Raw genomic sequence first — 57,671 nt, 5'->3', positions numbered from 1 at the left:
GATTTTGCATGAAATGACTGAAAAAGGATAAGTAAGAATTCTTCGGTTGTATTAAATAGTAATTATTACGATTTAAATAATATTACAATAATAGAGAAAAAACAAGACATATGCTATATTTAAATTAATTATTTTTAGATGGAGGTTTTTGAAATGAGAATTATTGATGAAATATTATTACATAATGAGAAGTTTGTAGCGGAAAAAGAGTATGAAAAATTTGAAACAACTAAATTTCCTAATAAGAAGCTTGTCATTTTATCTTGTATGGACACAAGACTAGTAGAATTATTGCCAAAAGCGATGAATATTCAAAATGGTGATGTGAAAATCGTAAAAAGTGCAGGGGCTATTGTTGCACATCCGTTTGGAAGTATTATGAGAAGTATTTTAGTAGCCGTATATGAATTAAAGGCCGATGAAATATGCGTTATCGGCCACCATGATTGCGGAATGAGCAAAATAAATGCGGATGCTTTCCTTGAAAAGGCAGTTGAGAGAGGAATTCCAGAGGAAAAAATTGATACGCTTAGATACTCTGGAGTTGATTTGAATCAATGGCTGCAAGGCTTTGACAGTGTTGAAGATAGTGTTCGCGATAGTGTAGATAAAATTAAAAATCATCCGTTACTAGTGAATGGCATCCCAGTGCATGGTTTAGTTATTGACCCTGCAACAGGGAAATTAGATATGGTTGTAAATGGATATGATGAATAATCAATCATAAAATGTGAAAAGCAGTGGGTTCGTATAGGCCCACTGCTTTTGTCACGTTTAGCGGTCATTTATCATCATACACTTCAAATAAGTATTGGTAGAAATCTTTCGTCTTGTTTGCAAAACGCTTTGTGTTATTATTTTTTTTGCATAAAACAATTGAGAATGATGCAAAAATGAGTATCATACTGCACATAAAGAATAAGCATAATAAACCGATTATTATGGACATGACCATTCCTCCTTTAATTTTATAGTTTTAGCTTAAAGTATGGAACGCGTTTCAGAGCAAGGAAAAGTTGTTTAGTGAAAAGGTGAGTAAAATGGCAAATATTAAAGATATCGCTAAAATGGCCGGTGTATCAGTTACAACCGTTTCCCGGGTATTAAATCAACATCCATATGTAAGTGCCGAAAAGAAGGAAGCGGTTCTGCGGGCAATTCAAAGATGCAATTATCAACGAAATATTAATGCTGTTCATTTAAGTAAGGGAAAAACCTTTTTAATTGGAGTTGTCATCCCGTTCTCAAACCATCCTTATTTTGGATTGCTGCTTGAGGGTATTGCAAATGAAGCATTAAAAAATAACTATAAATTAGTTTTGATCCAAACGAATTATGAGGAAACACGAGAAATAGAAGCTCTCACGATGTTGAAGCATAAGCAAATAGATGCATTAATTATTTGTTCAAGGATTTGTACTTGGGAACTTATTGAAGAATATCGATCGTACGGACCAATCATTTTATGTGAGGATACACGAGGGAAGATGGTGTCCTCCACCTATGTGGATCATTATAAAAGCTTTTTAAAGGCTTTAGATTATTTATTCAGGAAAGGTCATAAAAAAATCGGTTATTGCATTGGGAGAAAATCAGGAGCCAACAGCAAACAGCGAGCTTTAGCCTATAAAGAATTTCTTAGAAAGGTTAAGTTACCTTTTCATCAGGATTATATTTTCTATGAATGCTTTAACTTTGAAGATGGAGAAGGGGTTGTAAAGCGCCTGAGGAAAATGAAGAGCCCGCCTTCCGCCTTATTGGTTTCCAGCGACCAGGTTGCTGCAGGGATATTAACCTGCTGTCAATCGGAAAAAATAGACGTACCAGAGGAGCTTGCCATTATGGGGTTTGATAACCAGCCAATTTCAAAATTGATGAAGATCACGACGCTGGAAATCCCGCTCATTACGGTAGGAAAGAAGCTTTTTCATCAGGCAATTAACGATACAAACATTACGCAGGAAGAAATCGTGGTTACATTAATTGAACGCGAAACCGTTTAATGGCCGTGTTCTTTTTTTTCAGGAACAGGATCGAAACCACCAGGATGGAAAGGATGGCATTTTAAAATCCGTTTTATAGTTAAATAGCTTCCTTTGATAATACCGAAGCGTTTATAAGCCTCCAGCCCATAATGGGAGCATGTTGGATAAAATCGGCAAGTTGGCGGAGTCAATGGTGAGATGAACTTTTGATAAAATTTAATAAGTGAAATAAAAATGTTTTTCATATTTCGAACCAAATCTCCTCATCTGTTTTCCTTTAGTATACGATGTTTTTCTGAAAATCCAAGTTTTCGCGCTTTGTGCATAGTAAATCGTTGTCCTCCTGAGGCAGGAGCTTCTTAATTAAAATTCTCCGTCAGTTGCGTTATTATGGTACAATAAGAAAAGAAATTTTACTTTTGGGAGTGAAGAGAATGCCATCAGTTGAAAGCTTTGAATTAGATCACAATGCTGTAAAAGCACCATATGTCCGTCATTGCGGAGTGCATAAAGTAGGGAGCGATGGTGAGGTAAATAAATTTGATATTCGTTTTTGCCAGCCAAATAAACAAGCGATGAAGCCAGATACCATTCATACACTTGAGCATTTATTGGCGTTCAATATCCGTGAGCATGCTGAAAAATATGATCACTTTGATATTATTGATATTTCACCAATGGGATGCCAAACGGGCTATTACTTAGTAGTAAGCGGAAAGCCTTCAGTCACAGAGATTATTGATCTATTAGAGGATACATTAAAATCAGCGGTTGAAGTTACTGAGATTCCAGCTGCTAATGAAACACAATGCGGCCAAGCAAAGCTTCATGATTTAGATGGAGCAAAACGCTTAATGCGCTTTTGGCTTGAGCAGGATAAAGAAGAACTAGCAAAAGTATTTGGGTAATTACAAAAGAGGAAGCGCCTTGACCAGCCCCGACAAGCATAAGACGCTCAGGAATAGAAGACGTTTTTTGTCTTCAATTCCTGAGGGGCATATGACTCGAGGGGCTAGTCGCTGGAGCTGGATGTCGAAACGCTTATTCACACATTATAGTGTTTTAATAATTTTCCGTACCTTAAAAAGGGCGTCTCAAAGGGGATAATCCCTTAAGACAGCCCTTTTTTAATCCTTTCGATAACTTAAACGAGCAATCGCATCATGCAAATGTATGGACTCCTCGTTACGGCATTCCACTGTAAATGCTTGAATAAAATCCAATTCATATAAGTCTGCCGCAACAAGTCTTACCATATCCTCTACAAATCGCGGGTTTTCATATGCCGTTTCTGTAACCATCTTTTCGTCAGGACGTTTTAAAACGGGATGAATTCTTGCACTTGCATTTGACTCTGCAGCTTCTAATAAAGCAGCCTTCCAATCCTTTTCCTCATGAAAATCTTCTGTGAACTCTACATTCATGGTTACATATCCACGCTGATTATGAGCACTATATTCGCTAATTTCCTTTGAACAAGGACAAAGAGTTGTTACTGCACATGTTAAAGAAGCTGAACTAGTAAATCCAGCACCTTCAGTATAAGAAACAGCTATCGTTGCTTCTGCATGATTTAAACCGATTAATTCAGAGCTTGGTCCTTTACGTTCGTAAAACCATGGGAAGGTTACTTCAATACTGGCATCCTTTTGTTTTAGTCGTACGGCAAGCTCTTTTGTAAAATCATAAAGGTTCTTGATTGAGAGAGTGAACCCTCCATTTTGACGATATGTTTCAAGCTGCTCAGTAAACCTGCTCATGTTTGTCCCTTTCGAATCATGAGAGATTTTACTAGTCATTTTAAAACTAGCAATGGTTGTTTGCTGTTTAGGATTAAGTTCAGATTCTATCAAAATCGGATGTTTTACATTGCTTATTCCAACTGCGTCTATTGTAAAGAGAAAGTCTTTTTTTGTATTTTGCAAATCCGGCATCTGATCCTTCTCAGTAGGTTTTACCTTTAACCCAGGTTCAATAGAGCCAAATAGCCTATGACGTTCCTTTTTTGGCGGCAAGTTTATCTTTCTAGTCATCTTGATCCCCTCTCACTTACTAAGATATTGAGAGTATACTGTAATTTGATAGAAAACATCAATGTTTATATCTAAAAATGTGGAAGGAAGCAGAAAAATCATCATGAATTATAGTTGCTTGAAATAAACTGTCATAACTTTAAAGGAAAACTAGTATCCTATAACATACTAAAAATTAATAGGATAGGAGTTTAGAACATGAGTAAGCCCATCTTCCCTTTGTTAAGAGAGCTATTTGCTCTAGGGTTAATTGGATTATTTTTCTATTTATTTTTATTTGTAGATTTTCAAGACATCTCTTTCAATATACCGTCTGAGCTATTAACAGTGAATACAATGTTTTTAAGTATTTTACTAGAAGCGATTCCGTTTATTTTATTAGGTGTTTTCGTTTCAGCCTTAATTCAAACGTTTGTATCAGAAGAATTTATAAAACGTGTGCTGCCAAAGAATGCTATTATTGCCCTTTTACCTGCCGCTTTATTAGGAGCTATTTTTCCTATATGTGAATGCGCAATTGTTCCAATTGTAAGGCGTTTATTGAAAAAAGGGATGCCTTTGCACCTGGGTGTAGTCTTCTTAGTCGGCGCTCCGATCTTAAATCCAGTCGTGTTTGCCTCCACCTTATATGCCTTTGGATTCCATGTTAAAATTGCTTATGCAAGAATGGGGTTAGCTTTTGTTCTTTCTATCATAATTGGGTTTTTGTTTTATCTTCTTTTTAAAAATAAAGATCAATTGAAAATGACCCAGGAACTGATAACTGGACATTCTCATGGAGCTGAACCAGCAGGGAAGCTTAAAGCAACATTGTTTCATGCCAGTGATGAATTTTTTGAAATGGGGAAATTTTTAATCTTAGGTGCATTTATTGCCAGCCTTTTTCAAACATTTTTGGATCGTACCATTTTAACAGAAATTGGCACAAATCCCTTCCTATCACCTGCGGTCATGATGGGATTTGGCTATATCCTTTCATTATGCTCTGAGGCGGATGCTTTTGTTGCTGCTTCGTTTGGAGGCTCGTTCACAACGGGATCTTTACTAGCATTTTTAGTATACGGACCAATGCTTGATTTAAAAAATACAATTATGCTATTCGCATTTTTCAAGGCAAAATTTGTGGCTGCATTTATCGCTATAGTGACAATAACTGTCTATCTTTCCATTCTGGTCTATCAGCAGATATTCCTGTAGAAGGGGGTTTTGACATGAAACATAACGAACACTCTCGTTTTCACATCTACTTAAGAGGCATTATTTTAATTGGGTTTACCTTACTTATGTTGAAGTTGGTGTTAACAGGGAATATGATGAATTTTATTGCCCCGAAAATGATGCCTTTTATTTATTTTGCAATGGTTGTTTTTTTATTGCTTGGTGTGATGCAAATTTGGCGAAGCGGGTCAAAAAAGGAGGCAGAAATTGATTGTGCTTGTGGAATGGAGCACTCAAGGTCTCTTACTTCTTTCCGGTCGTTCTTAGTATATGTGCTTTTTATAATTCCTGTAATTACAGGATTTCTGTTTCCAGAAGCTGTATTGGATAGCTCAGTTGCTGCAAAACGCGGGTTTAAATCAATTACCGCAAACGAAGCCCAAGCAGATGAAGCTACTGACCAAGAAGTCTATCTTGATCAATTGGACGAGGGGATTGATGACAAAGTGGCACAATCGTCGAATATACCGGATGTTCCTCTAGAACATCCAGAAGGATTTGAACTGCAGGCACCTCCAGAGAATTATTATGCACAACTTGAAAAGAAGATGCTTAATATGGATACGATTTTACTAACTGAAAAAGATTATATCGCCATGACTTCAATTCTTGATCAGAACCCAAAGAAATTTGTCGGAAAAAAGGTAGAGATGATGGGCTTTGTATATCGGGAGGATGATTTTCAAGATAATCAATTCGTCCTTGCTAGATTCGGCCTTTCCTGTTGTGTAGCAGATGCATCTGTTTATGGAACTCTTGTGACAATAAAAGATGCTAACCGATATGGTGACGATCAATGGATAAAAATAGAGGGGACATTAACGACGATCAACTATCATGATTTAATATTGCCTTATATTAAGGTGTCGACCGTTGCAGAAATAGAACAGCCTGATGAGCCGTATGTGTATGAAAACTATAATTAAACGATTAATAAAAAGAGCACGTTTCTTGCAACGTGCTTTTTTTATTATTTTTACATTATAAGCGGCATACACTTACAGATAAAATTCATCATTACTTTTCTTTTTCGCTCTCTTTTTCATTTTCCGGAAGATCATCTGCCTTTTTAACAGGATCGACCGTGTGTTTATATTGATACGCTTTACTAGTCGTTAAAACACTTAATAACAAGACAATGATAACGATGACAACACAGATAATTAAGATAGTTTTCATTATGACTCCTTTCGAACTAAATAGAGGGTAAAAAATTAAATAAATTCAACTATTATCATTTTAACATGTTAAATCTTTACCTATAAATATTGATGTTTAGATAAAATAGAATGTTTTGGAGAAAACTATTTAGGGTAAATAGTAACTAGAATAAAAAGGAGGATTATTTATGTCAGAAAAACTAATAAATACCGTCAATAAACAAGTAGCAAACTGGACGGTGCTTTACGTCAAACTACATAATTATCACTGGTTTGTTAAGGGAGAAAATTTCTTTACACTTCATGAAAAGTTTGAGGAGTTCTACAATGAAGCGGCTGTTCACATTGATGAATTAGCAGAACGCCTTTTAGCGTTGGAGGGATCTCCTGTTGCAACGATGAAGGAATGTTTAGAGCTTTCATCAATCAATGAAGCAGAAGGAAAAGAATCAGCACAACAAATGGTTCAATCCGTTTATGACGATTTCTCTCAACTTGCAGAAGAACTGAAAGAAGGTATGGATCTGGCAGCCGAGGTAGGTGATGAAACTACTGGAGATATGCTATTAGCGATCCACCAAGGTTTGGAGAAACATAATTGGATGCTTAAGTCGTTCTTAGGCAAATAAAAAGGAAAGGGTAAGACCCCTTTCTTTTTTTGCTGTTTTTGAAAAAACTGTTTTTAATTTTGACAAATTAGTGAGTATTAAAATCTGTGTTGTTCTTGAAGTGAGAGTTGAGAAGTAGAACTTGAAGCATTCTGTGGTTAACAATTATTTTTCGTTAATTCCTTTTTTTGTTATAACTAATATTAAATCCATCGGAGACTCTGATATTATGTTGATTTGAACGATAAGTTGAGATTTCTCTATGAGAAACGGGACAGGCCAAATTTCTAAGCATGTGCTTTATGGGCTGAGGTTACTCTTGAACCACTGTTTAAGATGGGAGGCAGCAGCGAAAATCAACCATTCCGTACTGCATAGTAAATAGCAACAAAGTTTGCGAAAACAGCCTTTTATTAAAATTCTTTCTCAGCCAATTCCTCTGCCATCTTCTCAGTTAAATAAGGAGTGATTAAGGAATGTAAATCATGATCAGATAATTGTTGAATCCACATAAGGATATCTTGTTTATCTGTATTTCTGATGATTGATTGTACATATGCATTTACATCTTCTTCATCCGCCCGAAATTTTCTTATTTCCAGATGTTTAATCAAATCATGATTCATTGCAAATCCTACCTCCAGCATAAACTCCATCTAACGCTTCTTTTAATTTCTCCATTAGATGAAAAACTATTCACAGACAGAAAGTATTGAATAAATAATTCATTAGGGACAAAAAATAATCAAAGGAAAAAGTGAAGGAGCTGTCATCCATGGAAAATACGAAGAAAACTTATTATATTACAGTTGCAAATGGCGAGATTTCTCAACTTAGCACTGTTTCCCCTTGGGACTTTAAGATTGAAGCAACAGATGATGAGATTATTAAACTGCGACAATATTTTGATCAAGTATACTCAACAGATATCAAAGATTTTTATCGTGCTCACACACCTTATATCCAATACCATTATGATCGTGAAAATGATGAGATTGATAATACAAATCAGAAAATATACCGCATGATCTATGAGCTAGGAGATGATGAAGCGAAGGAACATATCCGCTCACAAGGGCTTATGTCAAGAATTGAAGAACAAGAATAAACCTTATACATGGATTATACATTGTGATAAGATTTAAAAAGGAAAAGTCAAACTGCTGCGTTATATCACTGCAGATTGGTCGGGCAATATGGTATATAAGGAGAAAATTGAGGGATTAAGTATGTATCGGTTTTTTGATTATTATCACAATGAAGTTCATTTATCATTTGAGGATCATCCATTTTCTACAAATCCAAAGCATGTTTGGGTTATTTGTCGATACAAAAATAAGTGGCTGTTAACAAAGCACTCAGATCGCGGCTTTGAATTTCCTGGCGGGAAGGTCGAAGAAAATGAAAAAGCTTTAGAAGCAGCAATTAGAGAGGTTAAAGAAGAGACTGGCGGAATTGTTCAAACAATCGATTATATCGGTCAGTACAAGGTAGCGGGCAAGGAGAGAACGATCGTAAAAAATATTTATTATGCGGTCATTAGTGAGTTAGTTAAGCAGGAAGGGTATTTTGAGACATTTGGTCCTATCCTAATGGAAGAAATACCTGAAGGCGTACAGAAGGATAGAAGATATAGTTTCATTATGAAGGATGAAGTGCTGCAAAAAAGCCTTCTGGAAGTTCAGAATAGATTTTTATGAAAAAATAAGAGGCGACAACAACTAACCCCTCAGGATGAGTGTGAGGGACCATTGTTTTTCAGCCTCTTTTTTCGTTTTTAATAAATTGCTTTTCTAAAAGCTCAACACCTTGGTACATGATAGTGGCAAATACTGCGATAATGAGCAGGCTTAAAAGCACCAACGTAAAGTTAAAAACCTGAAAGCCATATATAATCATGTACCCAAGCCCTTTTGCAGAAACGAGGAATTCCCCGACAATAACGCCAACCCATGATAATCCGACATTTACTTTTAAAGTGGAAACGATTGTTGGAAAGGACGAAGGAAGTATTGCCTCCTTGAAAACCTGGATTTTTGAAGCATCGAATGTTTTAAGAACCTTTATATAATTTGCATCTACCTCTTTAAACGATGTATAAACGACAATGGTAGTGATTATAACCGAGATAATCGTTCCCATTGCAATAATGGAAACAAATCCAGGTCCTAATGCGACAATCAAGATCGGTCCAAGGGCTACTTTTGGCATGGCGTTCAATATGACAAGATAAGGATCTAAAATCTTTGACAGACGATTGGACCACCATAAAATGGCTGCAAGTAAAGCGCCAAGAAATGTTCCCAAAATGAAACCTAAAACTGTTTCGAATAAAGTGACTCCGATATGAGGCAAAAGGGTTCCATCATTTAACTTCGTTACAAATAAACTCCATATTTTCGAGGGAGAGCTAAATAACAGCGGGTCAACCCATTCTCTCCTCCCAGCAATCTCCCATAATCCAAAGAAACAAATAAAAATGAGAAGTTGATAAAATTGCACCCACTTTTTTTCCTTTTCAAGGCCGCGTCTATAGTTTTTGTGGAGGCGTTCAATCGTTTCATTTGACTTCAAGCTGGTCCAACTCCTTCCATATTTGCTGAAATAATGTTGAAAATGAAGGGTGTTGTCTAGCATCAAACGGTGTTAATTCTCTTAATTCCTTTGGGACTAAGTAGGTTCTATTAATTCTTCCCGGTTTTGCTGAGAAAACGAAGATACGATCACTCATCGCGATTGCTTCACCAATGTCATGAGTGACAAGCAGAGCTGTTTTCTGATAATCCTTTAACGTTTTCCAAACGAGGTCCTCTAACCTTAATTTTGTTTGATAATCCAGCGCTGAAAAAGGCTCATCAAGCAAAAGAATTCTTGGGTTTGTTGCTAATGTTCTCACAAGAGCTGCTCTTTGCCTCATCCCTCCGGATAATTGGCTTGGATACTGGTGTTCAACATTTTCTAATCCCATCTCTTTTAAAAGAGAAAGCGTGTTTGTTGTGGTTTCTTCCGTTTTTTGTCCGATAATTTTTAACCCTACTGTGACGTTTTCTTCAATGGTTTTCCAGGGAAAGAGATAATCCTGCTGAAGCATATAACCAATAATGGGATCAGGCTTTGTAATAATTTTATTAGCAATTTTTACACTGCCTTCGACAGGTCTGATCAACCCGGCAATAATTGATAAGAGTGTGGTTTTTCCACAGCCGCTGGGGCCCAGGAAGGAGACAAACTCTCCTTCCTCAACGTTGAGCTTTATATCCTCAAGGGCAACGGTTGCTGATTCCTTTGTAAAATACACATGATGTATGTGTTCTACTGTTAAAAATGACATGGTCGGTCCTCCTTGCTATTCGACTACTTCTTCTGCATATGTGTTGTTTACTAATGTGTCATGACTGATACGAGCTGGAAGCTCTCCTGCTTCCTCCATGATATTTTGAAGATTATCCCACTCTTTTTCATCTAGGATTGGATCAGTAGCGAAGGAGCCTTGGGCTTTATAGCGATCTACCACAGTTTCAATAAGCTCGAGTTCCGTATCTTCAAATTGAGGAGCAATTGATTTTGCAATTTCAGCTGCACTTTTATCTTGAACCCATTGTTGTGCCTTAAAGATGGCTGCAGTGAATTTTCTAGCCGAACTTTCATTTTCTTTAAGAAAGCTTTCTTTGCTCATAAACGTTGTGTAAGGAACCTTTCCAGACTCAGTACCGAAAGAGGCAACAATGTAACCTGTTCCTTCTTTTTCGAAGATGCTTGCGGTCGGTTCAAATAATTGAACAAAATCCCCCGTTCCTGAAGCAAAAGCACTTGGTATATTGGCAAAGTCAATGTTTTGGATTAAGTTGAGATCTGCTTTTGGATCAATTTGGTGTTGTTTTAGGACATATTCACCGACCATTTGCGGCATTCCGCCTTTACGCTGTCCCAAAAACGTACTTCCCTTTAATTGATTCCAGTCAAAATCATTGATTTTCTCACGGCTTACAAGGAAGGTGCCATCTGTTTGTGTGAGCTGAGCAAAGTTTATGACAGAGTCATTTGAACCTTGTGCATGGACATAAATCGATGTTTCAGAGCCAACAAGTGCGATATCGGCGCCATCCGAAAGCAACGTAGTCATCGTTTTATCTCCACCCCAGGTTGTCGTCAACTCGACATCAAGGCCCTCCTCCTCAAAAAAGCCCTCTGCCATTGCGACATATAAAGGTGCATAAAAAATAGAATGCGTCACTTCAGCAACCTTAATTTTTTCCGGGCTATTTTGATTACAAGCTGAAAGTGGTAAAACAAGGACAAGGGAAAGACATATTAACAGCAGCCATTTTTTCATGTTGCTAACCTCCTAGATGCAATGCATCCAAAATTTTTTATAAAATAGAAACGGTGATGGGTGAAATAAGCAGGATGTGAACTACTGATAATTTATGAAATTTGAAAAAATGTGTGAATGCCTATTATTTATTTAGTAACGCTGCTGTTTTGGGTATGTTAGTAAAATAAGATTGATTTTAAAGATGGAAAGAGTGAAGTATTAGATGAACGGTGAAATCATTAATAAAGTGAAATATCCTTCTCCAAACCCAGCTATTCAACTTTGGGTGGTTACATATGTGTCAGATCATTTAAAAGTAAAAGGATTATTGGCAGAACCAGTTGCATCAGGCTGCTATGATGGGCTTCTTTATTTGCGAGGCGGAATTAAAAATGTAGGTATGGTTAGAATTGGACGAATTGTTCAGTTTGCCTCAGAAGGCTTTGTTGTAATGGCACCATTTTATCGCGGCAATCAAGGCGGTGAAGGAAATGAAGATTTTGCTGGTGATGATCGTTATGATGCCATCTCAGCGATCGGCCTTTTAAAAAGACATCCTAAGGTGAATCCAGACCGTATCCATTTATTTGGATTTTCAAGAGGTGGTGTAATGGCCTTATTGGCTGGACTTCTGGCTGAAAACATCCGTTCTGTTGTAACATGGGGCGGTGTATCCGATATGTTTTTAACCTATGATGAGCGAGAGGATTTACGTAGAATGATGAAAAGAGTTATTGGCGGCACACCTACGAAAGTTCCGGAACGATATATGTGGAGAACACCTTTGTATGAATTAGAAAAAATGACTGCCCCCGTATTAATTATACACGGGGTCAAGGATAAAAATGTCTCTGTTGAGCATTCATACAGGCTTGAAAAGAGATTAAAGGAATTAAATAAAGAAGTTGAGAGCTGGTATTTCAAAGAATTTACTCACTATTTTCCACCGAAAACAAACCGTGAGACTTTACATAGGCTTTGCACATGGATGAAAAAACAATAATGTTTTTCAAGGCAGAGACAAGGTGGTATGATAAATATAAAAGGCTATGTGATGAAGAGGAGGTTTTCTTATGGGAATGCCTGTTGAATTTAATACAATGATTGTGACAAAAGGAAAAGAACAGCGTCTAGAAGAAAATGTGTTTCAGTTAACCAAAGAAGGTTATCGGATTTATCCAATTGATATACCGGTAGAAGTTAGAAAAACAAAAGATGGAGAAACGACTGGAGAAGCTATTGTAGAAAAGCTTCAGCTTCAGGAAAAGAAAACAGTTGTGACATATCGTTTGATTGCACTTAATTCAACAAATTAAAGATAGACAATAAACCCAGATGTAAGTGCATTTTTGAGTTCAAAACAGAAAAAGATAAATACTAATTTACAGTCCGATTTCCCTTTGGTCGGACTGTTTTTTTGTTGATTTGGCATGTTTTTGAGGGAATTGAGGAGGAAAACTTCAATAGTCAAACCTACATAAAGGGTGACAAAAGTAATTGTCAAATTTAGGATGGAATTATAAAGGCTTTCAATTGCTCAGACCTACCAATAGGACTGCTAGATAATTTTCGATAAGGTATCCTCTTTAAACGACAGAGTGAAAATTGCCCGACTCGTTTTTTGTTTTTTATGGGTCGGATGAAAGACAAATCACGAACAGCAATACTCGCTTTGGATATAAGAGGCTTTCTATAGGACATTTACAAAATTCCCAAAGGAGGGTTAGTCCGATTGGGGCTCTCTATAAGAAATTTACATGTTTCCTCAAGGAGAATTAGTCCAATAGAGGCTCTCTATAAGACATTTACATGTTTCCTCAAGGAGGGTTAGTCCAATTGGGGCTCTATATAGGACACTTACATATTTCCCCAGGAGGAAATGTCCAATAGAGGCAATCTATTTGGGTGATTCAATGTTTTTGAAGAGGTTTTTGCTTTGTGAATCACAGCCGGAACGTGGCAGCCATTCATACGCTGATAACCAATGCTGTTAGCGTTTTTTTACCAATAATCGCTCTGGTGCTAATTCTGTTTTGATTTCAACTGCTAGTTGTCATTTTTGTTCCTCTCAATCGATTCTGTTGAAGTGCATTTTATCTGGGTCTTTATGCAAAAAAAAAGAGGCTGAACGTGAAGTCAGCCTCCTAAAATAATTATTCTATTGGTCCGCCCAATTCAGCAATTTCAGATGAGACATGAGCAAATTTTTCAAAGTTTTTCTTAAACTTAGCAGCTAGTTCTTTTGCTTTCGTGTAATATGCCTCCTTGGAACTCCAAGTAAGATGAGGTTGCAATTTATCATCTGGTACACCTGGAACGTGAATTGGAATATTTAAACCGAATACTTCATCCTTAATGGTTTCAATATGATCTAGGTCTCCTTCGATTGCTGCCTGAACCATTGCTCTTGTATATTGAAGTTTGATCCGATTTCCAACTCCATATTCACCGCCAGTCCAGCCTGTATTCACTAAAAATACTTGAACCTCATGTTCGTCGATTTTTTGACCAAGCATGTTTGCATATCGTGTAGCTTGTAAAGGTAAAAATGGAGAACCAAAGCATGTGGAGAACGTTGCTTCCGGAGCCGTAATCCCGCGCTCTGTACCAGCAAGCTTACTCGTATAACCACTTAAGAAGTGGTACATTGCTTGTTCCCTTGTTAGTTTACTAATTGGTGGTAGGACGCCAAATGCATCTGCTGTTAAAAATACAATAGTTTGCGGATGTCCTGCAATGCTTGGCATAATGACTTTGTCGATCGCTTCTAACGAATATGCTGCACGGGTATTTTCTGTGAAAAAGGCATTATCATAATCAGCTTCACGGGTTTCGCTATCAACAACAACATTTTCTAACACTGCGCCATAACGAATTGCATTAAAAATTTGCGGCTCTTTTTCTTTTGATAAATTAATACATTTTGCATAGCATCCGCCTTCAATATTAAAAACACCTGAGGTAGACCAGCCATGCTCATCATCACCGATTAAACGTCTGTTCGGATCAGCAGATAAAGTCGTTTTTCCTGTTCCTGATAATCCGAAAAACAACGCAACATCTCCTTCAAAGCCAACATTTGCTGAACAATGCATGGAAAGAATATTATTTTCCGGTAATAAAAAGTTCATAACTGAAAAGACAGACTTTTTCATTTCACCAGCATATTCCGTCCCGCCAATCAAAATGGTTCGTTTCTCAAAAGAAACAATAATAAATGTTTCAGAATTGGTGCCATCGACATTTGGATCGGCTTTAAAATGTGGGGCATATAGGATTGTAAACGTCTTTTCTTTTGTTTCAGATTCCTTGTTGCCTTTAATAAAAAGTTGTCTGGCAAATAAATTATGCCATGCATATTCAGTTATTACTTGAAGCGGCAATTGAAAGCGCGGATCTGCTCCGGCATACCCATCGAATATGAACAGCTCATCCCGTTCTTTTAAGTAAGTAATGACTTTGCTATATAGTTTATCGAAGGCTTCCTCTGATATTGGCTGGTTAATCATACCCCAATCGATTTTATGTTCAATTGAACGTTCCTTAACAATAAATTTATCTTTAGGAGATCGGCCGGTATAGGCCCCAGTAGTTGCTCGGATGGCACCAGTTGAAGTCAATATTCCTTCTTTGCGTTCAAGTACCTTTTCAACGAGTTGAGCAACTGATAAATTATGTTTTGCATTTTCCCCTTGTACAAGTAATGCTAACTCATTTGTTATATCCACACTATTCATCCCCATTACCATCCTTTTCACAAAAAATTCACCTAATATTGATATATTACAACATTCTGGCTTTGTTTTAAATAGTATAACACATTAAAATAAATAAAACATACTATTGATGAAAAATAAATGAATTTTTTTAAGCCCATTTTATAAGTATGTATGGGCGCTTCCTCAGTCCGAGCATTAACATATTGTACAAGTGCATTTCAACACTTAAAAAATGAAGCATTATTAACCTCAGTAAAATTAATATATGTTTTTATAATGGGTAAGACTAATAAATAGTAGATGAAGATAAAAGTGTTATTTAAAACTTTCTAATTTAGGTTTAGGTAGAAAAAAAGAAATATGCCGGTAAGTTGTCATTTTTGGTTGACAGTAGTAAACCAGTACGCTATGATATTTCCTTGAACGGATTCTCTTATCCCGAGCTGGTGGAGGGACAGGCCCTATGAAACCCAGCAACCTGCTATCAAAGGAAAAGGCGACCTATCGACGACATTTTCCGATGCAAAGGTGCTAACCTGATGCAAGGCGAAGACCTTGATCGATAAGAGCGAAAGGCTATGAACGATTACAAACCTTTCCTCATGAGGAAAGGTTTTTTTGATAACAGAAAAAAAGAGTATCTTCTTCATTAGAGTTTTTACTTGGAATGCATGTGGTAAAGGTACATACTACTTCTGTTCACAAAACATGCCAACGTGATTCTTTTTACTAGAAAAACTGGAACTGCTCCAATATTAAGCAAAGATTCCATGTTTTTCAATTGTAATTAGACTTTGGGAAGAGTTCCGGATCAAAAAGAATGTAAACGAATATGAGGAGGCAGCTTTAAATTATGACTAAAAAACGTCTTTTTACTTCTGAGTCTGTAACAGAAGGCCATCCAGACAAGATTTGTGACCAAATTTCAGATTCAATCCTTGATGCTATTATTGAAAAGGATCCAAATGCACGTGTAGCGTGTGAAACGTCTGTTACAACAGGACTAGTGTTAGTAGCTGGAGAAATTACAACAAGCACCTACGTGGATATCCCAAAAATTGTTCGTGAAACAATCAAAGGAATTGGCTATACTCGTGCTAAGTATGGATTTGATGCTGAAACATGTGCTGTATTAACGTCAATTGATGAGCAATCCCCTGATATTGCAATGGGTGTAAACCAAGCTCTCGAAGCTCGCGAAGGGCAAATGACGGATGAAGAAATTGAAGCTATCGGAGCTGGAGACCAAGGATTAATGTTTGGTTTTGCTTGTAATGAAACGAAAGAGTTAATGCCTCTTCCGATTTCATTGGCGCATAAATTATCCCGTCGATTAACAGAGGTACGTAAGGAGGATATCCTTCCATATTTGCGTCCTGATGGTAAAACACAGGTAACTGTTGAATATGATGAAAATGATAAACCAGTTCGCATTGATACAATCGTCATCTCAACACAACATCATCCGGAAATTTCATTGGAGCAAATTCAACGCAATATTAAGGAACATGTTATTAAGCCAGTTGTTCCTGCAGAATTAATTGATGAAAATACAAAGTATTTCATTAATCCAACAGGTCGTTTCGTTATTGGCGGACCGCAAGGGGATGCCGGTTTAACTGGGCGCAAAATTATCGTTGACACTTACGGCGGTTACGCTCGTCATGGTGGCGGAGCATTCTCTGGTAAGGACGCAACAAAGGTTGACCGTTCTGCTGCATATGCTGCCCGCTATGTTGCGAAAAACATTGTTTCTTCTGGTTTAGCTGATAAATGTGAAGTGCAATTGGCTTACGCAATTGGTGTAGCACAGCCTGTTTCAATTTCTATTGATACATTTGGTACGGGCAAAGTATCAGAAGATGTTTTAGTTGAGGTTGTCCGTAACAACTTTGATCTACGTCCAGCTGGTATTATCAAAATGCTTGATCTTCGCCGTCCAATTTACAAGCAAACTGCAGCATATGGACACTTTGGCCGTCATGATTTAGACCTTCCTTGGGAAAGAACAGACAAAGCTGAAGCGTTAAGCAAAGAAGCGCTAAATCAATAATTTGAGCTAAAATGCTGTTAGGCAGGGTCTGATTCCTTAACAACAGGTTATATAGAGCTTTAATGAAAGTTCTGTATGTCCGTGTGGGAATCAGACCCTTTTGTCATTCAACTAGTACTTCTTTATGATGAATTTTAAATTAATGGGATACTTTATCATCAAAATGTGAATAAATGATGAAGAAGTAGACGTATACATCTTCATGAGGTTACATTTATGGTATATCTTATTAAAAGAGAACTTTTGGAGGTCTATAAATTGAAAAATGTCATTTTCATTATTACCTGTATGATCTGTGTTCTAATCATAAGCGGTTGTCAGGAATCTGAGACACATGGAGCACACCAGCAAACCGCTGATGAGGAAGTGAAAGCACCGAAAGTGGAAATTCAGGTAAAAGAGCATGTTAATAAAAATGAAACAACTCCTATCACTGCAACTGTTTATTATGGAGAAGATTTAGTAGATGATGCAAAGGTGACCTTTGAAATAAAACTAGGGGATGAATCAGAAAAAGTTGATGCAAAGTTGGCTGATACTGGTACATATACAGCTGAGTATTTATTTAAAGAGGATGGGGCCTATCAAGTGATTGCCCATACAGATGTAAAAGACTATCACACCATGCCTGTAAAAGAAATTCAGGTAGGAGAAGGTACTTCATTAAAGTCAACAGAGGACGAACATCAGAATCATCAGGAAACAGAAGCTGATCACCATCATGATGATGTAACCATTCAACTAGAGGAATTAACGAATGTGAAAGCAAAGGAAAACATCCCATTACAAACAACAGTGAATATGGAGGACCAAGCCTTTACTAAAGCTACGGTTAGATTTGAAATCTGGAAGGAAGGAGAAGAAAAGCATCATTATATCGATGCAGAAGAAACAGCCACAAAAGGAATGTACACCTCATCGTACCAATTTGAAGCTGCCGGCAGTTATCATATCGTTATTCATGTTGAAAAAGGAGAGATTCATTCTCATAAGGAAGCTTTAATAGAGGTTAAATAAAGCAGCTTTTGAATAATAAGGAGCATAGCTACTATAATTAGCTATGCTCTTTTTTTGTAGTAAACAAAGATTATTGATGAGATTGATGCCGAGTCAAATACTTTTCATATAGATATTGAAATCCGTACATTACAAAGGATTTCACTAAAAATAATATTGATAATTGCAGCCTGGATAATCTCACTAAAGTGACATAGCCAATTTTTTTGAACCAATTAATGACAAAATAGGTAAAAAAGGAATCAACCACAATATTTAAAATGACATACAAATAAAACTTTCCAAACGTGTATTTTGTGATCCAAAGAGCTCCCACTAGAAAAGGACCAAAGATTAACGGGAATTCAGCCAGAACATTTGGTTTTACTTTTGTTGGAAAATACCACCATTTTCTTTTCTCTGCTATCGATCCTTCTATAATAAGATATAAGCACATAAATAATGCCCCTGGAAGAAATCTTTTACATGTTTTTACACCTAATAAAGGTACAGAAAGCCAAGGTAAAATGGTCATTAACACAATGTATATCTTATTTTTTTTCATATTCGACATCCTTTTAATGTATATAAATTTATCTTTTCTTATTATTGTAAAGTTATGTATTTATTTATCATCTTACCAAGCTGTAAAGCCCCCACTTAAATTGCAATTGTAACAATAAAGATAGATTACTACCCGAAGAAATACGACGAGGAAGGATGTGGCGGTTTAGATAAAGAATCTCGCTTCTACAAGAATACTGTGCCTCATTTTAATTATTTTCGTACAGCATTTCTTTTTTCCCTCTCTTGTTAATATATAAGAAAGAGAGGGAGGGAAGATTTTTGACAAATAATTTAATACCAGTGTGGGATGAGCATTTATTTTGGTTAGAAGTTTTACAAGATCATGCCTATTTTGTAAGAGATCATCTTTCTGTCAGTGAGGTTGAATATGTTAAAATATCACAGCAATATATTCAATTGTTCGGTGAACTCATTTCCATGCTAAAAACGATTCCGCGTTCATCGAATCATACTGATCAAGCAATGATCCATTTTTCTAACAACGCTTGGCCTATAGCTAAGGGGTATTTCGAATTTGAAGGAAAGTTGCAAGCTCTTAGGATCGATAATAAAGTGAATCTCAATTTGTCACCAACCTACTTAAATGGAACATTGGCTGAAAATCAAGAATACTTACGTTTTCTAAGTTATTTGATTCAAGGGAAAGAGGCAGTCCCTTTACCTTTAGTTGAGCTTATGGATCTGTGGCTGGAGGATCAGCTGGGGCATGCTGTATTATTTCAAAATTTGCTTGATCCCATCGAAATCACTGCCTCTAGTCAAGCAGAGGCATTTATTAATAAATATCAGATATTTATTGTGCAAAATCACCACCTTAAAGGTTATTTACGATTCAAAGAGCCAGGGTTTGCTCGCCAAAGAGAATTTGCGAATGATGTTGGAAGAACAACACTGGAAATGAGCAGACTTATCCATAAAATGGTGATTAAATATAAAGAAAATAAACTTCTAAATAAGACGACCTTACGATTCCTGGAACATCATTTTCCTGAAACTTGTTATTTTATAAAGAAATTAAGCCATTATGCCCCAAATTTACAGGAAGAGGCTGGAAAGTGCTCTTTGAAAAGGCCATCCTATCTTAGTTAGCTTTTCAAAAGAGTATCTTCAAACAGGTACTTAGGTATAAGAAGAGAATCAACTTCTTTCCTGTGTGCTTTTTTGTTGCTAACCTCCATTAATTTTTCAAAATGCTTGATCAGATTTCTAAACAGACAAATCTATTGGCCCTTAAATGCAAGTATTAAAAAAGCTGCAAGAGCTGGTGAGCTTGGAAAAGGATTTGCAGTAGTGGCAGATGAGGTAAGAAAACTTGCAGAAGATACGAATCAGACAACATCCCAAATTCAAACGATGATTCAAAATATTGAAAAGGAAACAGAATCAACGGTTCTGATCATGGCACAAATGATAGGCATATCTAATGGTTAAATCAAAGTGTACGGGGAACAGAGGACGATTTTAATCAAAATTTTGCTTCTATATCCAACATAATTGCAGGTGTATATCCAAATTAAATAAAGAGATTGAAAATGTTTCTGAACATACTTATATTATGTTAGATTCAATCCAAAATATTTCAGCGGTTGCGGAAGAAACGACAGCATCTACTGAAGAGATTTCTGCACAATCATCACAACTAATAATCAAGTTAGGTGATGCTTTACACTATTCATTAAAAAAATGAATGATTCATATAAAGTAAGAAAGCGGCTTGCAATAGTGTGAGCCGCTTTTAAGATTCATTATGATTGCTGTTTAATGTTTAGTTATAACCTCGTTCCCCATATGGCTGGATATGATCAAACCATTTTTGATGAAGGTTACCGAGCTCCTCTTTTTCGTTAAAATATTCATGATCTTTCTTTTTAAGAACCTCTAAAATATCAAAGGTAAAAGCATCTTTTCCATAGTGGTTCCAATCACTTTGTAACTCCTTGTTCATATGACCGCCGTTTTCCAGCGTGAATTTGATCCCATTTAGTGTTTTAAGATTCCTTGTACTGCCAATAAAAACTTTTTGATTTTTATTGTTTTTAATTTGGTAAACTCCTGCTTCAATTGGCATTTCTTTATAATATTGTTTCAACTCTTTTTTACGTTCCAATTGTTACTCACTTCCTTTTATCCTTTATTTTTTTAACCAGTATTGGCTGCCGTCAGGTTTTCGGGCTAAAAATCCATATTCAATTAAATATCTCCTTATCATCACATAATCACCATATACAGTACTTAAAAGTTGATTTAATTCCTTTTCATCATACGTTTTCTCGCCTTCAATTCGCTTTGCAATTTCCCTTAGAATAACTAATCTTTGCTTTTCCTTTGGCGGAAAAGCTTTTAAACCTCCATTTTGACCTTCAGGGAAGAATTTCTTTACTATTTCCTGCTGCTCCTCCAAGGTAATATTGTATCGATCGTCGACCATTTTGGCAGTTTTGTGCAGAGGTAAGAATGCAGGTGCATGTTTATCCTGTTCTTTCAGTAATTCCATTAATACCAGAAAGGTTTTTGCTTGACGTTCCTTTTCCTTTAAAGCAAATCGGTGGTTTCGAATGGTAGAAGCACTGCCGATATCCATCTCCATTTGAACCTCCTTATCGCTTTTTCCTTGGTAAAAAAGGCGAAGAAGTTGATTCTGATGATCGGTTAGACCAGTAAGCTTTTTATCTAGTCCTATTAAATAATCAAATACAGAAATATGAGTAGTTTCGATATGAATCTTCATAAATTTTTCTGCTTCATAAAGGGTACCTTCAAAAGGATAAATAATTCCTTTTTGAATTTTTTCACCACATAAGAGGCAAAGATAGGAATCAGATTCTTCTACAAATCCTCTTTTTAATTCTTCGATTGATGAGTTCCAGAACACTTCTGAAATTTCCAAAATAAAAACCTTCCTTTTTTAACTAATGTAAACAAAAGTGAATTTTGTTTATTTATTTATAAACATATTATTAAAATATCTATTTATTGTCAATGGATCTTAAAATAGAAAAAGGTTTAGTCCCTTTGAAAGGGAGCTAAACCTTTTAAAAAATGATATGAAAATATATTATTTTTACTTAGTTATTCTATCCAGCTCCAACCCCCATGAGCTATGCAACGGATGTGCAAGTGCAATAAAGGATTAGGCGGCCATCGTTATTAACTGCCTCCAGGCATCTTCTATTCCAATTCGCCTTGTGCTTTTCCTAAGCATAACGTATTTGATTCTTTTCAATAAGAGCATCTTCGTATTCCTTTATTAGGCCGTCGAAGATTTGCTCCCATGTTTGTGACAAGGCATAGCTACGTGCTGCGTCACCCATTTTAAGGCGCAGAGCATGATGATTTAATAAATGAATAATAGCTTGAATAAATTGATCTGCATTTTTGGGGTCACATAGATAGCCGGTTGCCTCATGTTTGATAATATTTTTTACTCCCCCTGAATTGGCTGCAATAACTGGTGTTCCAGCTGCTAACGCCTCAAGCACTACATTTCCAAATGTTTCAGTAGGTGAAGGGAAGATAAAAAGATCAGAGCTTGCATAGATTTTTGCAAGGTTTTCACCACTTAAATAACCAGCAAATGTCATGTTTACAGGTGCCCTTTTTACCATTTCTTCTTTTGAAGGGCCATCTCCGACGATTAGCCAATGTACCTGATTTTTTACTTCATCTGGCAACTGCAAAGAAATCGTCATCAAGGTTTCAATATCTTTTTCAGGCGCAAGACGACCAACGTAAGAGAAAATGAATTTTTCTTTAATTCCATATTCCTCACGAATTTGTTTTTTTGAATATCTTGGATGGAAAAGGCTGCAATCAACCCCTCTCCCCCAGATCCGAATATTTGAAAAGCCTTTTCGCTTTAATTGCTCCATCGTTTCATTTGATGGAACAAATATTTTTTTTAGTGGTTTATGAAACCAATGCATATACTTCCATAAAAATTTAGAGAGAAATTGAAGGTCGTAATATTCTAAATATTGATCAAAATCTGTGTGATAGGATCCCACAATTGGTATGTTTAATTTTTTTGCATAGTGCAAGCCGCAAAGACCTATATTAAAAGGAGTTGCAACATGAATAAGGTCAGGTTTAAATCGTTGCAGCTCAGCCTTTACTTGCAGCATATTGGGCAAAGCCAATCGGCATTCAGGGTATAAAAAGAATGGCAGACTTGCGAAACGATGAATATGACTGGAGAATAAGCTTTCATTCGTACTCACAGGTGCAAACACTCTAAACTCAATACCATTTTTCTCAAGGTAATCTGTGAATCGTTTTAATGTTCGTGCCACTCCATTAACATCAGGTGCAAATGTGTCAGTGAAAATAGCTATTCTCATCAAAATCCCCCCAATTACCAAAAAGTGAAAGGTGTCTAGTTAACAATATGAAGATAATTTGATAATTAACCGTCAAATTATTTCGTCCAAAAAAGGCATGTAAATCTAGCCTATTCTGGCAAAAATCGCTTCACTTATAAAAAAATAGCTTAAACATCCTGAGGAACTTCCAAGTAAGCAGCCGGCTAATACATCAGAAGGATAATGTAATCCTAAATACATTCTTGAAAGGCCGACGCTGATCGCAAGTGGAAGTAGGACGATTGAAAGCTGCGGCATAAATAATATAAACGGGATAATGACAGAAAAAATAGCTGTAGTGTGACCTGATGGGAAGGAATGATCCTTTAATGGATTTTCAGCTACTTTTGTTTCTAAGAGTGCCAGGTACGGCCGTTTACGCGGATACAGTTTTTTTACAATTGCAACTGGAAGGTGGCTTATGAGCAGTGAAACTGCACTTGCTAAGCTTGTTGCTTGAAACTGGCCTCTTGTAAAAAAGATTAAAAACAGACTTACTGCAATTGTTGCAACCGCACCCCCAAGAAAGGTAATCGTGCGGAAATAAAAATTAAGGAACTTTTGATCGAAATGACGATTCACACTTCGAAAAAGCCTGCATTCAAAATCATACATGTTTGTCAAAAGCTTTGTTTTCATCTTTTAGACGCTCCTTTATTTACCCCTTTTCTATATTTTAAGTGAGAAATATTTAGTTAATAATAAGAAATTGTAAAAAATTCCTTCACAAATTTTTCAAACTTTTAATGGTTTCGATACATTTAACTAATGGCTTTATGGCGTTTGCATATAATATGGATAATTGTAACGATAATAAGTGGATGTTTGGGTTGTTAGTCAGGAGTTTGTGGCATGTTTAACATGTATTAAGGAAAAAGAGGAAGTATTTGTGAGTAAAGCTTTGGAATCGACCTTTCGCCGATTCCAGCCTTTACTAATATATGCAAAAAAATGGGATGGAATCATCTCTGAGACGATGGATGCTGGATGGATTTATAATATTGGCCCTTCTCAACGTACTCCAGTCTGATTCTTTCCATGTCTTTTATATCTTCAGAAGTTAGTGTTCTCACGACTTTCGCAGGTCTGCCTAGAGCAAGTGAATGAGGAGGGATTTTTTTTCCGGGAGGAACCAGACTTCCTGCACCAATAAATGCTCCTTCACCAATTTCAGTTCCATCTAAAATGATGGAACCCATTCCGATTAGCGCTTTTTTGCGAATAATTGAACTATGTAGTACCACACTATGTCCAATAGTAACTTCATCTTCTATGATGAGAGGTTTATTTGGACTTTGATGAAGACAGCAAAGATCTTGAATATTGACTTTGCAGCCAATGATTGTAGGAGCCACATCACCGCGAATGACCGTTTGGAACCAGATACTTGATTCATCACCAATTACGACATCTCCAGTAATTGTGACATAATCGGCAATAAAAGCGGAATCTGCTATTTTTGGTGTTTTATCTTTATATGGATAAATCATTTTTTCAACCCTTTCTTATGGAAAGAATATGTATTTTCGTACTAATATTATAACAGAGATTTATTGAATGGATGGAAAGGAGAGGCAGCAGTCATGTGGAAATGGGAATCTGAGGTTGAACAGCCTAAAGGCGTGATTGTAATTGTTCATGGAGCTGCTGAACATCATGGCCGCTATAAATGGCTTGTAGAAATGTGGAAATTGTCTGGATACCATGTCGTGATGGGGGATTTGCCTGGACAAGGAACGACGACAAGAAGAAGAGGACATATTCAATCATTTGACGAATATATAATTGAGGTGAACGCCTGGATAAAAGAAGCGAAAAAATTTGGCTTGCCTTTATTTTTACTTGGTCATAGCATGGGAGGACTTATTGTTATTCGAGCTCTTCAGGAAAAGCATCATGAAGTAAAAGCTGTAATTCTTTCGTCACCTTGTTTAGGGATTGTATACAAACCGAACAAAGCGTTAGAGCTTGCTTCAAGAGGTCTTAATATAATTGCCCCGACTTTTAAGGTAGAATCTAAATTAAGCATCTCAATTGCAACACGAAACAAAGCTGTTCAGGAAACAGATGAAAATGATTCTTTATATGTGACAAAGGTTTCAGTTAGATGGTATCGTGAATTAATAAAGGCAATGGAAGAAGCGCAGAATCAAGTAAAAAAATTCCAGGACATTCCTTTGCTCCTTATGCAAGGCGGAGAAGATAAAATTGTGGATAAATCATTGGTAAAGGAATGGTTTAACAAGGTCGACATTATGGAAAAATCCTATAAGGAATGGAAAGGTTTTTATCATGAAATTTTTAGCGAGCCTGAGCGTGATGAAGTATTTGAAACAGCAAAACGTTTTTTTGACGCACATTGTCCTAAAACAGAAGATATCAGTATGTAATAAGCGTAAGATGAGGGAAGGACTCTTATTATAAAGCCATATCTTCAAAAAAATTTACAAGAGGTGACACCTCCTTTGACAGTACCACAGCATCCAATTAGACTCATGAAAAAAGTATATCGAGAAGTTTTTCCAATTGTTCATTTTTATATTAATTATTGGAGAGAGCAAGCGGAAAAAATTCCAAATAAGGAGCTGAAAAATCAAGCGATCGCAAGTATTGATAAAAAGGGATTTCATTGTGAAGGCGGAGGGATATTGTCTATTATATCCGGGCCAAATCTGCAGCAGTGCATTGAATTCATTGTGGCTTATCAAACGATAAGTGATTACTTGGATAATCTTTGCGACCGCAGTACTTCGTTAGACCCGGTAGATTTTAGAATGCTGCACCAATCGATGCTTGATGCTTTGACATGTGGAGCTCCCTGTAAGAATTATTACCAATTTCGGGAGGAGCAGGACGATGGCGGATACTTACATAAGCTTGTTCAAACCTGTCAAAATGTTCTATCAGATTTAGAGCATTACCCCGTCATTTCAAAATACTTACTTGAATTGTCAAGCTATTATTGTGATTTGCAAGTTCATAAGCATGTGAAAAAGGAAGAAAGAGTGCCAAGGCTAGAGAATTGGTTTGAACAGCATAAAGAAAATTTACCTGAAATGGAATGGTACGAATTTTCAGCATGTACAGGGTCAACTCTTGGGATTTTTTGTTTAGTAGCCTATGCTTTTCATGAAGATTTTGAAGAAAAACAAGCTACTCAAATCAGGGAGAGTTATTTTCCATATGTCCAAGGTCTTCACATTTTACTTGATTATTTAATTGACCAGGAAGAAGACGAAATTGGCGGAGATTTGAACTTTTGCAGCTATTATGATTCAGAGTCAGTGATGATGAATAGACTCGAGCATTTTGTTGAGAAAGCTGACCACCATTTATCAGGTATTCCTCATGAAAACTTTCATAAGCTGATTAACCGCGGTTTATTAGGTGTTTATTTATCTGATGATAAGGTCGCTTCACATAAAGAACTGCATAAAATAGCAAAAAGGCTCATAAAGCTCGGTGGAATGACCTCGTACTTTTTTTATGTAAATGGCAGGGCTTATCGTGCTTTTCAAAAACTTCCTTGGAAGAAAAGTTCTTAAAGACCCTTATGCAAAAGTCTATTTATAAAGGCATCTTGCTTGCTAGCAAAGATGCCTTTTTTATCTGGAAAAAGAAATTGAAAAAAGCACCTTCCTGTGAAAGAAGCTGCTTATTTCTGCCAGATATTTAGCATTTTTCAATCGCGATGATGTATGGCGGATTGTTTTGTTTATTAATAAATTGATATTGTAACACATGAGCATCAGCTGGGTTAATTGTTTTGACATAGTCCATTAAAGCATCTCGTTCAACTTTTCCCTCTTCGTGGCCGTGATAAATCACGATCACAATCATCCCTTCCGGTTTTAACATATCCAAAAGCTGATCAATTGCAGAAATTGTTGTTTCCGGTACGGTGACAATGGATTGGTCACCGCCAGGAAGATAACCAAGATTAAAAATCGCACCTGAAATCTTTCCGTGAAGTTCAGTAGGGATTATTGCTTTTATATACTCATGTCCATGTTGGAAGAGTGTCACATGCTTGTCTAGCTGCACTGCCTTTAGCCGATCTGTTGTGTTATTAATGGCTTCTGCTTGAATATCAAACCCATAGACATGGCCATTTTCTCCCACAAGCATTGCTAAAAATACAGTATCATGACCATTGCCGATTGTTGCATCAATGACGATGTCTCCCTGTCCGGCAACATTCTGCAGAAGCTGCTTCGCAAAGGGCAAAATTCGTTGTAGCTTCATTACGTTATGATCCCTTCTTTTGTATAAAATTTTCCTTGGTAACTATTCCTCGCTTTTAATTCAGCATCAATGGAATTTAATACACTCCACTTATCAACACTCCACATCGGACCAATCATTAAATCAATGGGTCCATCACCAGTAATTCGATGGACAATCATTTCAGGCGGAATCATTTCTAACTGATCACATACCAGGTTGACATATTCATCCTGTGAAAGGAATTCTAGCTTTCCTTTTTCATATTGCTTCACCATCGGCGTTCCTTTTAACAAATGTAATAGATGAATTTTAATCCCTTGAACATCGAGGTTTGAAACTGTTTTTGCTGTTTCCATCATCATTTCGTAATTTTCTAAAGGCAGGCCGTTAATAATATGGGAACAAACACGAATTCCATGCTTGCGCAATTTTTTGACACCTTCAACATAGCAAGAAAAATCATGGGCACGGTTAATCAGCAGAGCTGTTCGTTCGTGAACGGTCTGCAGGCCAAGTTCAACCCATAAATAGGTTCGCTCATTTAGCTCAGCTAAATATTCAACAACATCGTCAGGAAGGCAATCAGGCCGTGTGGCGATAGATAATCCGACAACTCCGTCCAATCCAAGGACAGCTTCATATTTTTCTCTTAACACCTCAACAGGGGCATGTGTATTTGTATAAGCTTGGAAGTAGGCAAGATATTTTCCGTCCTTCCATTTTTTATGCATCTTTTCTTTAATTTCATTAAATTGCTTAATAAGATCATCAGCTCGGTTACCAGCAAAATCACCGGACCCCGCTGCACTGCAAAATGTGCATCCGCCGTATGCGACAGTGCCATCACGATTAGGGCAATCAAAACCGCCATCTAATGCTACTTTAAAAACTTTATGACCGAATGTATGGCGTAAATGGTAATTCCACGTATGATAACGTTTATCGTCAGAGGCATACAGAAATGGATTAAATGGCTTCAACTTAAAATACCTCCTTATTTTCCTCATTTATCAATTTATCCATCAAAAAATTTTATCATGATCACTCGCTGATTAACAGTTTTCTTTCCAACTTACCAATTATTATTAGTCAAGTTTTTAGCCAAGCTTGCAAACAATAAAATTGATGAAGCTTTAATTGACTTCATATCGTTTGGAGGAGAGATACAGATGGCAACAAGACAATCCGTTAACGAATACTTGCAACGCTGTAACGAAGCATTGGTTTATGCACGGGAACAGTTTGAGACAGGTGCCCAGCAGGAGCATTATAATGAAACTGAATATACAAAAGCATTACAAGGACTAGAAAACGCCGTAAATGATATTAATCATTTGTCCCTTAGTGCGAACGATCAACAGCAGGATCAGCTTTATCGGATGCGATTGCAGCTGCAAGCATTACAAAATGAAATGATTTTATTAGGACACTAGGGGGATCGCCATGAAAAAGCGTTCTAAACAAAATAATCCCGAGCAAAAAACGAAAAATGGCGTAAACAGCAATGATCTTGAGCTTGGTCAAGATATAGATCCTGTTATACAAACAAAAGCTCAGAATGCGAAAAAGGGGCAGCCGATAAAATCAAAGCAAAGAGTTGAAAATAACTAAAGGGCCAATTTGGTCCTTTTTTAATTGACAAAAATGATAAAAGAGATTAATGTATTGAGTGTATTAGTTGATGTAGTACACATGGTACATAAAATGATAAGATTTTACAGAAAGAGGGAGAAACGATGATCCAAATTGATCCGAGAAGTTCTACTCCCATATATGAACAAATCATTCAGCAGATGAAGGAGCTTTGTTTTAAAGGGTTGTTAAAATCAGGAGATAAGTTGCCTTCCGTCCGTGAATTATCAACAATGATCATTGCTAATCCAAATACAGTCAGCAAAGCATATAAGGAGCTTGAACGGCAGGGGATTATTGAAACATTGCGCGGAAGAGGAACATTTGTATCTGATAATGCCAGAGAAACGATTGATGAAGGGAAGATCGAAATGATAAAAGAACAGTTAAAGCCTCTCATCATTGACGCATTTTATGCTGGAATAGATATCAGCCATATCCATGAGTGGATTGATGAAATTAAGAAAGAAGTGGGAGGAGAAACCCATGCTGGAAATAAAAAACCTGACGAAAACGCTTGATGGAACTGAGGTGTTAAGAAATATTAATTTAACTCTAGAACCGGGTGAAATCTTTGGTTTACTTGGCCGTAACGGTTCTGGAAAGACTACATTGCTTAGGTGCATCCAGACGATTATTCAAGCAGATGAGGGAGAAATAAAATTTGAAAATTGTTTAATTGAAGCATATCCACTTATTAAAAGAAAGGTCATCTATGTGCCTGTTCATACGCCCTTTTATGACAGATATACGTATAAACAATTAATCCGAATCCTGCGAAACATTTATCCTGATTTTGATGTGACATATGCTAACGAATTAATGAACCGTTATGGCTTACCAGAAACGAAAAAATATCGTGAGCTATCTACAGGTTTAAAAAAACAAATGGCACTTATTCTTGCCTTTGCTGTTCGTCCTGCTGTAATTTTACTAGATGAACCGACTGACGGAATCGATGCTGTAACAAGGCATGATTTAATGCAATTGATGATTGATGAAGTGGCAAATCGAAATACAACGATCTTGATCACTTCCCATCGTTTAGAGGATATTGAACGAATTTGTAATCGAATTGCTTTTTTGGAAGAAGAAACCTTATCAAATGTAATTAATGTTGAGGAATTGAAAGAGGATTATGTAAAAGTACAACTTGCTTTTGAGGAAGATGTCCAATTAAAGATAAGGGAAAAGGGAATTCCAATTTTGGAATCGTCAGGTGTCTTCTATACGGTAATCTTAAAGCGCGATGATCTGGCAAATTCTAAGTGGCTTGAGTCGCTGACACCAAAAATATGGAACGAGCTTCCAGTTAATCTTGAGGAAGTATTTATTGCGAGGTTTGGAGGGAAGCGTAGATGGTAGCCGGAGAATTAATACGTAAAGAGGTTAGGCAGCATTGGGTGCAGCTTTTACTAACGTGTTTAACCATTGGTTTCTGGATACCCATTGGAATATGGACACATTATCTTGAACTAAAGAATCTAAAAGAAGACCAGTATTATGCTGATATGTACGAGATTAACTTTGAGTTCAGTGATCCTGCCTTTTTCTTTAACGTTTTAATTATTACATTGGCCATAGTACAAATTGGAAATGAGCGCAGCAATGGTTCATTAGAGTATACGTTATCTCTGCCTTTTTCACGACAAAGTATCTTTCTCTTTAAATGGCTCGTTGGCTTTGGTGTTATTTTTATAAGCTGTTTGATTTCATTCGGGTTATCAGCCTTGATAATTACGAATACTGACATCTACTCTGATAACTTTATAAGCTATTTTACGTATTTAATTGAGGCTTTACTTTTGTTTTATACGTTAACATTATCAGCTGGAGCGATCACTGGATCAGCGTTTGCTCAAGGTCTTGTAGCATTAACCGTAGCGATCCTGCCGTTTTTATTATTTGGTTTATATACTGTGCAGCTTGAAGCCATTACAGGGCCTAGTGTTCTTTACAGTAATGAAAAATTTTATGAAGTCATAAGCAAAATGACCCCGCTTACGTATGTGTTTTTTAAAAATAACTTTTTAATTAGCAAAGACTATATTACGCCAATTATTGAAATCTTGCTATTTTTTGCATTTGGTTTATACATCTTTGTCAAACAGCCATTTGAACGAAATGGCTCATTCTTTATTTGGAAGCCGTTTGAAAGACCCGTTCAAATGATTGTTATTTTATTAGGGATATTGGGTTTTAGTTCCTTTGGGTATTTGTCTTCGGAAGATAATAGCATGATTGGCTATTTTATTGGGGCAGCAATAGGGGCTTTTATAGGTTTTATCGTAAGCTATTTTGTGATTTATAAAAAGAAAAAGTGAGACCAGGAGGAGAGCTAATGATTGAAGTAAGAAATTTAAGTCATTCCTTTCAGGTGGGGAAAAAGGGAAATGAAAATAGCATACCTGTATTAAAGGATATTTCTTTAAAAATTAATAAAGGGGAAATAGCTTCTATTGTAGGACGCAGCGGTTCTGGAAAGTCGACATTACTTAATTTGATTTCAGGATATATATCCCCTTCTGCTGGAGAAATCATCATTAATGGAACAAATGTAACTGCTTATAATGAAAAAAATTGGGCGAAATTCCGTCTGGACAATTTTGGCTTTATTTTTCAAAGCTTTCAATTAATCCCCAGCCTAACAACATTTGAAAATGTTGAATTACCGCTTACTTTAAAAGGGATTGATGCAGGGGAACGTAAGAAACAAGTGATGGAGCAATTGAAAAGTGTCGGTTTGGAAAACCATGCGGAGCATTATCCAAATGAGCTTTCAGGCGGCCAGCAGCAGCGGGTAAGTATTGCGCGGGCCTTAATCACGAGGCCAAGTATCATTTTAGCAGATGAGCCGACTGGCAGTCTTGACTCTGAAACGGAGAAGGAAATTTTAGCATTGATTCAACAACTTAATAAAGAACAAGGAATTACTTTTTTTATCATTACACACGATGAAGAAGTAGCAAAAATCAGCAATCATCAATTCCATCTGCAAGATGGCGTGTTATCAAAAGGAGGTGCCTTCGTTGAAGTTTAATGATCAGTTAAAATTCATGTGGAAAAATATGAAGAAAAATCGTTTAAGAGTGTTTATGACGATTCTAGCGACAACGATGGCTTGTGCCTTTTTGATTGTATTGGCATCTGTCGGTTTCGGAATTCAAAAAAGCATTACAGAAGAGATTACTTCACAACAAATCATTACCGAGGTTAGAGTAGAGGGAAAAGAGATTGAGAGTTCAGCTGTACAAATAACAAAAGAAAATCTAGATGAGCTAGAAGATACCGATCATGTAACAGCGGTTGTTCGCCGCAACTATATTGATCTGCCTGTTGAAGTAACGTTCGAGAACCGTAAGGGAGAAGTATCGCCCACTATTACGAATATGGAGGAAGAGCTGAAAGGGAATTTAAAGCTTGAAAAGGGGGAAGTTCCTAAAGCTCAAAATGAAGTAATTGTCGGATACCATTTTGCCAAAAGCTTATTGACCGAGGCTGAAAAAGAAGCATTTGAAAAAGAAATGCAAAAATCAAATGGACCTATAGAAGAACCGACTGGATATGAAGGAGATCTTGTTGGTAAAGATATATCCATAACCATTATAAAGGATGTTGAAGGAAAGAAAGAAACAAAAACATATACCTTCTCCATCGCCGGTGTTGCCGCAGAGCCTTCGAAGGATTGGGTTATCGACTCAAATATTTATATCGATGAATCGTTAAAAGAAGAGATTTTATCGTTTGCAAGCATGGAAGAAGGGGTCGATGCTTCAGAGCTTCCTTATAGTGAAGTGCTCGTTTATGCATCAGGCCTAGAACATGTGGCTCAAGTTACTAATGATTTGAAGGATAAAGGTTTTATGGTTTACTCAATCACCGAGGAACTGGATAGTGTCAACTTGTTTTTTAATGTCTTTAAGGCAGGATTAATCTTTGTCGGAACTGTAGCTGTTATAATTGCCTCAATAGGGATATTTAATACGATGACAATGGCTGTAACAGAACGGACTCAAGAAATTGGAATCATGAAAGCATTGGGGGCGCAACCTGGGATCATACGCCGATTATTTTTAATGGAAAGTGCCTATATCGGCATTGTCGGTTCTATTATCGGTGTGATTATTTCCTATGGAATTAGTATTGCTGCCAATATGCTTCTGCCAATTATCATCGATTCTGCTACTGGCAGTGAAGGTGAATTTAACATTACATTCTCATATATCCCAGTCAGTCTTGTGGTTATTGCAGTTGTAATCAGTATTGGAGTAGCGATGATTTCAGGATTGCGCCCTGCTGTAAAAGCGACAAATATTAATGTACTTTCAGCACTGAGAAGAGAACTATAGTTTATAAAAAATGACTGCAGGGATTGCAGTCATTTTTCTTAAAAGGAAAGTAGATAATTTTACCTTATATTAGTGACCTGCCCCAAAGTACCTTCATAGAAGCACTGTGCTTGCAAGGGAGGAAGTTAAGAGATGAGGACGCCTAGTTTTTAACTGCCTGTTGGATCTAATCAAACAGTTATGAAGGAATGGACATCTTCTGCCTGTTGACCTAATGCTTGTCGCCAAAATATTCTGCGCCTTGCCTTTACTAAAATGAGATAATGTTTATAGGAGGGATTACATAATGACAATTGAAATTAGGTTATCAAAAAAAAGTGATTTTGGAAGGTTAATAGAAATTGATCACATTGTATGGAGTACAGCTACAACTCCTTCGACTATCACGTGGAAATCAGTTGATGAATATGAAAATCGAAACCCAGAAGGCAGTCAGCTTGTTGCACTTGTTAATGGCCAGGTAGCAGGATATTTAGGGTTTCATCAACCAACTCCGCTCAAAACCAATCAGCATGTAATGGAAATCGATCTTGCAGTTGATCCGGATTATCAAGGGAAAGGAATTGGCAGAAAGCTTCTGGAAACCTATATGCAGCTAGCTATTGAAAAGGGCATATATAAATTATCCCTTCGTGTTTTAGCAACAAATGCAGACGCGATCCAATTTTATAAAAAATGTGGATTTATTGAACAAGGAAGGCTGATTAATGAATTTTATATAGATGGCAGATTTGTTGATGATCTGCTCATGTACATCCTATTAAATAAATAGATCTCTAATGAGCGAAAAGTCGGTAAATTCCCATTATTAGAACTTTGCAGGATGTGGTTAATTTCTATTGCAAACCACCTGAATATGCGGTTAAAATTTCAGAAGAACAATCAATGAAACCATCGCGGAAAGCAGATGTTTTTACATCTTTGCTTTCCGTGATTTTTATTTTGTCCCAATCTTAACTGGCAGTAAAACCCCCGTTCCATGATTCGGGAGAAGCAAAGAAGATAAGCAGGGATAACTGCCCGTAAAGATCCGATAAGTTTCGCTAACCATCAGTGGGTTGTACCTACTGATGGAAGTCTCACTTTATTTGAAGATTATACGGGCCTCATCGTTGTTTTTGTTGTATGTTAACAATCTAGTTACTTTAAGGGGGAGGTTATTATGCCGCGTGCTTTATGGCTGCTCGTTATCGGTATGATGATCAATGTGATGGGGGCATCCTTTTTATGGCCGCTGAACACAATTTATATACATGAGCATTTAGGGAAATCGTTAACTGTTGCAGGAGTTGTTCTCATGTTGAATTCTGCAGCTGGTGTCATTGGCAACCTTATCGGCGGTGTATTATTTGATAGAATCGGCGGGTTTAAATCGATCATGACAGGAATTATTATCACATTAGTCGCTGTTGTGACACTTATGTTTTTCCATGGTTGGCCGGTTTATATTTATTTACTTATTCTAATGGGGTTCGGGTCTGGGATCGTTTTTCCTGCTACATATGCCCTCGCCGGAACTGTTTGGCCGGAAGGCGGAAGAAAGGCGTTTAATTCGATTTATGTAGCGCAAAATGTTGGTGTTGCTGCTGGTGCATCACTTGGCGGGATCGTCGCTTCCATCTCGTTTCAATATATCTTTTTAGCAAACGCAGCCTTATATGCTGTTTTTTTCTTGATCGCATTCTTCGGATATCGAAATATTAAAGGAGTCCATGTTAATCAGACGTCTATTTTGGAGCAAAAGGCTTCTGTGAAAGATCCGCAAAAATTCACGGCACTTGTCACATTATGTATTGGTTATTTATTGTGCTGGGTTGGATATGTACAATGGTCGACAACGATATCTTCTCACACTCAAACACTTAATATCCCATTAAACCAATATAGCTTGTTATGGACTGTAAACGGGCTGCTGATTGTTTGTGCCCAACCAATTATTTCGCAGTTCGTTAAACATGTTGCCAAAACAATAAAACAGCAAATGCTGACTGGCTATCTGATTTTTATTGTTTCATTTCTCGTAGCAGCAAATGCAGAACACTTTATAGGCTTCTTAATCGCAATGATTATTTTAACGATTGGCGAAATGCTCGTCTGGCCTGCAGTGCCGACAATCGCCGATAGCCTGGCCCCTAAGGGAAGACAAGGCTTTTATCAAGGGGTTGTAAACAGTACTGCAACAGGCGGAAAAATGGTAGGACCGCTTCTTGGCGGATTCATTGCAGACTACTATAATATCAATTTCCTATTCATGGTCATTATTAGTCTATTAATTATTGGAATCTTTACTACTATTCTTTACGATAAAAAACTGAAACCAGCAGTAGATAATACAGCTGTGAAAACATAATAGGTGTAAATGGGGACAGTCCTCACAGCATTGTGGGAACAGTCCCCTATTTAAGTCAAATGCAATATGTTACGATTAAAATAAAAACATTTGCTAGGGGAAGGTAAAATGTTAAATCAACGTTTTCCGTATGCTAAGGAGATTATTGAGACGGTTATTGAGAACGCTTACGTTTGGATCGTAATTGTTGATGCCAACGGTAACATTATTTATATGAATGACAACTATTGCCGCTTTTGCGAGGTTACAAAAGAAGAGGTAATTGGCCGGCATGTAACAGAAGTAATTGAAAACACAAGAATGCATATTGTAGTCCAGACAGGGGAAGAGGAGATTGCAGATCTTCAATATATTCGAGGGAACTACATGATTGCAAACCGCACTCCCATTTTTGCTGATAAAAAGGTAGTTGGAGCATTTGGCACGGTTATGTTTCGCGATACAAAGGAATGGCATGAAATGAATTCACATGTACGTCATCACTTGTCGTCCATTCAATCTTACATTGAGCGGCAAGAGCTGACGGGTGCTAAGTATACATTAAATGATATTCAATCAAACTCCCTGGTTATGACTGAATTAAAAGAAAAAGTTAAATCGATTGCTGCAACCGATAGCTCTGTTTTAATAAGGGGTGAAAGCGGTACAGGTAAAGAATTATTTGCTCATAGCATCCATCTGCTTAGCAACCGGAGTGAAAAACCATTTATTAAAGTAAACTGCGGCGCTATTCCTGAGCAGCTTTTGGAGTCTGAATTATTTGGTTATGAAGACGGTGCATTTACTGGGGCAAAAAAGGGCGGAAAGAAAGGGAAATTTCAGCAAGCTAATGGAGGGACTATTTTTCTTGATGAGATAGGTGATATGAGCTTACATATGCAAGTAAAGCTGCTGAGAGTCCTTCAAGAAAAGGAAGTGGAGCCAATAGGATCGACAAAATCAATATCGTTGGATGTCCGCGTCATTACAGCTACAAATCGTCCTCTTGAGCTTCTCATGCAAAATCATACTTTCCGCAGTGATCTATTTTATCGGATTAGTGTGATTCCGTTGTTTATCCCTGCCTTGCGTGAACGAATGGAGGATCTTGAGACGTTAGTAAGCTATTTTATAAAAAAGGTTTCATTGCGTACAGGAAAACGAATTTCTATGATTAACGAAGAGGTAATGAATACTTTTCAGCAATATCACTGGCAAGGGAATATTCGTGAATTAGAAAATGTCATAGAGGCGGCCATCCATCTTGCTAAAACAGATGTTATTACGTTAGAGGCAATACCTGATTATATAAAAAAGCCAGCTGTCATTCAGCAAAAAACGGCCTCACTTAAGGAAATGCTCAATGAAACTGAAAAAAATATTCTGCTCACAACCATAAAAAAATGTGACGGAGATAAAAGAAAAGCAGCTATAGCGCTGGGAATTAGTAAATCAAGTATGTATGAAAAAGTGCAAAAATATGGGCTTGATTAACGAAGTCCAGAAAAACGGAAAACAGTCCAGAAAGATGGACTGTTCTTTTTTTGTTGATGCAGAATTACCCATTTGATTGGACAAGTAATTGTCCTCAAAAAAATTCCATAAATTCGGAATGAATGGGCTGACATATAATATTTTTTTCCGTCTTTTAGATCTCCTCAATGTTGGCACAGAAGTTGCAAAATATATTTTTAAAATAGGAGGTGGGAACTCAATTCAAAACGATAGAGCTTGCGAATGAAATTGAAAGCGGTTACTGATAAACGTCATATTTTCTGTTGGAAATGCGCACCTAGACGGATCTAACAAAAATAAAACAGTCTTATCATCTGAAAAAAATCCAGCTTAATAGCTTAAAAGTATGTGAAACTACTAACTGCTCAATAAAGAGGTAACAAAGGGGGATAAACATATGTTAAGTATGATTGGATTAATTGGAGGTTTAGCACTTTTAATTTACTTAACCATGAGAGGTATGAATTTATTAGTAGCTGGACCGCTATGTGCTCTATTTGTTGCTTTGTTCAGCGGTTTGCCGCTATTCCCGCAGCTGGTTGGTAAGGGGGAAGCGAATTTTGTCGGAAACTATATGACAGGCTTTTCGGGTTTTATTGCATCATGGTACTTAATGTTTTTACTCGGCGCGATTTTTGGAAAGGTGATGGAGGACAGCGGGGCAGCTGACAGTGTCTCAAAATGGATTGTTGAAAAAATTGGAATGAAAAGGGCTGTACTAGCAATCGTCATAGCATGTGCTGTTTTAACATATGGCGGAGTCAGCTTGTTTGTAGTCGCTTTCTCTGTTTATCCTATGGCGGTTAGTTTATTTAGACAGGCCGATTTACCTCGGCGTTTTATTCCTGCTGCATTAGCATTCGGCTCTGTCACCTTTACCATGACATCTGCCGGCTCACCTGAAATTCAAAATTGGATTCCAATTGAATATTTGGAGACATCCCCATATGCAGGCTGGGAGGTTAGTTTAATTTGTGCAGTATTTATGATGATTTTCGGCTATTGGTGGCTTAGAAGAATGATTAGGAAGGCAGTGGCGAATGGTGAAAAATTTATTGCCCGTGCCCATGATCCTGTTAATGAAGATAAAGAACTGCCCCATCCAATAACAGGGCTGATTCCGCTTATTGTTGTCCTAATTATTTCATTTGTTTTCCATGATTCCTTACAGCAATCAGCGTTAATAATTGCGTTGCTTGGTGGAGTCATTGCTTCCTATTTATTAAACCGAAAGTATTTCACATCATTTTGGAATGCTGTTTCAGAAGGAACGCTCGGTGCACTAATAGCACTTGGAAACACGGCTGCTGTTGTTGGATTTGGCGGGGTGGCGAAAGCTGTACCGGCATTTGAAGTCGCTGTTAATGCGATGACAAGTATTCCAGGCAGCCCGCTTATTGGTGGAGCCATAGCAGTTAGTGTCATTGCAGGGATGACAGGTTCAGCGTCAGGAGGTCAGGCAATTGCACTCCCGCTGCTTGCTCCGCACTATATGGAGATGGGAGTAAATCCGGAGGCATTGCATCGCGTAGTCGCTATTTCATCAGGTGCGTTAGATTCTTTGCCGCATAACGGGTATGTTGTGACAACCATTCGGGGTATTTGTGGTGAATCTCATCAGGATGCCTATTATCCAGTTGGGGCATTAACAGTCATTGTTCCGGCGTTAGCAGTTGTATTAGCCATTATTCTTTTCTCATTCGGACTAGGGATTTAAATACGGAGGGTGATCATTGTGGTTAAATCACAGGTTGTACTATTGACTGGTGCGGCTCAAGGAATAGGCTTTGAGCTGGCGAAGGCTTTTGCTATGGAAGGCGCAAAGGTAGTGTTAACTGATTTACATGAACAACAAGTAGCTGAAAGTGCTCATATGCTGAAGGATTTGGGGAAGGAAGCCATTGGATTGAAATGTGATGTTACGAAAGAACAAGAGATAATAGAGGCAGTGAAACAAGCTGAGGCGGCATTTGGCAGAATTGATACGTTGGTTAATAATGCAGGTCTGCAGCATGTTGCACATATAGAAGAGTTTCCAACTGAAAAATTTGAACTGCTTATCAAAGTAATGTTGGTTGCACCTTTTATCGCAACAAAGCATGTCTTTCCCCTTATGAAAAGGCAGCAATTTGGAAGGATTCTAAACATCGCTTCTATCAATGGAATAATCGGCTTTGCAGGGAAAGCAGCATATAATAGCGCAAAGCATGGGGTTATTGGTTTAACGAAGGTTTCAGCATTAGAAGGTGCAGAGCACGGCATAACAGTAAATGCTTTATGTCCTGGCTATGTTGACACACCTCTTGTTCGAAACCAACTAAAGGATTTAGCCAAAACAAGGCAGGTGCCCGTTGAGCATGTCCTAGAAGAAGTTCTCTATCCGCTCATTCCGCAAAAACGCTTATTAACCGTAAAGGAAATTGCAGACTATGCCATCTTCCTGGCAAGTGAAAAAGCAAAAGGTGTAACAGGCCAGGCAGTTGTAATTGATGGGGGGTACACCATTCAATAGGGAGTAAGGCAAGTAAGAGAGCAGTCTCAAAATAAAAATAAGTGTTTGCTTGCATCTCAGGTCAAATTTATATAAAATAATCTTAAATCTATATACAACATGAACGGAGATAAGGAGTAGTAGTCTGCATAAATGAGTCCAGAGAGTTGACGGCTGGTGTGAGTCAATCGATTTTTGCTGATGAACTCGCCTTTGAGTACAAATGTGAAAGCCTCGTTTGGTGAAGTAATGTTTGTCGTTTATCCACGTTACGGATGTCAAAGTGGGCATGTCACTATGCCAAAGTTGGGTGGTACCGCGGGAATTAAACCTCTCGTCCCTGTTTGGGATGGGAGGTTTTTTCATATTTTATTTATTATTGTATCCCATTTTCAAAGGGTATACATGGAAAGTGAACTTACTTTGATCCGTTCAAGCGGTTAACAATATATTAAGATCCAGCTTTAAGGAGGAAAACAGATGAGCTTCAATCATCAAGAGATTGAAAAAAAATGGCAAGACTACTGGCTGCAAAATAAAACATTTAAAACGACAGAGAATGCAGAAAAACCAAAGTTTTATGCACTTGATATGTTCCCATATCCATCAGGTGCCGGACTGCATGTAGGACATCCTGAGGGATATACAGCGACAGATATATTATCACGCATGAAACGCATGCAAGGCTTTAATGTTCTGCACCCAATGGGCTGGGATGCATTTGGGCTTCCAGCTGAACAATATGCACTTGATACAGGAAATGATCCGGCGGAATTTACTAAGCAAAACATTAATAATTTCCGTAGACAAATCCAAGCATTAGGTTTCTCTTATGATTGGGATCGTGAAGTAAACACAACAGATCCTGAGTACTACAAATGGACACAATGGATCTTTTTACAGCTATATAAAAAGGGACTGGCTTATGTTGATGAAGTACCGGTAAACTGGTGTCCGGCATTAGGTACGGTTTTAGCAAATGAAGAGGTTATTGATGGGAAAAGTGAGCGTGGCGGACATCCTGTAGAACGTCGCCCAATGAAGCAGTGGATGTTAAAAATTACTGCTTATGCAGACCGCCTTCTTGAAGACCTTGAAGAAGTGGACTGGCCGGAAAGCATTAAAGACATGCAGCGCAATTGGATCGGCCGCTCTGAAGGTGCTCATGTTATTTTTACGATTGATGGTTATGACGAAAGCTTCACTGTATTTACCACACGTCCTGACACATTATTCGGTGCAACATATGCAGTATTAGCCCCTGAGCATGCTTTAGTAGAAAAAATCACAACTGCTGAGCAAAAGGCTCAAGTGGAAGCTTATATAAATGAAATAAAACATAAAAGTGATTTAGAGCGAACTGAACTTTCAAAAGAAAAAACAGGTGTATTTACAGGGGCATTTGCAATCAACCCGGTAAATGGCGAAAAAACGCCGATTTGGATAGCAGACTATGTACTTGCAACATACGGAACGGGTGCCATCATGGCTGTACCTGCCCATGATGAGCGTGACTATGAATTTGCTCAAAAGTTCGACTTGCCTATTAAAGAAGTTGTAAGTGGCGGAGATATAGCAAAAGAGGCGTATACCGGGGACGGTGAGCATGTAAATTCTGATTTCTTAAATGGTCTTGGTAAGCAAGAAGCGATTGAAAATATGATTGCTTGGCTTGAAGCGAACAAAAAAGGAGAAAAGAAGGTTACCTATCGTCTGCGCGACTGGTTGTTCAGCCGTCAACGCTACTGGGGTGAGCCGATTCCGATCATCCATTGGGAAGATGGAACAATGTCGGCAGTTCCTGAAGAAGAGCTTCCGCTTGTTTTGCCAAAAACGACTGAAATTAGGCCATCAGGTACTGGTGAATCACCGCTTGCTAATATTGAAGATTTCGTCAATGTTACCGATCCTGCTACAGGTAAGAAAGGCCGCCGAGAAACAAACACTATGCCGCAATGGGCGGGAAGCTGCTGGTATTACCTGCGCTATATCGATCCGAAAAACAGTGAGGCACTTGCTGATGACGAAAAATTAAAGCAATGGCTTCCAGTAGACATCTATATTGGCGGAGCAGAGCACGCAGTTCTTCACTTGCTTTATGCTCGTTTCTGGCACAAGTTTTTATACGATATCGGAGTAGTCCCAACAAAGGAGCCATTCCAAAAGCTATTTAACCAAGGAATGATTCTTGGTGAAAATAATGAAAAAATGAGTAAATCAAAAGGGAATGTTGTAAACCCTGATGAAATTGTAGAAACACATGGTGCAGATACACTTCGTTTATATGAAATGTTCATGGGACCTTTAGAAGCATCCATTGCATGGTCTACAACCGGTCTTGATGGAGCAAGACGTTTTCTGGATCGAATCTGGCGCTTATTTATTGAAGACAATGGTGAATTAAGTCCAAAAGTTGTTAATGAATCAAGTGATGCACTTGAGCGTGTATATCATCAAACAGTGAAAAAGGTTACAGAGGACTTTGAAGGGTTGCGTTTTAACACAGCGATTTCTCAATTAATGGTCTTCATTAATGAAGCCTATAAAGCTACAGTCCTACCTAAAGAGTATGTAGAGGGCTTTGTAAAATTACTTTCTCCAATTGCTCCGCATTTAGCTGAAGAAGTTTGGAGTAAACTAGGTCACGATACAAGTATTACTTATGAAGCATGGCCTGTTTTCGATGAATCGAAGCTTGTGGAGAATGAAATTGAAATTGTTGTTCAAGTGAACGGAAAGGTTCGTGCTAAACTTCTAGTTGCAAAAGATGTAACAAAGGATCAACTTGAGCAAATTGCACTTGAAGATGATCGTGTGAAGGAACATACGACTGGAAAAACGATTCGCAAGGTGATTGCTGTTCCAGGCAAGCTTGTTAATATCGTTGCCAATTAATTTTTTAGACCGACTTAGCAGGTAATGTTTTTACTTGCTTAGTCGGTTTTTTTTGAGGAATTCAGAAGGCACAAAATAAAAGACATTACTGAAACACGACATGCTCCCGAAACTGGAACCTGATATCTAATATTGATATAATGCAGGTATTAAAACTGAAAGGGTGTACGATATGTACGAAATGAAGGAAATATCTCCTGAAGAGATACAGCAAAGACTTGAAAAAGGAGAAAAACTAGAGCTGATTGATGTGCGTGAGGATGAAGAGGTGGAGCAAGGGATGATTCCGCATGCTCGTCATATTCGCATGAATGATATTCCAGAGCATCTTGATGCAATTGATAAAGAAAAGGAAACAATCTTTATTTGCCGCTCTGGGGCACGCAGCGGAAATGTTTGTGCCTATTTACAGGAAAAGGGTTATAAAGTAGTGAATATGGCTGGCGGCATGCTTGATTATAAAGGAGAAACAAAGCCGAAAAGCACTATCTAATCATATACATAAGAAGAAGGCTGATAAAAAAGGGTTACCCCCCTTTAAACTTTTGACAGCCTTCTTTTGTTTTATCATGCTTATTTTTACAGCTTGTCATATTCCGCTTCGTAAAGAAATAAATTGAAAGTAAAAAAGGATGTGTGACAATGCTGAGGGTTGCAGTTTTTGATGAAGAGCATGAAAAAGATTTAGAGAAAGAAATCAATCATTTCTTAAAAGAGCTGGATGATAATCAGGTAAAGGATATTAAATATAGTGTTGAGGTAACAATTGATGATGACGGGGACCAGCTTTATTGTTATTCAGCATTAATTTTATATCGTATTTAGGTAATATAAAGAAAAATACAAAACATGATGAAACAAAGGAAGGGAGTCGATTCACTCCCTTCTTTTTTGTGCTTGTAAAAGAATTACAAAGAAAGGAAAACGAGGAATCTAAGAAGTTTTCCAATCTCGAAATAACTATCTACATCTCAAGTTTGATGCAAAATTAGGTAAAATCCTTCCCGCTTCCTACAGCTCTATTTTTCTAAAATCCAAAAAAAAGACAGGAATTCTATAGAATTGTGAATTCTCTCAATTAACAAATATATTCATAATATAGGTAGATGTTAATATGTTGGGAAATTCGGAAATAGAAGAAGAAAAATTTGGTAGAAAGAGTTATTATGCTGATCTTTTATGTAAGGGTTTGCATAAGGCTGTTTCATATAAAAACAAACAAAGGGGAAGGTAGCATGAGGAAGGTTACAGCAATACTGATAGTGCTTTGCTTAAGTTTAGCCGCTGCTTTGGCAGGGTGCAGCAATAAGGAAACCGTTCAAAAGTCAGAAGACGGTAAAGTTGTCTTAACGGCACTCATTACAAAACACCCACTTACACAAGAGCTTGAAAAAATGGAATGGCTTCAAGAAGCTGAAGAACGAGCAGGTGTTGAAATAAAGTGGGAAGAGGTAACAGCTGATTGGCCGCAGAAAAAAGGGGCGATGCTTGCTGCAGGTGATATTCCAGATTTAATTGTTGGTCCAAATGCGATTACAGATGCAGAATATGCAAAATTCACAGGCTTGTTTCAAGATTTAACTGAATTAATAGAGCAGCATGGACCAAATGTACAAAAAATGTTTGATGAGAAGCCTGAATTAAAAGCGCTATCAACCCAAAAGGATGGGGAGATTTACGGCCTGCCAAAATATCAGAGATTTTGGCCTGAAACCGCTACAAGGCAGTTTATCAATCAAACATGGTTAGACAACTTAGGATTAGAAAAGCCAACTACATGGGATGAATTGTTTGTGGTTTTGAAAGCATTTAAAGATGAGGATGCCAATGGAAACGGTGATCCTAATGATGAAATTCCAATGGATTTTGCCCCGACAGGTACAACAGGATTTGGCTATTTCCAGCCAACCGTTTTAATGGGCAGCTTGGGAATAACATTAACAGACGGCAGTGGAAACGGAGTTTTTGTTGAAGATGGTAAAGTAAAGAACTTTTTAATAGATGAACGTTATAAAGAAGTGATTAGCTTCTTAAATAAATGCTGGGAAGCTGGACTAATTAATCCTGAAGTCTTTACTCAAGACTACACAAAATACCAATCAGTTGCCCGCGGTCAAGATGAGTATGCAAAAGTTGGATATACATTTGGATGGGAACTGACGGATCGATTCGGAAACACAGTTGCTCCGCAATATCAATCAATGGCTCCATTAAAGGCATCCGCTAACTCTGCTGAACAGGTTTCATGGAGCTATGACTATAACACGTTAAACTTTGGGGTTAATTTTATTCAAATGTCTGCACAAAGTGAGAATAAAGAAGCTGCAATGAAATTCATCAATGAATTGTATAATCCGGAAGTGAGTATGCAGGTTTTATTTGGCTCTTTAGGTACAAATATTAAGGATAACGGTGATGGTTCATACAGCGTTTTACCGCCAGAAGACAAAGAAATGGATCCAGGCACATGGAAATGGACAACAACCTGGGCAGATAATGGACCAATGTATATTTCAGATACTTTAAAACTCACACTTGGTACAGATATGCAGTCCGTTGGTTCTCAAACTGAACCGCTGAAGCCGGCATTCGAATCAATTGATAAGGAAAAAGACGTTTATCCTGGTATGTTTATTAAATATAGTGATGAGGACAACAACACGTTGAGTTTAATAAATACAGAAATGATGAATCTGGGCATGGCGAAATATTCAAAATGGATCACGGAAGGTGGAATTGATTCAGAATGGGATGCTTATGTTGCTGAATTAGAGAAGATAGGCATAAATAAAACCCTTGAAATTAGACAAAAATATTACGACGAATACATGAGCAATCAGCAATAAAAATGACCTAAGGGGATGCAAAGCGGAAGTGTTATATCTTTGCATCTCCTATAAATAAAGGAGAATGTTTTTATGGCCTTTATAAGCTCTCAGACTAACAAAGCGAATAATGTTGCAAGAATGAATGTAGAAAAAAAAGAGACGGTTTTGAATACCTTTAAGCGGGATTACCAGCTATGGCTGATGATCCTTCCGGCGATTATCATAATCTTTGTTTTTAACTATATTCCAATGTATGGGATTCAATTGGCATTTCGTGAGTTCGATTTTACCAAAGGGCTTACAGGGGGAGAATGGGTAGGCCTAAAATACTTTCAACAATTCATTGAAAGTCATATGTTTACAGATTTATTGAAAAACACAATTTCGATTAGTTTAGCAACCATTATTGTAGGCTTTCCCGCACCGATTATTTTGGCCTTGTTAATCAATCAAATTAAGTGGAAAAGGGGAAAAAAAATCCTCCAAACAACCGTATATTTGCCTCATTTTATATCCATCGTTGTATTGGTAGGATTACTAAATGTTTTATTATCCCCTAACACAGGTATTGTCGGCAATTTAATGAGTGCTTTAGGGTTAGGCGATGTCAATTTGCTAGCTTCAACTAATACATTTATTCCTGTATATGTTCTGTCTGATATATGGCAGCATGTCGGTTGGAATAGCATTATTTATTTAGCAGCGCTTGCAAGTGTTGATCCTCAATTATATGATTCTGCGAAAATTGATGGGGCAAATAGGTGGCAAATCATTCGCAATGTAGAAATACCAGCGCTTATTCCGACCATTATCATTTTGCTTATTCTAAATATGGGCTCGATCATCAGTACCGGCTTTGAGAAAATATTTTTAATGCAAAACCCGTTAAATCTTCCTGTTTCTGAGGTTATTGAAACCTATGTATACAAGATTGGGATTATCTCTAGTCAATTTAGTTATGCAGCGGCCATCGGGCTGTTTAATACCCTCATTAACTTTGCACTGCTAGTCATGGTGAACTACATTGCAAAGAGAGTTTCTAATATTAGTTTATGGTAAAAGGAGGGGATGACATGGCGCTTCTTACGAAAAAAGGTAAAAATGTTTACGATATGATGTTTGATATATGTGTTTATTTCATCTGTGCTTTGGTTTTTCTAATCATCGCTTACCCATTGTATTTTGTTATTATCGCATCAGTTAGCGACTCTACCTTAGTTTCGACCGGAAAGGTGCTGTTATTTCCAAAAGGATTTAGTTTATTTGGCTATCAGGAAATTTTTCAAGATTCAAGAATCTGGGTGGGCTATAAAAATACAATGCTCTATTCATTGCTAGGTACAGTGTTTAATCTATTGCTAACGATACCGGCAGCATATGTTTTATCAAGACAAGAATTTCGGGCAAGACGATTTTTAATGTTTTTCTTCGTGTTCACCATGTTTTTTAATGGGGGATTAATTCCAACTTATTTACTGATGAAAGATTTACAATTAATTGATACGATGTGGGTATTTATTATTCCTTTCTCAGTTAATGTCTTTAATTTAATTATTACACGAACGTTTTTTGAGAGTAATATACCAAAGGAATTGTATGAAGCGGCACAAATCGATGGCTGCTCCCATTTCACATTTTTTATTAAAATCGTTCTTCCGCTGTCAAAAGCTGTTATTTCGGTTATCGGACTATATTATTTAGTCTGGCATTGGAATGATTTCTTTACAGGGCTAATTTATGTAAGGGATTATAGCTTGCAGCCGCTGCAAATCGTTTTAAGAGATATTCTGATCTCAAACCAAGTATTTGCAGAGGGTGCTGGAAGCGGTGGTGCAGCAGGAGGTTATGCTCAGAAATATGCCGATCAAATAAAATACGGTGTGATTATTGTTTCCACATTACCAATTTTAATCGTTTATCCATTTATTCAAAAATACTTTGAAAAAGGCGTTATGATTGGGTCGGTGAAGGGTTAATATGAAAGAATGAAAAAAGGCTGTCACCATCCAACGTGACAGCCTGCTTTGATTTTATTCTTACGTTAAAATCTTATTTTGTAAAGAGCGCTGCATTTTTTCCCGCAAGCCGTCCGGTAACTAAAGCAGAAGTGATATTGTATCCGCCTGTATAACCATGGATATCAAGAATTTCTCCGCAAAAGTAAAGCCCTTCTTTACATTTAGATGACATTTCCCTTGGATGAATTTCCTTTACAGAAACGCCTCCACCAGTAACAAACGCCTTTTCAATGGAGAGTGTTCCATGAACCTCAAATTGAAATTGCTTGCAATCTTTGACAAATGAACGAAGCTTTTCATTTGATAAATGATCATAGGTCATTTGCGGATCAATTTCATTCTTCTCTAATAAATACAATAAATAACGTTCAGGTAATAATCCTTTTAAAACGTTTTTAATGGCTTTTTTTGCATCTTGTTTCAAGTCTTTTACCATTGATTGAAAAAGCTGTTCCTCATTTGTATTAGGGATTGCATCAATGCTTACAGTAATCGAATTTGTTTTAAATTTTTTCATCGCCTTTATTACATATTGGCTGCAGCGTAAAACAGCTGGACCGGAAATACCAAAATGGGTAAAGATCATGTCCATTTTATGAGTGATAATCGGTTTTCCTTTTGGGTTCAAGACACTTAAAGCAACATCCCGTAAAGAGAGTCCCTGTAATTGTTTTTCGCGAATAAAAGCTTCGTTTGAAGTGATTGGCACCTCAGTCGGAAACAATTCTGTGATTGTATGTCCCGCCTTTTCAGCCCAAACGTAGCCATCTCCGGTACTGCCTGTATGTGGAACACTTTTCCCTCCTACTGCGAGAACAATGGCTTTAGCAGAGATTCTTTCCCCGCTAACAAGCTCCACACCCTGCACTTTTTCATCATCGTAATGTACATCTTTAACAGGATCATTCGTACGTATCTCTACTCTTAAACGATTTAATTCATTAATTAAGGCATCAACGACAGATTGAGCTTTATCGGTCACAGGGAACATGCGGCCATGATCTTCTTCTTTTAATTTGATTCCCAGGTTCTCAAAAAACGAAATGATATCTTCGTTATTAAATTCGGAAAAGGCACTATATAAAAACCGTCCATTTCCTGGAATATGCTTAATTATTTCATCAATTGGCAAGCGGTTTGTCACATTACAGCGGCCGCCTCCAGAGATCGCTAGCTTTCTGCCGAGCTTGTTGCCTTTGTCAATTAACAGCACGCGTGCCCCTTGCTCACCTGCTGCAATAGCTGCCATTAAGCCTGATGGACCGCCGCCAATTACTAACACATCGTAATTCATTTATTCTTTTCACAACCTTCACACCAATCTTTGTCCACTCCTCCTATTATAGTCGAAGATGAAAAAAAGCCAAAAAATGATTGATGTTCGACAAATATTCATTTTTGAAAAGGCATTACCTTGTTACAAACTGTGGTATAAGCACAGGATTGTGGTAAAATAGAAAAGTTGAATCTTCATAGAGAAGAATGGTGAATCAAAAATATGTCGAATAAATTAATAAGAGGCACGTTTGTTTTAACATTGGGTACATATCTTTCCCGTATACTGGGGATGATTTATTTAATTCCATTTGCAGCGATGGTTCCAGAAGAAGGTGCTGCATTATATCAAACCGGATATGCACAATATACAATATTCCTAAGCATTGCCACAGCTGGGTTTCCTGCAGCTGTTTCTAAATTTGTTTCGAAATACAATGCTATGGGAGATTATCAAACGAGCAGGCGAATGTTTAAAGCTGGAATAGTGGTGATGCTTTTAACAGGATTTCTTGCTTTCGCAATTCTATATATGAGTGCACCGTTTTTTGCAAAAGGAGCACTTGCAGAAAATGAAATCAGTAATATAACTGTCGATGATGCCATCCTGGTTATTAGAATGGTCAGCTTAGCGCTAATCGTTGTCCCGTTAATGAGTTTAATTCGCGGGTTTTTCCAAGGACATCAATCGATGGGGCCAACGGCTGTTTCTCAAGTTATTGAACAAATCGTCAGAATTGTTTTTTTACTAGGGGCAACGTATCTTATTATAAACGTATTAAAAGGAAGCTTTGTTTTAGCTGTTGGTTACGCAACATTTGCAGCTTTTGTTGGGGCAATAGGCGGATTGCTTGTGCTGTTTTTTTATTGGATCCGCAGGAAGCATACGCTTTTAGCGATGCAGGCAAATAGAGTAGAAACGAAGGCATTGCCGCTTGGGTCAATGTTTAAAGAAGTATTTCGTTATGCAGGTCCGTTTGTTTTTGTTGGCTTGGCAATTCCTATTTATAACTATATTGATACAAGCTCTTTTAATCATGCAATGTTTGAAGCAGGAAAAGATGAGACATATACGATTAATATGTTTGCGGTCTTACTTTTGTATGTTCCAAAGCTTGTTATGATCCCTGTTTCATTGGCAACAGCCTTTGGATTAACACTCATTCCTTCGATCACGGAATCTTTTACACAGAATAATCGGAGCTTGCTGCATAAGCAAATTGATCAAACTTTACAAATGATCATGCTCCTTGTTATTCCGGCGGTTGTAGGGCTATCTGTTTTAGCAGGACCTGCTTACAATGTATTTTATGCCGGAAGTTCAGAAGAGATTGGAAGAAGCATTTTAATGTGGTATGCTCCAGTGGCTTTGCTTTTTTCACTTTTTACAGTCAACGCTGCTATATTGCAGGGCTTGAACAAGCAAAAATTAGCAGTCATTAGCTTAGTCCTTGGGATTTTAGTAAAGCTTGCACTTAATACGACACTTATTCAAATGTTTGAGGGTATCGGCTCAATTATTGCAACTGCAGCAGGTTACACGGTTTCATTAATTTACGGATTTGCGATGATTAAACGCCATTCGGGCATTTCCTTTAGACTGCTAGTTAAAAGGACTTTTCTGATATTGATTTTAAGTACATTTATGGGTCTTGTTTTATCTGTCCTGCAATCATTGCTTGGTGTTATGATTAACTATGAGGATGGAAGGATGCAATCAGTTATTGTAGCAGTCGTTGCCGTTGCAATTGGAGGATTTGTTTACCTATACTTAGCTTATCGTTCCCGTTTACTGGAGAAGATAATTGGAAACCGGCTGAACAGATTTGTTCGAAAACGCCGTGCTAATGGCTAGGTTATATTTCTGAAAGATTGACTAACTTCGCCATGTTTTGTGGCAAAGTAAACACTAGGTCTTTGGGAAAACCTAATTTATAGAGTTTTATCTTGAAAAACTCGGTTCAAAACCGGGTTTTTTTCAACATTAACTATATGATCGTGTGGTGAAAATAAATGAGAATAGACAAACTTTTAGCGAATGTCGGCTTTGGAAGTCGAAAAGATGTGAAAAAACTATTAAAAACCGGAGTCGTAAAGGCTGATGGGGAAATTATAAAAGATCCAAAAATACATGTAAATCCAGAAGAACAGAACGTAACGGTTAATGGAGAGGCCATTAGCTACAAGGAATTTATTTATCTGCTAATGAATAAGCCTGCAGGTTATTTATCAGCTACTGAAGATGAATTTCAAAAAACGGTTATTGATTTGCTTGAAATGGAGGATGCGGTTTATCAGCCGTTTCCTGTAGGAAGACTTGACAAGGATACTGAGGGATTATTGTTATTGACAAATGATGGTCAGCTTTCCCATCAATTGCTGTCTCCAAAAAAACATGTACCAAAAACGTATTTTGCTGCGATCTTAGGGGAGGTCACAGTAGAAGATATAGCTGCTTTTAAAAAGGGAGTTACATTGGATGACGGCTATGTAACAAAGCCTGCAAAGCTTGAGATTCTTACTTCTGGAAACCAATCAACCATCCATATAACTATTACAGAAGGAAAATATCATCAAGTAAAACGCATGTTTGAGGCGGTTGAAAAAAAGGTCACATACTTGAAAAGAATAGCGATGGGACCAATTGAATTGGATGAAGAGGAATTAAAAATTGGTGAATACCGTGAGTTGACTGAGGATGAGGTAGAAGAATTAAGACAAGCACAGCCTATTAATTTGTAGGGATTTCATATACAATCAAAAAAGAGGAACCTTGTCAAACAAGGTTCCTTCTATGTATATACGTGATTATTCATTGATTATTTCTTACGATGACATCTTAACTTTTTTCTTTGTAGTCGCCCATTTCCCTCTTGTTGGGCTGTGTACCAAATCGTTATATGCTAACACGTTTAAATCCCGTTGAATGGTCCTTGGTGTAATACCAAATTCGTCAACAAGTTGCTGTGTGGTCACAGTTCCCCGCTCATTAATAAACATGTAGACTGATTTGATTCTGGTTAGCATACGGTTTGTTGAAGGTTTCAAAAAACCACTCCTTATCGTTTGATCGCACTGGCAATGCCTGCTACAACCTTTCGATGACTGCAACTACAGATGTCACTTCATACATATTTAATTAAGTGGTAAAACGTTACAACAATATTTTACACGATTTCGACACCAATAATCCAGAAAAAAGAATACTTTTACAAAATATTAACATATTTGCCATGCATATATTAGGAGGCGCGCGCCATACACAATAAAACTATATGATGTATATTCTGAATAGTATGACAATAAATTGAATCTTTTTCAAGTAAAGTGAATATTTTTCCTAAATTTACCGTATGAAAGGAGAGAGGTCAAGGCAATGACGATTTTAAGGGTACCAATAGAAAAGGCTGGAGTTTTCATTACAAAAAGGGGAATGGATCAGAGTGATTAGTCCAAACGGGGCTGGTAAAAGCACAACTATGCTAACTCTTTATGTATAGCTTTTTCCTTTGACTAGGCATTTAAGAGAATTTGGAATCGTACAATATACGGGTCTGATCCTCTATTTTTTAGCTTTAATGGTCTCCTGGTTAGCTTTAAGCAGACTGTTTACGAATCTCGATTTTGGAGAAAATGGTTTTCTTACGTTTTATCTTTCTAATTGCTGGCTTTTTATCATATATTGTCATCAGCCAGATGAGCATACTAGTTTTAGTTGTTGTTTGCTGCTTTTAATTTGCCTCACTATTTGACTGATAAGACTGTCTCAATCTGAATATAAAACATATGAAATGGATGTTGAAAAGGAGCAAAGCTACCTTATCCTTGCACAGAAAAGTGTGAAAAGCTATATGTTTACACAGGGGTTCTTTTTATCTTATTTTTCACGGGACTATTAACATTTTTAACAATTCTATTGTAAAACAAAAGGTCGCAAGTATTTGTTATGTAAGTGGAGGGAAGCAATGTTGATTATTTTAAAAAGCAAACGGGAAATTGAATTAATGCATAGAGCCGGTCAATTATTGGCTAATTGTCATAAAGAGATTAAAAAACGGATCAAACCCGGTGTGACGACACTTGAAATCGATTCGTTTGTAGATTCCTATTTAAAGGACCATGGTGCAACACCTGAACAGAAAGGGTATAAAGGTTATGAATTTGCGACATGTGCTTCTATAAATGATGAAATATGCCATGGGTTTCCGAGAAGTTCTCCGTTAAAGAATGGAGATATTGTTACGATTGACATGGTTGTGAATTTAAATGGTGCACTTGCTGATTCAGCTTGGTCCTATGCAGTTGGAGAAGTTTCTGATGAAGCGGAGCGATTGTTGGAAATTACAGAAGAATCATTAAAAAGGGGCATTGAAAAGGCTCATGTAGGCAATCGACTTGGTGATATTGGTCATGCGATTCAGGAATTTGTAGAGGGAGAAGGCTTTTCAGTTGTAAGAGAATTTACCGGGCACGGTATCGGTAAAACAATTCATGAAGCACCAACTGTTCTCCACTATGGGCAGCCTAACAAAGGCTTACGTTTAAAAGAAGGAATGGTTTTTACAATTGAACCAATGGTTAATATCGGAGCATGGGGGTCCAAAATGGATGAAAATGGCTGGACTGCCCGAACAATTGATGGCAAGCTCTCTGCTCAATACGAACATACCATTGCAATAACAAAGGAAGGACCAATGATTTTAACAAAGCAGTATTATTAATTTATTTCATAATAGGGACAGTCACTATTTTGTTTTAAAGATTAACTTATAGGGATCGTCCCCTTTTTTGTTTTTATTAATATATTTTTTGGGGCTTTCTCTTTTCTTTTAATCTTTTTTTCCATATTTTAAAATAGTAAAAGGTCTGTCTTGTCCAAAGATAAATACAAGTGTATCATTATTAATATATATATTAATAACGGAGGATTATTTATGGAACTAGATATTTCAAAGCATTCCTTGCCTGTTTTTGAAGCGCTTGCAAGTAATGTTAGGCTTAATATCATTCAATTATTAGCTGAACAGCCAAGAAATATGAAAGAACTGGCAGAAGCATTAGGGTTAAGTAGTGCCATTATGAGCATGCATATTAAGAAGCTTGAAAAAGCGGGTATCATTCGTACGGACCGTGTACCGGGCAAAGGCGGAATCCAGAAGCTATGTGTCCTATACGTTGAAAAAATGGAAATTACCTTTCCAAGGAAGGAGGAAAAGCAAAAGATATTCCATCAAACAGAGGTTTCTGTTGGTCACTATACAGATTTACAGGTGGAACCAACTTGCGGGTTAGCGACAGTTGAAAAAATTATTGGTGAGTTCGATGATCCCCGTTATTTCTTTGATGCGGAACGGGTAAATGCAAAAATATTATGGTTTTATAAAGGTTATATAGAGTATAAGGTTCCGAATTACTTGCTTGCTAGTCAGCATCCCACTGAACTCGAAATCTCTCTTGAGCTTTCATCTGAAGCCCCTTTTACAAATAGCAACTGGCCATCTGATATTGATTTTTACTTTAATGATGTCCATTTAGGGACGTGGACAAGCCCGGGGGATTATGGGGATAGCCGCGGCAAATATACGCCTTCCTGGTGGCCGAGTGTTGTCAACCAATACGGTCTTTTAAAGAAGCTAAGAATAGCAGAAGATGGTACATATATGGATGGAAATAAACTATCTGATCTTACCATAAATGAAGTCAATATTAGGGAGAAGCAATGGACATTTCGGATTGCTGTTCATGAAGAAAGTGAGAATGTTGGCGGAGTTACTCTATTTGGCAGCGGATTTGGAAATTATAATCAAGATATCATTTTTCAGCTATTTTATGAAAAAGAGAGTCTCGAAAAACGGGAAAAATAAGAAAAGGGTCAGATTCTACCTTCCCTACATAGGGAAGGCGGATATCTGACCCTTTTTCTTTCAAATATTAGTGCCCTCCAATAAACGCTAATTGGATGAAAAATAACACGGCAAAAAGGTACACAAAGGGATGTACCTCTTTCCATTTGCCTTTAGCGAGTTTGATCAATGGATAGGAAATAAAGCCTAATGCTATGCCAGTAGCGATACTTGATGTTAATGGCATACTGAGAATGACTAAAAAGGCAGGAAAGGCTTCATCAAGCTCTTTCCAATTTATGTTTGCAACAGCTCCCATCATTAAGCTTCCGACAATAATAAGAGCAGGCGCTGTGATTGCTGAGATACCTGAAACAGCGCCAATTAATGGGCTGAAGAAAAGCGTAAGTCCGAATAATATGGAGACTGTTAATGTCGTTAATCCCGTTCTGCCTCCTGCTGCCACACCTGCAGATGACTCAATATAGGCACTAGTAGGGCTAGTTCCAAACATGGCCCCAACAGTCGTTGCTGCTGAATCTGCAATCAGAGCAGTACGAGCCTTTGGAAGTTCATTTCCTCTCATTAAACCTGCTTGTTGGGCGACACCAATCATAGTTCCAGTTGTATCAAAAATTGTTACTAATAAAAATGAAAAGACTACGGTATATAATCCGTGTATGATGACATCACCAATAGCTGCGAATGGATTTGTGATCAGCAGCCCTTCAGGAAGGCTCGGATTAGAAACAAACCCGTCCTTAAATTCCAGCTGTCCAGTAAAGAAGGCGATAATTGCCGTAATAACCATGCCAATGAATAATGCACCATGTATGTTCATGCTCATTAAAATTAACGTTGCAGCTAGTCCAATTAATGCGAGTATGACAGATGGAGAATGTAAATCACCTAAAGCCACAAGATTATTAGGATCGGCTGTAATAATGCCGGTTAATCGAAGACCGATAAAGGCAATGAATAGTCCAATTCCGGCTGTGATTCCATTTTTTAAGTTGCTTGGGATTGCTTCAATTAGTTTTTTTCGAAATGGAGTTAATGATAAAAGGATAAAAATAATACCTGCTACGAATACAGCTGAAAAGGCAGTCGCATAGGAAATATTTTCATTTGATCCAACAACAGAATAAGCAAAATACGCATTTAACCCCATACCAGGAGCGATTGCGATAGGGTAATTAGCAGCTAGGGCCATCCATAATGTACCGATGATTGTTGCAATAATGGTAGCTGTAAATACTTGATCAAATGGTACGCCTGCGTCCGCTAATATAATTGGATTTACGACTACTATATAAACCATTGTTAAAAAGGTTGTAAGTCCAGCAATGATTTCAGTTCTTACATTTGTATTGTTTTCTGCTAATTTAAACATAGAAACCCCCGTTTTTTACGAACATTATTCAAAACCTTTATAATAATATTCGTTATTAGTTTATTTTGCAATAGTTTTCTACAATCTTTTTAAGTTCGAAGAAAATGATTTAATACCATATATTTAAGATGCGTGACCTAAAATAATAGAGAGAATAATGTTTCTTTTATGCTATTCTCTTTTATCCTGCAATAGTGTTTGGTATGTTATTTAGTGAAGGAAGTTAAAGGAGGCCTAGGAATGAATTGGAAAGAAGAAGTGGAAAAGAGAAAAGAAGAGATTGTGAAACAAACACAAACATTTCTGCAAATTAAAAGTGTATTAGATGAAGCTTCTAGGAGTAAAGTCGCTCCATTTGGTGAAGGCATTAATGAGGCCCTGTTGCATTTGCTCCAGATGGGAGAGGACGCTGGCTTTACAGTGAAAAATCTTGATGGATATGCGGGGCATATTGAACTAACAGGAAGCAGTGAAGAGATTGTAGGCATTCTCTGTCATATTGATGTTGTACCTGAAGGTGATGGCTGGTCGAGTGACCCTTTTGGTGCTGAAATCCGAGATGGAAAGATATTTGCACGTGGTGCTCTCGATGATAAGGGGCCGACAATTGCCGCATTTTATGCAATGAAGATTCTTAAAGAACTTAATCTGCCATTATCAAAGCCTGTCCGTATGATTATCGGGACAGATGAAGAAAGTGAATGGAGATGTGTTGAACATTATTTTAAGCATGAAAAGATGCCAATAATGGGTTTTGCACCTGATGCAGATTTCCCAATCATTTTTGCTGAAAAAGGAATTATTGATGCTACACTCATACAAACTTCTAACGTTGAAACGATATCGAGCGATGTGGTTCTTCAAGCCTTTCATTCCGGCAGAAGGTTTAATATGGTGCCGGATTTTGCCCAAGCGACAATACAAATCAATCAAGATGGAGGAGCAGAATCTGTTGTTGATTCATTTAACAATTACATAGCTGAGCAGAAAGTAAAAGGGACTAGCAAGGTTGAGGGCAAAACTGTCACATTTTCAATTGAAGGGATATCAGCTCATGCGATGGAGCCGAATAATGGCGTAAATGCCGGACTTTTAATAGCTCTATTTTTAACAAAACTTAATTTAGATCAAAAGGGCAACGAATTTATCCAGACAATCGCTACGTTGTTTGAAGGTGATACGCGAGGAAATAATCTTCATATTGCTTATTCTGATGATATCAGCGGTGATTTGACAGTTAATCTTGGTGTTATGTCCTATACAAATGAATCTGCTGGACAGCTTGGGATTAATATCCGTTATCCGGTTACAGGAGATTCAGAACAGATTAGACAAGCATTGTCAAAAGTAGCGGGATTTGAACTGCAAAGGTTTAATGATTCTAAGCCCCATCATGTTGATGAAAAGCATCCTCTTATTCAAACGTTGCAGCATGTTTATGAAGAGCAAACCGGTGAAAAAGCAAAGTTAATTGCAATAGGAGGAGGCACCTATGCGAGATCCTTAGATGCAGGTGTCGCATTCGGTCCGTTGTTTCCAGGAAGGCCGGATATAGCCCATCAAAAGGATGAGTATATAGTAATAGAGGACCTTTTAAAAGCAACAGCGATATATGCCCAAGCAATTTATGAGCTGGCAAAATAACGCTGCTTTAAAAAAATGGTTTCGGTTTTTCGGAGATAAAATATAAAAAGGAAGGGCCCAAGCCCTTCCCTTCTATTAAGTGCGCCCAGCATGGGTGTAATCTATAGGGTGAAAGTCCCGAACTGTGAAGACAGAAGTAACAGTTAGCCTAACACAAGGGTGTCTATGGTGACATGGAATCTGAAGGAAGTGAGCGGCA

At 37.4% G+C, this 57,671-nt stretch carries 58 protein-coding genes, 1 pseudogene, 1 riboswitch and 1 other annotated feature; of the genes and pseudogenes, 40 read left to right on the top strand and 19 right to left on the bottom strand.

The genetic code is table 11. The annotated features are described in order from the left end of the window. The first annotated feature begins 153 nt into the window (after positions 1-153). Together WQ54_RS29390 and WQ54_RS29385 are read left to right on the top strand one after the other, a co-directional pair. Entirely contained in the window at positions 154-717 is a 564-nt protein-coding gene (locus WQ54_RS29390) for a carbonic anhydrase (RefSeq protein WP_046590115.1), read from the top strand. Between the two features lie 323 nt (positions 718-1,040). Next, positions 1,041-2,003 carry a LacI family DNA-binding transcriptional regulator gene (locus tag WQ54_RS29385; protein ID WP_046590113.1) on the top strand — a complete coding sequence of 321 codons (963 nt, stop codon included), beginning with the start codon at positions 1,041-1,043 and terminating at the stop codon, positions 2,001-2,003. Here WQ54_RS29385 and yidD read toward each other — a convergent pair. Further along, positions 2,000-2,230, bottom strand: a complete 231-nt coding sequence (gene yidD, locus WQ54_RS29380; RefSeq protein ID WP_046590111.1) for a membrane protein insertion efficiency factor YidD — start codon at positions 2,228-2,230, stop codon at positions 2,000-2,002. The genes WQ54_RS29385 and yidD overlap by 4 nt on opposite strands. 189 nt (positions 2,231-2,419) lie before the next feature. Here yidD and WQ54_RS29375 point away from each other — a divergent pair, with 189 nt between their 5' ends. Then, entirely contained in the window at positions 2,420-2,893 is a 474-nt protein-coding gene (locus WQ54_RS29375) for an S-ribosylhomocysteine lyase (RefSeq protein ID WP_046590110.1), read from the top strand. A gap of 219 nt (positions 2,894-3,112) precedes the next feature. Here WQ54_RS29375 and folE2 read toward each other — a convergent pair whose 3' ends face one another. Further along, on the bottom strand, positions 3,113-4,018 hold the full coding sequence (folE2, locus tag WQ54_RS29370; RefSeq protein WP_046590108.1) for a GTP cyclohydrolase FolE2: 906 nt from the start codon (positions 4,016-4,018) through the stop codon (positions 3,113-3,115). Positions 4,019-4,216: 198 nt separating this feature from the next. On the opposite strand from folE2, the gene WQ54_RS29365 reads away from it, so the two are divergent. Both WQ54_RS29365 and WQ54_RS29360 read left to right on the top strand, forming a co-directional pair. After that, on the top strand, positions 4,217-5,215 hold the full coding sequence (locus WQ54_RS29365; RefSeq protein ID WP_046590107.1) for a permease: 999 nt from the start codon (positions 4,217-4,219) through the stop codon (positions 5,213-5,215). A 14-nt stretch (positions 5,216-5,229) separates the two neighbouring features. Then, complete coding sequence (locus WQ54_RS29360) at positions 5,230-6,162, top strand: TIGR03943 family protein (RefSeq protein ID WP_046590105.1); 933 nt, start codon at positions 5,230-5,232, stop codon at positions 6,160-6,162. 91 nt (positions 6,163-6,253) lie between these two features. Here WQ54_RS29360 and ytzI read toward each other — a convergent pair whose 3' ends face one another. Beyond that, positions 6,254-6,415: a YtzI protein gene (ytzI, locus tag WQ54_RS33165; RefSeq protein ID WP_084822377.1), complete on the bottom strand. Its 162-nt coding sequence runs from the start codon at positions 6,413-6,415 to the stop codon at positions 6,254-6,256. Between the two features lie 169 nt (positions 6,416-6,584). Between ytzI and WQ54_RS29355 the strand changes: the two genes are divergently transcribed. Continuing rightward, positions 6,585-7,025: a Dps family protein gene (locus WQ54_RS29355; RefSeq protein WP_046590103.1), complete on the top strand. Its 441-nt coding sequence runs from the start codon at positions 6,585-6,587 to the stop codon at positions 7,023-7,025. 392 nt (positions 7,026-7,417) lie between these two features. On the opposite strand, the gene WQ54_RS29350 is transcribed toward WQ54_RS29355, so the two are convergent. Continuing rightward, the gene (locus tag WQ54_RS29350; RefSeq protein WP_156178250.1) at positions 7,418-7,630 is read right to left on the bottom strand and encodes a hypothetical protein; all 213 of its coding nucleotides are present in this window, start codon (positions 7,628-7,630) and stop codon (positions 7,418-7,420) included. Between the two features lie 149 nt (positions 7,631-7,779). On the opposite strand from WQ54_RS29350, the gene WQ54_RS29345 reads away from it, so the two are divergent. Further along, positions 7,780-8,112, top strand: coding sequence for a hypothetical protein (locus WQ54_RS29345; protein WP_046590099.1), 333 nt, complete (start codon positions 7,780-7,782; stop codon positions 8,110-8,112). Positions 8,113-8,233: 121 nt separating this feature from the next. Continuing rightward, positions 8,234-8,704 carry an RNA deprotection pyrophosphohydrolase gene (ytkD, locus tag WQ54_RS29340; RefSeq protein WP_046590097.1) on the top strand — a complete coding sequence of 157 codons (471 nt, stop codon included), beginning with the start codon at positions 8,234-8,236 and terminating at the stop codon, positions 8,702-8,704. A gap of 58 nt (positions 8,705-8,762) precedes the next feature. On the opposite strand, the gene WQ54_RS29335 is transcribed toward ytkD, so the two are convergent. The 3 genes from WQ54_RS29335 to WQ54_RS29325 are packed head-to-tail and all read right to left on the bottom strand — an operon-like array spanning position 8,763 to position 11,337. Next, positions 8,763-9,578, bottom strand: a complete 816-nt coding sequence (locus WQ54_RS29335) for an ABC transporter permease (RefSeq protein WP_046590089.1) — start codon at positions 9,576-9,578, stop codon at positions 8,763-8,765. Further along, positions 9,565-10,335 carry an ABC transporter ATP-binding protein gene (locus WQ54_RS29330; RefSeq protein ID WP_046590083.1) on the bottom strand — a complete coding sequence of 257 codons (771 nt, stop codon included), beginning with the start codon at positions 10,333-10,335 and terminating at the stop codon, positions 9,565-9,567. Before WQ54_RS29330 ends, WQ54_RS29335 begins: the two co-directional genes overlap by 14 nt. A gap of 15 nt (positions 10,336-10,350) precedes the next feature. Next, positions 10,351-11,337: an ABC transporter substrate-binding protein gene (locus tag WQ54_RS29325; protein ID WP_046590081.1), complete on the bottom strand. Its 987-nt coding sequence runs from the start codon at positions 11,335-11,337 to the stop codon at positions 10,351-10,353. A 205-nt stretch (positions 11,338-11,542) separates the two neighbouring features. On the opposite strand from WQ54_RS29325, the gene WQ54_RS29320 reads away from it, so the two are divergent. Together WQ54_RS29320 and WQ54_RS29315 are read left to right on the top strand one after the other, a co-directional pair. Beyond that, a complete protein-coding gene (locus tag WQ54_RS29320; RefSeq protein ID WP_046590080.1) occupies positions 11,543-12,322 on the top strand; it encodes a S9 family peptidase in 780 nt (259 codons plus the stop codon). A 70-nt stretch (positions 12,323-12,392) separates the two neighbouring features. Further along, entirely contained in the window at positions 12,393-12,635 is a 243-nt protein-coding gene (locus WQ54_RS29315; protein ID WP_046590078.1) for a DUF2584 domain-containing protein, read from the top strand. 837 nt (positions 12,636-13,472) lie between these two features. Here the strand turns inward: WQ54_RS29315 and pckA are convergent. Beyond that, positions 13,473-15,056 carry a phosphoenolpyruvate carboxykinase (ATP) gene (pckA, locus tag WQ54_RS29310; protein WP_046590151.1) on the bottom strand — a complete coding sequence of 528 codons (1,584 nt, stop codon included), beginning with the start codon at positions 15,054-15,056 and terminating at the stop codon, positions 13,473-13,475. 412 nt (positions 15,057-15,468) lie between these two features. Then, positions 15,469-15,607, top strand: a riboswitch (SAM riboswitch). A 284-nt stretch (positions 15,608-15,891) separates the two neighbouring features. On the opposite strand from pckA, the gene metK reads away from it, so the two are divergent. Next, on the top strand, positions 15,892-17,091 hold the full coding sequence (gene metK, locus WQ54_RS29305) for a methionine adenosyltransferase (protein WP_046590076.1): 1,200 nt from the start codon (positions 15,892-15,894) through the stop codon (positions 17,089-17,091). Positions 17,092-17,349: 258 nt separating this feature from the next. Then, positions 17,350-18,108 carry a FixH family protein gene (locus tag WQ54_RS29300; protein WP_197089692.1) on the top strand — a complete coding sequence of 253 codons (759 nt, stop codon included), beginning with the start codon at positions 17,350-17,352 and terminating at the stop codon, positions 18,106-18,108. 70 nt (positions 18,109-18,178) lie between these two features. Here WQ54_RS29300 and WQ54_RS29295 read toward each other — a convergent pair whose 3' ends face one another. Continuing rightward, positions 18,179-18,652 carry a hypothetical protein gene (locus tag WQ54_RS29295; RefSeq protein WP_046590073.1) on the bottom strand — a complete coding sequence of 158 codons (474 nt, stop codon included), beginning with the start codon at positions 18,650-18,652 and terminating at the stop codon, positions 18,179-18,181. Between the two features lie 281 nt (positions 18,653-18,933). On the opposite strand from WQ54_RS29295, the gene WQ54_RS29290 reads away from it, so the two are divergent. Together WQ54_RS29290 and WQ54_RS29285 are read left to right on the top strand one after the other, a co-directional pair. Then, positions 18,934-19,764, top strand: a complete 831-nt coding sequence (locus WQ54_RS29290) for a DUF2935 domain-containing protein (RefSeq protein WP_046590071.1) — start codon at positions 18,934-18,936, stop codon at positions 19,762-19,764. Positions 19,765-19,865: 101 nt separating this feature from the next. Further along, a pseudogene (locus WQ54_RS29285) lies at positions 19,866-20,085 on the top strand (methyl-accepting chemotaxis protein); the annotation flags it as partial. A 355-nt stretch (positions 20,086-20,440) separates the two neighbouring features. On the opposite strand, the gene WQ54_RS29280 reads toward WQ54_RS29285, so the two are convergent. The 5 genes from WQ54_RS29280 to WQ54_RS29260 form a co-directional block, all read right to left on the bottom strand. Continuing rightward, positions 20,441-20,782, bottom strand: a complete 342-nt coding sequence (locus tag WQ54_RS29280; RefSeq protein WP_046590068.1) for a GIY-YIG nuclease family protein — start codon at positions 20,780-20,782, stop codon at positions 20,441-20,443. 24 nt (positions 20,783-20,806) lie between these two features. Then, positions 20,807-21,562: a DUF2087 domain-containing protein gene (locus WQ54_RS29275; RefSeq protein WP_046590067.1), complete on the bottom strand. Its 756-nt coding sequence runs from the start codon at positions 21,560-21,562 to the stop codon at positions 20,807-20,809. A 307-nt stretch (positions 21,563-21,869) separates the two neighbouring features. Beyond that, positions 21,870-23,012, bottom strand: coding sequence for a glycosyltransferase family 1 protein (locus WQ54_RS29270; protein WP_046590065.1), 1,143 nt, complete (start codon positions 23,010-23,012; stop codon positions 21,870-21,872). Between the two features lie 105 nt (positions 23,013-23,117). Further along, positions 23,118-23,672 carry a phosphatase PAP2 family protein gene (locus tag WQ54_RS29265; protein WP_046590063.1) on the bottom strand — a complete coding sequence of 185 codons (555 nt, stop codon included), beginning with the start codon at positions 23,670-23,672 and terminating at the stop codon, positions 23,118-23,120. Positions 23,673-23,995: 323 nt separating this feature from the next. Next, the gene (locus tag WQ54_RS29260; RefSeq protein ID WP_046590060.1) at positions 23,996-24,523 is read right to left on the bottom strand and encodes a gamma carbonic anhydrase family protein; all 528 of its coding nucleotides are present in this window, start codon (positions 24,521-24,523) and stop codon (positions 23,996-23,998) included. Between the two features lie 93 nt (positions 24,524-24,616). On the opposite strand from WQ54_RS29260, the gene WQ54_RS29255 reads away from it, so the two are divergent. Continuing rightward, positions 24,617-25,423 (top strand): alpha/beta hydrolase, encoded by an 807-nt coding sequence (locus WQ54_RS29255; protein ID WP_046590057.1) that lies wholly within the window; start codon positions 24,617-24,619, stop codon positions 25,421-25,423. Positions 25,424-25,498: 75 nt separating this feature from the next. Next, positions 25,499-26,578 (top strand): tetraprenyl-beta-curcumene synthase family protein, encoded by a 1,080-nt coding sequence (locus WQ54_RS29250; RefSeq protein ID WP_046590056.1) that lies wholly within the window; start codon positions 25,499-25,501, stop codon positions 26,576-26,578. A 127-nt stretch (positions 26,579-26,705) separates the two neighbouring features. Here WQ54_RS29250 and WQ54_RS29245 read toward each other — a convergent pair whose 3' ends face one another. Both WQ54_RS29245 and WQ54_RS29240 read right to left on the bottom strand, forming a co-directional pair. Then, positions 26,706-27,278, bottom strand: coding sequence for a class I SAM-dependent methyltransferase (locus tag WQ54_RS29245; RefSeq protein WP_046590055.1), 573 nt, complete (start codon positions 27,276-27,278; stop codon positions 26,706-26,708). Next, on the bottom strand, positions 27,278-28,240 hold the full coding sequence (locus WQ54_RS29240; protein ID WP_156178248.1) for a TIGR01212 family radical SAM protein: 963 nt from the start codon (positions 28,238-28,240) through the stop codon (positions 27,278-27,280). Before WQ54_RS29240 ends, WQ54_RS29245 begins: the two co-directional genes overlap by 1 nt. A gap of 189 nt (positions 28,241-28,429) precedes the next feature. Between WQ54_RS29240 and WQ54_RS29235 the strand changes: the two genes are divergently transcribed. The 18 genes from WQ54_RS29235 to WQ54_RS29150 all read left to right on the top strand — a co-directional run bounded on the left by WQ54_RS29235 (position 28,430) and on the right by WQ54_RS29150 (position 47,275). Next, the gene (locus WQ54_RS29235; protein ID WP_046590051.1) at positions 28,430-28,693 is read left to right on the top strand and encodes a YtzC family protein; all 264 of its coding nucleotides are present in this window, start codon (positions 28,430-28,432) and stop codon (positions 28,691-28,693) included. A 10-nt stretch (positions 28,694-28,703) separates the two neighbouring features. Then, positions 28,704-28,871, top strand: a complete 168-nt coding sequence (locus tag WQ54_RS29230; protein WP_046590048.1) for a hypothetical protein — start codon at positions 28,704-28,706, stop codon at positions 28,869-28,871. A gap of 125 nt (positions 28,872-28,996) precedes the next feature. Continuing rightward, positions 28,997-29,413: a GntR family transcriptional regulator gene (locus tag WQ54_RS29225; RefSeq protein WP_046590046.1), complete on the top strand. Its 417-nt coding sequence runs from the start codon at positions 28,997-28,999 to the stop codon at positions 29,411-29,413. Beyond that, on the top strand, positions 29,379-30,257 hold the full coding sequence (locus WQ54_RS29220) for an ABC transporter ATP-binding protein (protein ID WP_046590044.1): 879 nt from the start codon (positions 29,379-29,381) through the stop codon (positions 30,255-30,257). Before WQ54_RS29225 ends, WQ54_RS29220 begins: the two co-directional genes overlap by 35 nt. Further along, positions 30,251-31,216 carry an ABC transporter permease subunit gene (locus tag WQ54_RS29215; protein ID WP_052738040.1) on the top strand — a complete coding sequence of 322 codons (966 nt, stop codon included), beginning with the start codon at positions 30,251-30,253 and terminating at the stop codon, positions 31,214-31,216. Before WQ54_RS29220 ends, WQ54_RS29215 begins: the two co-directional genes overlap by 7 nt. Positions 31,217-31,233: 17 nt before the next feature. Next, positions 31,234-31,932, top strand: a complete 699-nt coding sequence (locus tag WQ54_RS29210) for an ABC transporter ATP-binding protein (protein WP_046590042.1) — start codon at positions 31,234-31,236, stop codon at positions 31,930-31,932. Continuing rightward, on the top strand, positions 31,922-33,241 hold the full coding sequence (locus tag WQ54_RS29205) for an ABC transporter permease (RefSeq protein WP_046590040.1): 1,320 nt from the start codon (positions 31,922-31,924) through the stop codon (positions 33,239-33,241). The genes WQ54_RS29210 and WQ54_RS29205 overlap by 11 nt, the downstream gene beginning before the upstream one ends. A 286-nt stretch (positions 33,242-33,527) precedes the next feature. Then, complete coding sequence (locus WQ54_RS29200; protein ID WP_046590038.1) at positions 33,528-34,013, top strand: GNAT family N-acetyltransferase; 486 nt, start codon at positions 33,528-33,530, stop codon at positions 34,011-34,013. A 390-nt stretch (positions 34,014-34,403) separates the two neighbouring features. After that, entirely contained in the window at positions 34,404-35,591 is a 1,188-nt protein-coding gene (locus WQ54_RS29195) for an MFS transporter (RefSeq protein WP_046590036.1), read from the top strand. A gap of 108 nt (positions 35,592-35,699) precedes the next feature. Continuing rightward, positions 35,700-37,064 carry a sigma-54-dependent Fis family transcriptional regulator gene (locus tag WQ54_RS29190; RefSeq protein WP_046590034.1) on the top strand — a complete coding sequence of 455 codons (1,365 nt, stop codon included), beginning with the start codon at positions 35,700-35,702 and terminating at the stop codon, positions 37,062-37,064. A 418-nt stretch (positions 37,065-37,482) separates the two neighbouring features. Further along, positions 37,483-38,802: a GntP family permease gene (locus tag WQ54_RS29185; protein WP_046590033.1), complete on the top strand. Its 1,320-nt coding sequence runs from the start codon at positions 37,483-37,485 to the stop codon at positions 38,800-38,802. 18 nt (positions 38,803-38,820) lie between these two features. Further along, the gene (locus WQ54_RS29180; protein WP_046590031.1) at positions 38,821-39,597 is read left to right on the top strand and encodes a 3-hydroxybutyrate dehydrogenase; all 777 of its coding nucleotides are present in this window, start codon (positions 38,821-38,823) and stop codon (positions 39,595-39,597) included. Between the two features lie 97 nt (positions 39,598-39,694). After that, positions 39,695-39,921 (top strand) — a binding site (T-box leader). A 135-nt stretch (positions 39,922-40,056) separates the two neighbouring features. Then, entirely contained in the window at positions 40,057-42,471 is a 2,415-nt protein-coding gene (gene leuS, locus WQ54_RS29175) for a leucine--tRNA ligase (RefSeq protein WP_046590029.1), read from the top strand. 172 nt (positions 42,472-42,643) lie between these two features. Next, positions 42,644-42,964 (top strand): rhodanese-like domain-containing protein, encoded by a 321-nt coding sequence (locus WQ54_RS29170; protein ID WP_046590027.1) that lies wholly within the window; start codon positions 42,644-42,646, stop codon positions 42,962-42,964. Between the two features lie 149 nt (positions 42,965-43,113). Further along, on the top strand, positions 43,114-43,296 hold the full coding sequence (locus tag WQ54_RS29165; RefSeq protein WP_046590026.1) for a sporulation protein Cse60: 183 nt from the start codon (positions 43,114-43,116) through the stop codon (positions 43,294-43,296). A 410-nt stretch (positions 43,297-43,706) separates the two neighbouring features. After that, on the top strand, positions 43,707-45,317 hold the full coding sequence (locus WQ54_RS29160) for an extracellular solute-binding protein (RefSeq protein WP_046590024.1): 1,611 nt from the start codon (positions 43,707-43,709) through the stop codon (positions 45,315-45,317). Positions 45,318-45,437: 120 nt separating this feature from the next. Beyond that, positions 45,438-46,358 (top strand): sugar ABC transporter permease, encoded by a 921-nt coding sequence (locus tag WQ54_RS29155; protein WP_046590146.1) that lies wholly within the window; start codon positions 45,438-45,440, stop codon positions 46,356-46,358. Positions 46,359-46,372: 14 nt separating this feature from the next. Then, positions 46,373-47,275 carry a carbohydrate ABC transporter permease gene (locus WQ54_RS29150; RefSeq protein WP_046590018.1) on the top strand — a complete coding sequence of 301 codons (903 nt, stop codon included), beginning with the start codon at positions 46,373-46,375 and terminating at the stop codon, positions 47,273-47,275. 73 nt (positions 47,276-47,348) lie between these two features. Here the strand turns inward: WQ54_RS29150 and WQ54_RS29145 are convergent, their stop codons facing one another. Continuing rightward, positions 47,349-48,611, bottom strand: a complete 1,263-nt coding sequence (locus WQ54_RS29145) for an NAD(P)/FAD-dependent oxidoreductase (protein ID WP_046590017.1) — start codon at positions 48,609-48,611, stop codon at positions 47,349-47,351. A 204-nt stretch (positions 48,612-48,815) separates the two neighbouring features. Between WQ54_RS29145 and WQ54_RS29140 the strand changes: the two genes are divergently transcribed. Both WQ54_RS29140 and WQ54_RS29135 read left to right on the top strand, forming a co-directional pair. Next, positions 48,816-50,447, top strand: a complete 1,632-nt coding sequence (locus tag WQ54_RS29140; RefSeq protein WP_046590015.1) for a polysaccharide biosynthesis protein — start codon at positions 48,816-48,818, stop codon at positions 50,445-50,447. Between the two features lie 158 nt (positions 50,448-50,605). Further along, positions 50,606-51,334, top strand: a complete 729-nt coding sequence (locus WQ54_RS29135) for a pseudouridine synthase (RefSeq protein WP_046590013.1) — start codon at positions 50,606-50,608, stop codon at positions 51,332-51,334. Positions 51,335-51,418: 84 nt separating this feature from the next. Here the strand turns inward: WQ54_RS29135 and WQ54_RS29130 are convergent, their stop codons facing one another. Further along, positions 51,419-51,640, bottom strand: a complete 222-nt coding sequence (locus WQ54_RS29130; RefSeq protein WP_046590011.1) for a DeoR family transcriptional regulator — start codon at positions 51,638-51,640, stop codon at positions 51,419-51,421. Between the two features lie 359 nt (positions 51,641-51,999). On the opposite strand from WQ54_RS29130, the gene WQ54_RS35780 reads away from it, so the two are divergent. The 3 genes from WQ54_RS35780 to WQ54_RS29120 all read left to right on the top strand — a co-directional run bounded on the left by WQ54_RS35780 (position 52,000) and on the right by WQ54_RS29120 (position 54,456). Beyond that, positions 52,000-52,092 (top strand): hypothetical protein, encoded by a 93-nt coding sequence (locus tag WQ54_RS35780; RefSeq protein WP_156178254.1) that lies wholly within the window; start codon positions 52,000-52,002, stop codon positions 52,090-52,092. Between the two features lie 468 nt (positions 52,093-52,560). Further along, on the top strand, positions 52,561-53,313 hold the full coding sequence (map, locus tag WQ54_RS29125) for a type I methionyl aminopeptidase (protein WP_046590144.1): 753 nt from the start codon (positions 52,561-52,563) through the stop codon (positions 53,311-53,313). 213 nt (positions 53,314-53,526) lie between these two features. Beyond that, positions 53,527-54,456: a transcriptional regulator gene (locus tag WQ54_RS29120; RefSeq protein WP_046590010.1), complete on the top strand. Its 930-nt coding sequence runs from the start codon at positions 53,527-53,529 to the stop codon at positions 54,454-54,456. Between the two features lie 67 nt (positions 54,457-54,523). Here the strand turns inward: WQ54_RS29120 and WQ54_RS29115 are convergent, their stop codons facing one another. Continuing rightward, positions 54,524-55,828 carry an NCS2 family permease gene (locus tag WQ54_RS29115; protein WP_046590008.1) on the bottom strand — a complete coding sequence of 435 codons (1,305 nt, stop codon included), beginning with the start codon at positions 55,826-55,828 and terminating at the stop codon, positions 54,524-54,526. A gap of 240 nt (positions 55,829-56,068) precedes the next feature. Here WQ54_RS29115 and pepV point away from each other — a divergent pair, with 240 nt between their 5' ends. Next, positions 56,069-57,472, top strand: a complete 1,404-nt coding sequence (gene pepV, locus WQ54_RS29110) for a dipeptidase PepV (protein ID WP_046590006.1) — start codon at positions 56,069-56,071, stop codon at positions 57,470-57,472. Positions 57,473-57,671: the final 199 nt, after the last annotated feature.

Source organism: Bacillus sp. SA1-12 (genome assembly GCF_000981385.1).
In the GTDB taxonomy this organism is placed as follows: Bacteria; Bacillota; Bacilli; order Bacillales; family Bacillaceae; genus Metabacillus.
The sequence above is the reverse complement of the archived record's forward strand: the minus strand, read 5'-3'. Positions and strand labels throughout refer to the sequence as shown.

Bases quoted from the DNA above. Each gene is read 5' to 3' on its own strand.
- WQ54_RS29225 (WP_046590046.1), top strand. From the start codon at position 28,997: ATGATCCAAATTGATCCGAGAAGTTCTACTCCCATATATGAACAAATC.
- WQ54_RS29200 (WP_046590038.1), top strand. From the start codon at position 33,528: ATGACAATTGAAATTAGGTTATCAAAAAAAAGTGATTTTGGAAGGTTA.
- WQ54_RS29145 (WP_046590017.1), bottom strand. From the start codon at position 48,611: ATGAATTACGATGTGTTAGTAATTGGCGGCGGTCCATCAGGCTTAATG.
- WQ54_RS29265 (WP_046590063.1), bottom strand. From the start codon at position 23,672: ATGAAAACAAAGCTTTTGACAAACATGTATGATTTTGAATGCAGGCTT.
- WQ54_RS29160 (WP_046590024.1), top strand. From the start codon at position 43,707: ATGAGGAAGGTTACAGCAATACTGATAGTGCTTTGCTTAAGTTTAGCC.
- WQ54_RS29115 (WP_046590008.1), bottom strand. From the start codon at position 55,828: ATGTTTAAATTAGCAGAAAACAATACAAATGTAAGAACTGAAATCATT.
- WQ54_RS29170 (WP_046590027.1), top strand. From the start codon at position 42,644: ATGTACGAAATGAAGGAAATATCTCCTGAAGAGATACAGCAAAGACTT.
- WQ54_RS29390 (WP_046590115.1), top strand. From the start codon at position 154: ATGAGAATTATTGATGAAATATTATTACATAATGAGAAGTTTGTAGCG.
- WQ54_RS29155 (WP_046590146.1), top strand. From the start codon at position 45,438: ATGAATGTAGAAAAAAAAGAGACGGTTTTGAATACCTTTAAGCGGGAT.
- WQ54_RS29270 (WP_046590065.1), bottom strand. From the start codon at position 23,012: ATGAGAATAGCTATTTTCACTGACACATTTGCACCTGATGTTAATGGA.
- WQ54_RS29260 (WP_046590060.1), bottom strand. From the start codon at position 24,523: ATGATTTATCCATATAAAGATAAAACACCAAAAATAGCAGATTCCGCT.
- WQ54_RS29365 (WP_046590107.1), top strand. From the start codon at position 4,217: ATGAGTAAGCCCATCTTCCCTTTGTTAAGAGAGCTATTTGCTCTAGGG.
- WQ54_RS29135 (WP_046590013.1), top strand. From the start codon at position 50,606: ATGAGAATAGACAAACTTTTAGCGAATGTCGGCTTTGGAAGTCGAAAA.
- WQ54_RS29150 (WP_046590018.1), top strand. From the start codon at position 46,373: ATGGCGCTTCTTACGAAAAAAGGTAAAAATGTTTACGATATGATGTTT.
- WQ54_RS29230 (WP_046590048.1), top strand. From the start codon at position 28,704: ATGAAAAAGCGTTCTAAACAAAATAATCCCGAGCAAAAAACGAAAAAT.
- WQ54_RS29215 (WP_052738040.1), top strand. From the start codon at position 30,251: ATGGTAGCCGGAGAATTAATACGTAAAGAGGTTAGGCAGCATTGGGTG.
- WQ54_RS29140 (WP_046590015.1), top strand. From the start codon at position 48,816: ATGTCGAATAAATTAATAAGAGGCACGTTTGTTTTAACATTGGGTACA.
- WQ54_RS29360 (WP_046590105.1), top strand. From the start codon at position 5,230: ATGAAACATAACGAACACTCTCGTTTTCACATCTACTTAAGAGGCATT.
- metK (WP_046590076.1), top strand. From the start codon at position 15,892: ATGACTAAAAAACGTCTTTTTACTTCTGAGTCTGTAACAGAAGGCCAT.
- WQ54_RS29165 (WP_046590026.1), top strand. From the start codon at position 43,114: ATGCTGAGGGTTGCAGTTTTTGATGAAGAGCATGAAAAAGATTTAGAG.
- WQ54_RS29355 (WP_046590103.1), top strand. From the start codon at position 6,585: ATGTCAGAAAAACTAATAAATACCGTCAATAAACAAGTAGCAAACTGG.
- WQ54_RS29385 (WP_046590113.1), top strand. From the start codon at position 1,041: ATGGCAAATATTAAAGATATCGCTAAAATGGCCGGTGTATCAGTTACA.
- WQ54_RS29120 (WP_046590010.1), top strand. From the start codon at position 53,527: ATGGAACTAGATATTTCAAAGCATTCCTTGCCTGTTTTTGAAGCGCTT.
- yidD (WP_046590111.1), bottom strand. From the start codon at position 2,230: ATGAAAAACATTTTTATTTCACTTATTAAATTTTATCAAAAGTTCATC.
- folE2 (WP_046590108.1), bottom strand. From the start codon at position 4,018: ATGACTAGAAAGATAAACTTGCCGCCAAAAAAGGAACGTCATAGGCTA.
- WQ54_RS29235 (WP_046590051.1), top strand. From the start codon at position 28,430: ATGGCAACAAGACAATCCGTTAACGAATACTTGCAACGCTGTAACGAA.
- WQ54_RS29295 (WP_046590073.1), bottom strand. From the start codon at position 18,652: ATGAAAAAAAATAAGATATACATTGTGTTAATGACCATTTTACCTTGG.
- ytzI (WP_084822377.1), bottom strand. From the start codon at position 6,415: ATGAAAACTATCTTAATTATCTGTGTTGTCATCGTTATCATTGTCTTG.
- WQ54_RS29330 (WP_046590083.1), bottom strand. From the start codon at position 10,335: ATGTCATTTTTAACAGTAGAACACATACATCATGTGTATTTTACAAAG.
- WQ54_RS29185 (WP_046590033.1), top strand. From the start codon at position 37,483: ATGTTAAGTATGATTGGATTAATTGGAGGTTTAGCACTTTTAATTTAC.
- WQ54_RS29190 (WP_046590034.1), top strand. From the start codon at position 35,700: ATGTTAAATCAACGTTTTCCGTATGCTAAGGAGATTATTGAGACGGTT.
- ytkD (WP_046590097.1), top strand. From the start codon at position 8,234: ATGTATCGGTTTTTTGATTATTATCACAATGAAGTTCATTTATCATTT.
- WQ54_RS29320 (WP_046590080.1), top strand. From the start codon at position 11,543: ATGAACGGTGAAATCATTAATAAAGTGAAATATCCTTCTCCAAACCCA.
- WQ54_RS29375 (WP_046590110.1), top strand. From the start codon at position 2,420: ATGCCATCAGTTGAAAGCTTTGAATTAGATCACAATGCTGTAAAAGCA.
- WQ54_RS29255 (WP_046590057.1), top strand. From the start codon at position 24,617: ATGTGGAAATGGGAATCTGAGGTTGAACAGCCTAAAGGCGTGATTGTA.
- WQ54_RS29220 (WP_046590044.1), top strand. From the start codon at position 29,379: ATGCTGGAAATAAAAAACCTGACGAAAACGCTTGATGGAACTGAGGTG.
- WQ54_RS29315 (WP_046590078.1), top strand. From the start codon at position 12,393: ATGGGAATGCCTGTTGAATTTAATACAATGATTGTGACAAAAGGAAAA.
- pckA (WP_046590151.1), bottom strand. From the start codon at position 15,056: ATGAATAGTGTGGATATAACAAATGAGTTAGCATTACTTGTACAAGGG.
- leuS (WP_046590029.1), top strand. From the start codon at position 40,057: ATGAGCTTCAATCATCAAGAGATTGAAAAAAAATGGCAAGACTACTGG.
- WQ54_RS29325 (WP_046590081.1), bottom strand. From the start codon at position 11,337: ATGAAAAAATGGCTGCTGTTAATATGTCTTTCCCTTGTCCTTGTTTTA.
- pepV (WP_046590006.1), top strand. From the start codon at position 56,069: ATGAATTGGAAAGAAGAAGTGGAAAAGAGAAAAGAAGAGATTGTGAAA.
- WQ54_RS29195 (WP_046590036.1), top strand. From the start codon at position 34,404: ATGCCGCGTGCTTTATGGCTGCTCGTTATCGGTATGATGATCAATGTG.
- WQ54_RS29245 (WP_046590055.1), bottom strand. From the start codon at position 27,278: ATGAAGCTACAACGAATTTTGCCCTTTGCGAAGCAGCTTCTGCAGAAT.
- WQ54_RS29210 (WP_046590042.1), top strand. From the start codon at position 31,234: ATGATTGAAGTAAGAAATTTAAGTCATTCCTTTCAGGTGGGGAAAAAG.
- WQ54_RS29350 (WP_156178250.1), bottom strand. From the start codon at position 7,630: ATGAATCATGATTTGATTAAACATCTGGAAATAAGAAAATTTCGGGCG.
- WQ54_RS29345 (WP_046590099.1), top strand. From the start codon at position 7,780: ATGGAAAATACGAAGAAAACTTATTATATTACAGTTGCAAATGGCGAG.